The following is a 57,671-nucleotide window of genomic DNA, read 5'->3' as shown; positions in this document are numbered from 1 at the left end:
CGTGGCCGGTGGTGCCGATCCAGACACCGTCGACCATGAAGTTGTTGTTGCTGTTCAGGAACGTACCGACCACATAACGATTCGCGTTGGTCACGGAATTGAACGAGATCAGCGAAGGTGTATAGAAATAATCGCCCAATGCGCCGCTGAAGGTTTTTCGGCGGAAGCCGAGTGGGAACAGGTATTCGTTCTTGGTGCCGACGTTTGTGATCTTCCGGTTCAGGCGGCCCTCGAAGAAACCGTTGCGTGTGTCTTGCGTCGGGATGGATTGCCGGGTTACGGCGTTCACGTCATCGTTGAGGATGTTGATCGTCTTGAAATTGACACCGGTATTCTCATCGGCGTCATAAGTACCGCCGTTCTGCGACAACAGGACCCCGTTCGCGATATCGAAGTTGTAGAGGATGTTCAGGTTACCTTTTAACAGGGCTTCCTGTGCATTGCCGGCTGCAACGGGCTGCACTTTATTGATGCGCAACTTGCAGATGGTTCCCGGGTAACTGTTGTTCGCTGCGCGGATATCGACGATCTGCTGTTGCGTGGTGCTGGCGATGTCGATCAGTCCTTCGGTCAACAAGCCGCCTCCGCTGGCCCCGGTGCAATTGCAGGTGCCGGCGAAATTGAGGTCGCCGTTCACGGTCAACGTATAGGTAGCGAGGTCGATTTGTCCGCTCTGCGTGGAGGGGATGGTGAACTGAACAGTGAAATCGTTAATCGTTACGTTTCCGCAGCCCGTACCGGTTTGTAAAACCGGGTAGCGGACCTTGCTAGGCGGGATTACCGCGTTATCCGTTGCACCCGGAACACTTTCACGGTCCCAGTTACAAGGCTCGCACCAGCGGTCGTCGATCGCTCCGACCCAGGTATAGGTCGTTCCCGGCACGACAACCGTTTCGTCGCAGCCGATGTCGATACAGGCCGGGCGCAGGGTGTTGTCGAAATCATTCGTGACGCCGGTAATGGCAATGCCGCAGTTCCTGACATCCAAATCGGACGTATGCAGATCCGTTGCAGTGGTAAAGGCCACCTGTGCGGTCTTGGAGGTAGTCGCAGGATCGCCGCCACCGCAGGCTCCCGACCAACCGGCAAGTGTATTGTAATTGATCGCTCCGAACTGCGCGAAGTTTGCGCCGGCAGAATACAGGAGGTTGTGACTACCGCGCGTCGCGTCGTAAGCCGGAATGGCGCCCATGCTCATGCGCAAGGCGAACTTTTGCCCCGTACCACCGGTGCGGTCATTATAGAGCAAGTTGTTCCGAAGCGTGAAGGCACTGCCGGAGGCTACGTTGTAGTTGTAGGCTATCGCGTCAGATGCTCCGCCGGAAGCCGTTCCAGTCATGCGAACGGAATTGAAATAGGCCGTAACTCCTCCGCTCGTCTGTTCGATACCGTTCAGGATGGCATTCTGCGTCTGGGTCGAACCCAGGCTGATCATGTTGTTGTACAGGTTGATGTTGATGCCGCCGGAAATGAGCATCCCCCCTACCACGGTTGTTGTGCCGTTGGACTGCGTGGACAGGTTATAAATCCAGTTGCGTTCGAACTTGGGATAGGTGAGGTTGACGGTCGCGGTCGGGGCATAGATCATCCCGTACACTTTCACCGCACCACCGGAGGAATTCGTATTGGAAAGATTGGAAATGATATTGCCGGTATACTCCGCGCCGTTGTTCCCGGTGAGTGGTCGTTCCACAACGCCGATAACCGCAGCATCCTGAACGGAAGCGACGTTGTTCCCGGCATGCTGGAAATTCTGGATCGTGTTGTTGGTGAAGAGGGATACGGTGTTACCGGCGAGGTTCTGTATTCCCACCAGGTTGCCCAGCGTGTAAGTCGAGGTAATATTCGCCGCGGTGGAATTCCCGATCGTGTTTCCGTTGACGTTGATGCCCGCACCGGCATCAGCGAGTATTCCGATGAAGGAGATCCGGTCACAGTTGGCCTGTCCGGGTGCAGAAAACGTAAAGGCGATTCCACCGATCGTATTACCGGTCAGTGTGCTTTGGGCGGCAGCGGTGGATTTCACATAGATGCCCACGGCCGGAACAGGCGGTGTCGGTTGTCCGGCCACCGAAGTCACCGAAGTCGACAGAATGTTGATGGCACCCGTACCGGTGGAGGATCCGATCACGTTGTTCGTGATGTTCGCCGATCCACCCGCGAGGTAGATGCCCAGGAAAATGTTCTCTCCGGGCGTCGTCTTGGCACGACTCGAGGTGAGATTGAATCCACCGATCTGGTTGTTGCTGATCACCGAAGGCGTGGCAGTCGTCTGGTTGACGATCAGCGGCTGCAGCATGCTGGCGTAATTGGTGGCGATGGCCAGCGGCAAGGGAGAGGTGAGAGTAGTAAAGCCGGTACCCGCGCTATTTGCATAACCTAAGACATTTCCGGTAATGGTATAGCCCGATCCTGACTGCGTCTCAATGCAGTTATAGATGTTCTCCAATGTACTGCTGCCGGAAGAAGGCCACGTACGCGTTCCCGTCTGATAGATCCTGTTGTTGGTAATGGTCCAGGTCGAGGACCCGGTGAACGCCAGGATACCCTTTCCGTTCGACTGGCTCCCGGTGGCGAAGTAGTCGAAGATCAGGTTGTCGGTAATGGTAATGTTGTCGTTGCTGAAGGAGGTAGTGTGACTCTTAATCGGAATGTGGGGAAGACTTGCACCGACCGGTCCGATCGTGCAAAAGCCAACGTAATTATTGTCATTGCCTGTCGAAGTTCCGGCTAAACCAAATTTGATTGTCGCGCCATCTCCAATTAAATTATAAGCTCCGCGCGAAGTACCCTGGATCGTGAGGCGGACCAGGGTATCAAGTGTTGCATCCGTACTGAATTGAATGGTGGATGCCAGGGCGGAGGTGCTGTTGTTGACGATCGTAAGGCTGTTCCCACCTGCGTTCAGGCCATCGATCTTGACCCGATCGGCTCCGTTGAGATTGATCAGCGGCAGTGCAAGATTCCCAGAAATGGTGCGGGCTGCACCTCCCGAGGGGATGATGGTAAAACTGTTCCAGGGCGCGGCGCTCTGAATGAGCTGTGCGGTACCCGTTTCTACTGTATTTCCGGTGATGGTGACAACAATGTTCGCCCCGCCCTGCAACTGGGTATTGATGGCATTGAAAGCAAGGCGAAGCTGGGTATAAGCGCCGTTTACTCCCCCCAAAGCCCCTGCTACAGTGACCTGCCCCCGGCTGAGACTAACCTGCAGGAAGCAGACCAGCGTCAGGATCGCCTGAAAACAGGTCCGGGCCTTCGGGAGGGATTGGAGATTATAGGGCATTACAATAGCAATACAGCCGGATTTTCAACCGGGCAAAAGTGGGGAAAGGTACCCAAAAACGGGTTAAGAAAAGGCCATTTTTTGGTTAATTGAAGGTTTCCATAGGTAAATGGCTTGTTTTTAATGTCAAGGGCCAATTCTTAATGTGAACCTATAAATTTTGCGAAAAAACGATGTTTTAGAGAATTCCGTTTCTTTGAAAACCCAAGCCGATGCAAGACGCCCGGATCTACCTTGATTACAATGCCACCTGCCCGGTTGATCCCCGTGTCCTGGAACGGATGCTCCCCTATTTCAACGAGAAATTCGGCAACGCATCCAGCCGCACCCATGCCTTTGGCTGGGAAGCCGACGAAGCGGTAAAACTTGCCCGCAGGTCGGTCGCGGGCTTGCTGGGATGCGAGCCCGGTGAACTTGTTTTCACCTCGGGCGCAACCGAAGCGATCAACCTCGGCATAAAGGGAGCAGCAGCGGCTTATCAATCCAAAGGTCGGCACTTCATCACCTGTACCACCGAGCACCGGGCGGTACTCGACGTCTTCGAACATCTCGAGCGGGATGGAGCCGAGGTCACCCGTCTGCCGGTACAGCCGGACGGACGACTGGATCCGGAACTGCTCCGTTCCGTACTGCGCAACGATACGGTCCTGGTCGCGATCATGCTGGCGAACAACGAGACCGGCGTCCTTCAGCCCATTCGGGAACTGGCGGAACTTACCCACGAACGCGGCGCGCTCTTCTTCTGTGATACCACGCAGGCCATTGGCAAACTTCAGGTAGCGGTGAACGAACTCGGCATTGACCTGTGTACCGTATCGGCGCATAAGTGCTACGGACCGAAAGGCGTCGGGGCGTTGTTTGTCCGAAGAAAAAATCCGCGCGTAACCCTCGTGCCGCAACTGGACGGAGGCGGACATGAGCACGGATTGCGCAGCGGCACGCTGAATGTTCCCGGAATCGTGGGGCTGGGTGCCGCGGCGGAGTTGGTCGTACGGGAACTGTGGGATGACAACCAACGCATCTCGCTCCTGCGATCGCGTCTGGAACAGGAACTGATCACGCGCTGCGGCGCGAAGATGAACGGCAACACCCGGCATCGCCTGCCCAACACGACCAACCTCTGCTTTCCCGGCCTCCGCGCCTCCGAACTGATCAGCGCCTGTCCGCAACTCGCCATCTCGACCGGCAGTGCCTGCTCCTCCGCCCTGCCCGAACCCTCACACGTCCTCCGCGCGATGGGACTGTCAGAAGCCGATGCCTACGCCTCGGTGCGCTTCTCGCTGGGCCGCATGACGACGGAAGAGGAGGTACTGCGAGCGGTGGGGATGATCGCTTCTTCGTGTCAGTAGTTCCGAGTTTCCAGTTTCCAGTTTCGGGTTGTTCAATTGTTTGAAGGTTTTCATTAAAAGTGTCCGGCTTTGATTGAGTCAACCTTGTAAATGAGTTGGCAATGCGATCTTCCATATCGTTATTTGCCTGCATACGGATGGATGGTGCGACATCAAGAGTTTATTCAGGCATCATCTGAACTGCACATTAACTTCGACCATTCAACTCGAAACACGAAACTGGAAACTGGAAACACGAAACCAATAACCCTTGAAATACCACTCTCCCTTCAACATCGCCGTCCTCGCCGCCGGTCTGGGTTTTTTTGTGGACGCATTCGACCTGTTCTTGTTTAACGTGTACCGCATTCCTTCGCTGAAGGAACTTGGACTCAGCGGAGTTGAACTGACGCGCGCGGGCGAGAAGCTGCTGTCGATCCAGATGGCGGGGATGATGCTGGGCGGCATCCTCACGGGCATGATCGCCGACCGGCGCGGGCGGGTCACCGCGCTCTTCGGATCCATCGTGCTGTACTCGCTGGCCAACATCGCCAACGCCTGGGTGCAGGATGTGGACAGCTACGCGCTGGTGCGGTTCCTCGCGGGCGTCGGACTCGCGGGTGAACTCGGCGCAGGTGTGACGCTCGTTGGCGAGAGCATGAGTATAGAACGTCGCGGATACGGAACCATTCTTGTTGCTACCCTGGGCGCGCTGGGTGCCGTAACAGCCGGCCTCGCCGGCGACTTCCTTCCCTGGCGGCAGGCGTTTCTCGTCGCGGGCATGGCGGGTTTCCTGCTGCTCTTCCTCCGCGTGAGCGCGATGGAGACGCAACTGTTCCGCAGTTCACGCGAGCTGGTGAAAAAGCGCGGCTCGTTCACACTGTTGTTTTCGAATCGTCGTCGCGCAATGAAATACCTGGCCTGCATCCTTATGGGCGTGCCGATCTGGTACAGTGTCGGACTGCTGATCACACTCACGCCCGAGCTGGCGCAGGAGCACGGCATTTCCGGAATAAAGCTGAGCACCTGTTTCATCCTCTTTCAGGTGGGCATCGCGGCAGGAGACCTCAGCAGCGGGATCCTCAGCCAGTGGCTGCGGACACGCAAACGGGTCCTGCTCGGCTATATGGGCTTCGGCGTACTGGCGACCATGCACCACTACCTGCGCATCTACCAAAGCGCAGGCATCGAAACGACGAGCTTCCTGATGGGACTCGGCTGCGGCTACTTATCGGTCTTCGTCACCAGCACCTCGGAACAATTCGGCACCAACCTCCGCGTGACCGTGACGGCCACCGTCACCAACTTCATGCGCGGCGCGGTTACGCTCCTGATCCCCTTGCACCAGTCGCTCGAACGCGGCTTTGGACTGTCACTCACCGAAGGGCTCATCCTGACGGGCCTGATCGTCTGGGCGCTGGCGCTGGCTTCGGCGGTTTGGTTGCCGGAGACGTATGGGCGGTCGTTGGAGTTTGAGGAGCAGTAGGCGGTAGGCGGTTTGCAATGGACTACGGACTCCTGACTGATGGCACGCGGATTCCGCGGATGTTGCGGATTGGCGCGGAGGATCGATATGTATTGAGTTTCCGCCGTTCCATTTCGGTCAAACCTCACCCGGAGGGCGTTCGATCGAACGCCTTCCGGGTGAGGTTTGACCTACATCGAGAAGATGAAACAAATAAATTCCGAAAAATGGAATGCAATTCTACTACCGCTTTATCTGGTTCAATCTTTTCCTCCAGACTTCGCCAATAGCTTTGCCGATGGCCTTAAACTCATCCTCACTGAAGGTGTCAGTCTTTGCATTATTACACCAATAGCAGGCGAATGACAGATTCCCCAAATTATTGTAAGCTTCGTTTGCTTTACGACGTTCAATCTCGAGCGTTTTTCCCCTAAATATCCTTTTATTCTCAATAAGTTTATGATCATGCAATAACTGCAATTCTGCTTCTGATATGCCGCAATAAATACACTGATGGGGTTGGCTATCATACCACCCACTAAAACTCCAGAAATCACCGCCGATCTTTTTGCGCTTCCACAAATCCCTCACCTTGATTAAGTCTCTCATTCCAGTTCTGATTTCACTGTCAGCTTTACGGACATCATTTAATTCCACGCCAAGTTGATTTGCAGCACCTTGAAACGTCATTGATTGAAGCAACACGAGATCGAATACCTGCTGTTGCAATTTTGTCAGATCATCTTTTTTCATGTTTATGGTTTTTAGGAATAATGATTCAATCAGCATAAATATTCCAACTCACACAATTCAACACCCCACCTTCATTCGCAAGCTGTGTACATTCCAGTGGTTGGATGTTGAAATAGGCTTCGAGGATGGATCGGGCAGCGGCATTCTCGGTCGGGAATGCTTCGAATACCGGAAACACCACCTGTTGGCCGACCTGTAGATAATTGATATAACAGCCGGCTGCGGAGTCGACACCTTCGTGATTCTTCCGGCGAATTTCCTGATAGGGAAATTTCACCTGCTTCAAGCCGGCCCGAGTCAGGCTTTGGTCGAACTCTGATAAAAAGTTATTCGGGTAACCGGCCTGCTTGAAATCGCTGACCAACACGGTGTTCGCGTCCAGGAAGCGCAGCATGCCGTCGATGTGACCGAATTCCTCGTACGGCAGTTGCGGTACGACGATTATGCTGCGGGTCTCGAAGAGTTCCTGCAGTTCTTCCACGATCCGTTGCCGAGGCCGGTCATCATTATCATCAAACACACGGTCGGTCAGGGCGACCCGGTCGGGACCTTTGACGATGTTCCCTCCATCCAGGCGGAGATCGGAGGATACTGTCTTGGACCTAATGGATTCCGGGATCAAAGCAGACTGATCCGTGGTGTACCGGAACCGGACGAACTTATCCGACTTCACCTGTACCGGCATGTAATCACGGCACCAGATGTCTTCCGCAGCCGGAAGTAGCGTATAGGATATGCCGAAGGCATCCAGAAGATGGATCAACCTGAGGAATAGCTCGGGAAAATCCCGTTGCAACCGGTCAGCGAAATAGATCCGGGTGGTCTCCCGATCCGTGATCAGGGGATGGAGGACATTATACCGCAAAGCCCGAAGGATGCGCAGCACGGTCCCATCCGTCAGCTTCGCCAACAGCCAGCCATCGACGAAGCGGTCTTGCCGCAGGATCGCCGTCAATAAGTCGCGCAGCAGGTTCAGCCCCAACTGCTGCAGCAATGTTTCATCTCCGATTTGCAACAATTCCGTCTGCTCCGGCCAGTTCATCCAGTCGACCTGCGTGATCACACCCGAAGCATAGGCCGTCCTGATGAACTCATGGATGATCGGCTCATAGTTTACATCGGGCATCACATAAACACCCGCGATCAATTCACTCCCTTCCTTCCACTGCCCAACGGGTGCGGCTTGTTCCAATAGCGGAATAAAGGCCAGAAGTTTTTCCCAGGCGGATTGCGTTACGGGCGGATAGCTATGATCAAATTGTTGCTGTATCATCTTCTCGATTGGTATGTCGCGAATAAGCAACCATTCGAATCGATTTTCAGAAATTCTGAGAAGAGTTCCAGAATTTCCAGGTATAGTTCATTTATAAAAAAATTAAGTAATAAAATCTTACTTTCAAGTTCCTAACGCAACATAAAAATAAACATATGTTGCATCATGGGCAATTACAAACGAATTGATTTTCAGGAGCGAATCCGGATTGAGACGCTCCTGAGCCAGGGATTTACCTGTACGGCGATAGCTGAAACCTTGGGCCGCCATACCAGCGCCATAACGCGTGAGCTGGATCGGTTAAAGGGGTACTATTCTGCGGTAGAAGCTCAACTGGTGGCTAATGAAAGGCGCATAACCCAGCGGAGAACAAGGAAGCTGGATGCCAATCCCGAGTTACTTGATGCTGTGCGCCGGTTACTGAAAAAGCGATACTCTCCCGAACAAATTTCCAGACATTTGAGGAAAGAGTTCGCAGACGAATCAGGTATGCAGATTTCGCACGAAACGATCTATACGTTCATCTATATGATGCCTCGTGGAGACTTACGCAAGCAGCTAGTGGAGAGTCTGCGGCATAAGAAGCGGAAGCGCAGTAAGCGTGGCTTGACTATTGAGCGCAGAGGGAAGATCCCGGATATGGTAAGCATCGATCAGCGCCCTGACTACATTCTTCGCCGTTCCGTTCCCGGTCATTGGGAAGGGGACCTGATTATGGGAAAGCGGCATCAATCGGCTATCGGCTCCATTGTAGAGCGAAAAACCAGGGCGGTAATTCTGGTGAAACTGAAAGCGAAGGATGCAGAAAGTGTCCGAAAGGCCTTCGAGAAAGAGTTCAAGTCTGTACCAGCCCAATTGAAGAAAAGTCTGACGTATGACCAGGGCCATGAGATGGCTGAGCATAAGCTCTTCGCCAAGAATACACGGATGAAAGTTTTCTTCTGTCACCCTGGATCACCATGGGAGCGAGGGTCTAACGAGAACATGAATATGCTGATCCGCGACTTCTTTCCAAAAGGCACCGACTTCAATTTAATTACTCGAAAGAAACTCAAGCAAGTGCAGTATCTCTTAAATGAACGACCTCGGAAGACGCTCAATTGGAAGTCGCCCTTCGAGGTCTTCGAAGAGGAAATCATGAAAAAATGCATTTAACGGTAATGTTGTACTTTTAACTAAATGTTGCGCTACAACCTTGAATGTACCAATTAATATAGGCGTCTATTAATGAATACTCTGCATTAGACAAACTTCCCTCGCCTTACCTCACCATCCTCCTGTCAAACGGAAACGCCTCCACCTTCCGGATGCGCACTTTTTTGAAATCGGGATGACGTGGGTTGAGGAGATAATTGAAGTCGCCCTGGGTGATGGCTGAGGGAACGATCAGGATGCAGTGTTTGCCTTCGGCAATGAAACGATCTCCGAGCGCGCGCGTCGCGGCGGGATGCGGAAATGCTTTCCAGTTGGCCGGGAGTCTTTTCAACGCGAGTTGGTGACGGGATACACGGTCGGGGATCTCGATCGTGATCATGCGATACTCCTCGGGCAGCATGGCCAGACTGAGGTGCACGGCCACCTCGGCCATGGCAAGGGAGCGGTTCATCGCCGTATAGACCATTTCAACACCCGGCGAGTTCCACCGGCCGCCGGTCCTGGCGGCGCCTTCCCCCGACAGGGTGCGCGCGTAACGGTCGCGGCTGAGGCGAAAGACTTCCACCGCTCAGGAAAGAATACCGTAATTGATGCGGTTCAACTCCGCCACAACCATCTCCTTGCCGTAGGAATCGCGCAGCAGCTCGACCGGTTTCATGTTACCCAGCGCGTAGTTGGGGGCATCCAGCCATAGCCGGAACTTTTCCATGTTCCCGAACACGTCCAGGCCCAGCCGGGTGACCTCCGCGAGTTCGATGATCTTTTCCGATTGCAGGGGCTTGAAATGATACCGACGATTCTGCTCGTATCGCTGCAGCGATTTGGTGGAAATATTCAGAAACGAAGCCCAATCGGTCTCGGAGAAGGGTGTGTATTTCAGGATCAACTCGAAGAGCGAATACGGAATGCCGATCCGGATGGCGGCAATGATGAGCATCTTGTCGGAAAGCAACTCGGCATAGGTAACCTTTCGACCGGAGGCGCGCTCACGAAAAAGCGAGGCGACGGCTCTGTTCAATTGGAACTCGAGGGAAGAGTTGGTGCGGGGGGCAGTGGACATTTGTCCGTAAATCTAAGACAATTTTCTGATTTTGTCAAGTCGGTGACTGGAGGGTGAACAGTAAACAGTAAACAGTAAACAGTGAATAGTGAATAGTGAATAGTGAATAGCGAATAGCGAATTTTACCTGCCGAAGCTTTAGCGTAGGCAGGAGCGAATAGTAATTTGTAGATAGTCAATCCAACAAATGACCCGGCATCAATTTCAACTCGAAACTCGGAACTCGGAACCCGAAACTCGGAACTCTCACGGTCAATCTTCAGCTTTCGCCGAGCACGATCCCGACATTATCGATCAACCGTACATCGCCGAGCCATGCGGCTACGCAGCAGCGCATGTGTTCGGGGAGGTGTGCCGGGTGTACCGGCTCGAGCGTTTGCTCGTCGGCAAGACAGAGGTATTCCAACCTGAGCTGACCCGAGGATTCGATCTTCTCTTTGGCCCGGAACAACAGCTCATCGATCGGCACGTGGGCGATGTTGTCGCGCACATAAAAAAGTGCCCGGGAGATCACCACCGCTTCCTGCCGTTGAGCCGTGGTGAGGCGCAGGTTGCGGGAACTCATCGCCAGCCCGTCCGGCTCGCGCAGGGTGGGACAGCCGACAATCGTAACCGGTAGCCGGAGCTGTCGGGTCATTTCACGGATGACCGCCAGTTGCTGGAAATCCTTCTCGCCGAAAAAGGCTACATCGGGTTTTACGATATCGAAGAGTCGGGATACGACTTGTACGACCCCTCGAAAATGGCCGGGGCGATGGCTGCCCTCCATGACCTGCTCCAGCCTGCCCAGATCGATCGTGGGGGCATTGTCTTTTTCCAATTCGCCGGGGTAAATCTCCTGTTCGTCCGGTGTGAACAGCAGGTGAACACCAGCTTGCTCCAACATGGATCGGTCGGCCTCCGGCATGCGGGGGTACCGCTTGAGGTCGTCGGGATTGTTGAACTGGGTCGGGTTGACGAAGATGCTGCAGACGACCCGATCGCACTGACGATGCGCTTCCGCCACCAGGGAAATATGGCCGGGGTGCAAGGCCCCCATGGTGGGCACGAAACCGATCCGAAGGCCGGTCGACTTCCACTCCTGAATGACAGTCTGAAGTGATTTTATCTTATCAAATACCAACATTTGATCGTAATCAAGCGCTTTGGGCGACCATCTTGTCGTTCGGACTTACTAATCTGATGATCAAATTATTAAACTTATATAAGTCCTTTTTTTTCTAAAAATCGATTGTTTTTCGGTCAGGGGGCTTGCGCATATTGAAGCGTACCCTTATTATGTGTATCTTTGCAGCTGTTTAACCATTCATTTCCTATAATGAAGAAGGCGAAAGTACTATTCGTTTCCCAGGAAATTACCCCTTTCCTGGAAGTCACAGAAGTATCCAACATCGCCCGCCGGCTGCCGCAAGGAGTCCAGGAGCGCGGAAAAGAGATCCGGACGTTCATGCCCCGTTTTGGTGTGATCAACGAGCGTCGGAACCAACTCCACGAAGTCATCCGCCTCTCCGGCATGAACCTGATCATCGACGAATCGGATCATCCGCTCATCATCAAGGTGGCCTCGATCCAGAGTGCCCGGATGCAGGTTTATTTCATCGACAACGAAGAATATTTCCAGCGGAAGAACGTTTTCCGTGACGCGAAGAAGAAGTTCCATAAGGATAACGAAGACCGGATGGTCTTTTTCTGCCGTGGCGTACTGGAAACCGTGAAAAAACTTGGCTGGGCACCGGATGTGATCCATTGTCATGGCTGGATGACCAGCCTGATCCCGTTCTTCGTGAAGACCGGCTATAAGGATGACCCGATGTTCCGCAATTCGCGCATCGTGTATTCCTCCTACCTCCAGGACATGGAAGAAAATTTCACGCCGAACCTGGTGAAGAAACTCAAAATGGACGGTGTTACGCCGGACGACCTGAAGCTGTATAAAGAGCCCTCCATGGCCAATGTGCACCTGGCCGCGATGAAGCTCAGCGACGGGATCGTACGCGGTTGCGACACCAAACATTCCGCACTCGATACTTACCTCAAGAAAACCAACAAGCCCGTTCTCCAGTATTCACCGTTCGACGACGACGGCAACTTCGTCGGCGCCTGTTCGGACTTTTATGACGAACTGCTGGAAAACGAGCCGGCTCTCGTAGACTGATATGCTCGCAAACTCCGCCGGCCGTTTCCTGGCCGGTCTTTTCGGCCCCGCGGCCAACCCAATTACCGATCAACCTCAAAAGAACATTTCCTCCGCATCCGTGTGGAGGAAATGTTTTTTTCCGGCCCTGCTTGCGTTCGCCTTTCTGAGCGGATGTAAAGACTCGGAAGAACTCGGATTGTCGGTATTGCCCGAAAGCGACCCCCTGTCAACCGCTTATTCCGATTCGGCAACGATCGACTGCAGGGTCCTGACGGAAGATTCCGTCCGGGGCGACGAACTTTCGGCTTCCCTCCTGGGCGCCTATGGCGATCCGGTTTTCGGCAAGACCAAAGCGTCCATCTACGCCGAGGTCTTGTTACAGGGTAGTCCGACGTTTGTCAACCTGAGTACCGTAGACTCACTCGTCCTGCAACTCTTTTATTCGGGTTATTATGCCGATACCACCACGGCACAAACCGTAACGGTCTACCGGCTTAAGGAGAATATCAATCCCGGTTCGACCTATTACAGTTTCAAGGACTTCGCCCGCGAAGACCAACCGATCGGAACACGCGCGTACGTCCCCCAACCTTATACCAGGATCGTCGTTGACAGCGACACGGTATCTCCGCAGTTGCGCATTCCGCTCGACCTTGCGCTGGCCAATGAGATCGTTTCGCTAAGCGGTCAACCCGCACTTTCCGGAAATTCAAGCTGGCGGAACTATTTCAAAGGCATATACATTGAATCTGAAGGCAATACCGCAGCCGGCAAGGGCTGCATTTCGACCATCGACGTCTTCAATAGCCGGTTGAACCTCTATTACCACGATACCACCAACACTGCGCGGGTGTACCAGTTCACCCTTACCGGAGGCCGGGTGAACCGTTTCGAGCACGAATTCGGTGAATTGGCGGTCGGACGGCAGTTGCGCGACTCTACGGACGGCGACAGTCTGACGTATCTGCAGTCCATGTCGGGCACCAAAATCAAAATTTCAATGCCGTTTTTGAAACATTTTAAGGATTCGGGTAGTATCGTGGTGAACAAAGCGGAGTTGAATATCACGCTCACCGATGGTTCCACCAACGGATACCCGGCACCGGCTAATCTGCTCGTGCTGGCCCTTGACGCGAACGGCAACGTTGGATTCCCCCTCGACTACTTCGAGACCAGCGGTTACTATGGTGGTGGGTTGGATGCTTCGACCCGCACGTACCGTTTCAACCTTGCACGGCAGATCCAGGCGATCCTGGACGACCGTATCGGGAACAACGGCTTTTACCTGGTCATCTCCGGTTCGGGTGTCCAGGCCGCACGGGCGATCCTCGGGAGCGGCAAAAACGTTGCGGACCGCATGAAACTCAAGCTTTATTACACCAAGTTACCCTAACCCTGACAACACATGTGTGGCATCGTAGCATACATCGGCAAGCGTGATGTTTACCCGATCCTGATCAAAGGACTGCAGCGACTGGAATACCGCGGGTACGACAGCGCCGGCATCGCCATTCTGAATGGCGACCTGAAGGTTTTCAAGAAAGCCGGCAAGGTGAGTGACCTGCACGACTTCGCGAAAGACAAGGACACGAAGGGAAACATCGGAATGGGCCACACCCGCTGGGCTACGCACGGTGAACCGAACGACCGGAACGCGCATCCGCACTATTCGCAAAAAGGACGGTTCGCCATCATCCACAACGGCATCATCGAGAACTACGCTTCGATCAAGGCTGAGCTGAGCAAGCGCGGCCACGAATTCCGCAGTGACACCGATACCGAAGTGTTGGTGCACCTGATCGAGGACATTTTTGAAAACGCCCAGGTATCCCTGGACGAAGCCGTACGCATGGCGTTGGGCGAGGTGATCGGCGCTTACGCGATCGTGGTCCTTTCCAAAGACCATCCGGACCAGCTCATCTGCGCCCGCAAAGGCAGTCCGATCGTCATCGGTGTCGGCAAAGAGAAAGGCGAATTCTTCGTCGCTTCCGACGCTACGCCGATCATCGAATACACCAACAACGTCATTTACCTGAACGATGGCGAACTCGGTTTTGTCAACAAAGGTCAACTGACCGTGAAGACGATCGAGAACCAGGTGAAGACACCGTATATCCACGAACTCGAACTCAAACTCGAGCAGTTGGAAAAAGGCGGTTACGATCACTTCATGCTGAAGGAGATCTACGAACAGCCGCGTTCCATCTGGGACAGCATGCGGGGACGCATCGACGCGCAGAAGGGTTTCCTCCGCATGGGCGGCATCTCCGAATACGAGAAGAAGTTCGCGAACGCGAAACGCATCCTGATCATCGGTTGCGGAACATCCTGGCATGCCGGGCTGGTCGCCGAGTACCTCTTCGAAGAACTCGCCCGCATTCCGGTGGAAGTCGAATACGCATCGGAATTCCGTTACCGGAACCCGATCATTTACGAAGACGATATTGTGATCCCGATCTCGCAATCGGGTGAAACCGCCGACACGCTGGCGGCCATTGAACTTGCCAAGGCAAAAGGCGCGTTGATCTTCGGTGTCTGCAACGTGGTCGGCTCTTCGATCCCGCGTGCTACCCATGCCGGCGCCTATACCCACGCCGGCCCGGAGATCGGCGTAGCTTCCACCAAAGCCTTCACCGCACAGGTGGCCGTCCTCACCCTGATGGCCTTGCAGATCGCCCGCACGCGCGGCACGGTGAACGACTCCCGCTTCCACCAGTTGCTGAACGAACTGGAGGCGCTTCCGGCAAAAGTTGAAAAGGCGTTGAAGACCAACGAACAGGTCATCGACCTCGCTTCCAAGTTCAAGGATGCCCGCAACTTCCTGTACCTCGGCCGTGGCTATGGTTTCCCCGTAGCGCTCGAGGGCGCGTTGAAGTTGAAGGAGATCTCGTACATCCACGCGGAAGGATATCCCGCCGCAGAAATGAAGCACGGACCGATCGCCCTCATCGACGACGAGATGCCGGTGGTCGTGATCGCGAACAAGAACGATACGTACGAAAAGGTGGTCAGCAACATCCAGGAAGTGAAAGCCCGGAAAGGCAAGATCATCGCGGTGGTGACCGAAGGCGACAAGAACGTCAAGGAACTTGCCGACTATGTGATCGAGATCCCGGAAACGGATGACGTACTGGTGCCGATCGTTTCGGTGATTCCGCTGCAACTGCTTTCCTACCACATCGCCGTCATGCGCGGATGCAATGTGGACCAGCCGCGGAACCTGGCGAAATCGGTGACGGTAGAATAACCTTCTGCCTGCCATTCCCGGCCAGTTCGGGAATCCTCGTACCTTTCCTTCCGGATGAACAAGCGCAATAAGCACGCGCCTGGCCCTAAGGCCGCGCCGGTCAAATCCAGCACATCCATTAGCGGGTGGAGCATCCGGTTGCTGTTGAGCCTGCTGGCCCTGCTGTTGTACGGCAACACGCTGACGTTTGATTACGCGCTGGACGACGAAGTCCTTATTCTCAAGAACGAAGCGGTTCAAAAGGGCGTTAGCGGCATCCCTGAAATTCTCAGCCCGGGTAAAGTTTACGAGAACAGCATCCAGCCTTTCCGGCCTGTCGCTTCGGCCCTTTTCGCGATCGAACGCAGCCTGGCCGGACGTTCCGCGGCCTTCGGTCATTTCATCAGTCTGTTATTGTATGTGATCAACCTGCAACTGCTTTTCACCCTCTTGCAGCGGTTGTTCCGTCAGGTTCACACCCTGTTTCTGGCCCTGATCGTTGCCCTGTTCGCCGCCCATCCGATCCATACCGAGGTAGTGGCCAACATTAAAAGCCAGGACGAGTTACTGGCTGCCGCATTCGGCCTCCTGGCCTGGCTGAAATTCCTACCGAAGCAGGAACGAGTCAGCATCGGGAGAAGTGATGTGATCACCGGAAGCCTGTACTTCTTCCTGGCTCTGCTATCGAAGGAAAGCGCGATCGCCTTCGCACTCATCATTCCGGCCTCCCGCATCCTGGTTTTAAAACAACCACCTGGTTCCACCCTGCTGCATGCCGTTCCGTTACTGGTTCTCGGATTAATCTTTTTGTGGATACGAAGCCTGTACGTACCCTTTACGATTGATGCATCCGCGGATCCGCTATTGGCCAATGTCCTCAACGGCGCAAAGTACATGGGGGAAACAAGCGCCACCAAAATGGTCATCCTCCTGCAATTCCTGCGGGCCGTATTCCTGCCCTGGCCGATGTCCTGGGATTATTCGTTCAACGAAATCCCGATCAGCACCTGGAGTCAGTTAACGCCCTGGCTGGGTTTATTGCTGTACGCGTTGCTGATGGTCGTTGTCCTTTTCCGCTTTCGCCAATGGCCGATTGTCAGTTTCTGCATCCTGTTCTTTTTCATCTCGACTTCGCCAACTAACAACCTGTTCTTCACCACCGGTTCAACCTTCGCAGAACGATTCCTGTATGTACCGTCGATCGCCTTTTGCATCGTCTTGGTATTCCTGATCGCAAAAGCGCTGAAGACCGACATCCGCCAATTTCCCGAACATGGCAGACGGCCGCTCTTTCTGGTCATCGGCACGCTGGTGCTGGCAGGGTCTGTACTCAGCGTAGTGCGCGCTGCCGACTGGAGGAATAATAAGACGCTGTTCAGCGCGGACGTCCGACATGCCCCGAACAGCACACGGACACACTACAGTCTTGCTTCGGAGTTGCTGAAAGAAGCACAGCGAACGACTGACTACCGGAAGCGAATCGAGTTGCTGAACGAATCGGCTGCCTCGTTCGATCGCAGTATTGCGATCCATCCGGGAAATTTCCAGGCCTGGTACAACTACGGTCTGAATCGCGCGCTTGCTGGCGATACTGTCAAGGCCATCAATTGTTATCGGCGATCGATCGAACTCAGTCCCACCTATCAGGTGGCCATGAACAACCTCGCTGTGATCTACGATGCGCAAGGGGCGACTGATTCCGCCGCAGCCTGGTATAGACGGGTCCTTGCGTTGGATCCCGACAATGCGGTCGCCAAATCGAACCTCTCGAACACCTATTTCAACCTTGGCTTACGGCTCAGCCAGGCCGGCAGACGTGAAGAAGCGATTACCGCCTACCGGAAAAGCGCCGCCAGTGATCCATCCAATTCTATTCCTCTGAACAACCTTGCATCCCTGTTTGCTTCGGAGGCACAGTATGACAGCGCATTAGTGTATCTGAAAAAAGCGTACAGCATCAAGCCGGGCGAGATGATGGTGATCGAAAACATCGCTGCTGTCAGCTACCTGGACGGTAACTACCCGCAGGCGCTGGAATTTGCCGGAAAGGCCTTGGCGATACAACCGAATGCACAAAGGAGCCTTGGTGTTATGGCCGACACCTATCAGGCCATGGGCAATCCTGCAGAGGCGATGAAGTATCGACAGCGGTTACAGCAGATACGTTGATCAAATTACCCGGATCAGCGAAATTTTCGGGTTCCTATTCAACGCTGTCAACAACCCTTCCGGGTTGTTCAAATTTTTCACTTTCCCTACCGTTTCCGGATCGTTACTTTTAAGCACTTAACCTGAAACGGAAAACGAACCGATGAAACTTCACCATTCATTCTGCCTGGCGATCGCCTGCTGCGTGACGACCGCCAGCTTTGCACTCAACCCTTCGAAAGAATACAAAGTGAAGCCCGAGAAGTACGGGATGAACTACAAGGAAGAAAAAGTCCCGACGAAGGACGGAGCCTCGCTCAATGCATGGTTCTTCGAGACCGCGAAGAAGACGACCAATTGGATGGTCATCAGCGGGAGCGGCGACGGCAACATGGCCGACGACATCGAACTGGCAGGTCAGTTTCTTTCGGCGGGCTGGAACGTTGCCTTGTACGACTATCGCGGCTACGGCGCCAGTAGCGATTTCGCCATTGATCCCGATACGTACATCTACCCGCAGTTCATCAGCGACCTGAACGCGATGCTGGATTATCTCCGGAAGTCGCGTGCCATCACCAAGTTCGACCTCTTCGGCAAGAATATCGGTGCCGGACTTTCACTCGGCGTTGGCAGCAACCGTACCGAGACGCGAAAGATCATCGCCGATGGTCCCTGGACCGGTCTGGAGCCTATGAAAAAGAAAATCAAGGATAAGAAGGGTAAAGAGGTGATCATTCCGTTCGGCTATGACAAGACCTATGAACCCATGTACGCCTGCGATAAATCTCGCCCGAACATCAAAGGCGTTCTGGTCATTGTCACGCCACAGGACGATCTGATCAAACCCGAAGACACCAAAACGCTCCGTTGCGCCACCCAAACCTACATCGTCGCCAACAGTCCTTCCAATGCGGAGAACTTCAGTACGGATAAGAATGTTTATTTTGAGAAGGTGAGTAAGTTTTTGAATCAGTGAGTTAGTGAATAGTGAATAGCGAATAGCGAATAGCGAATAGCGAATAGTAAATTTTACCTGCCGAAGCTTTAGCGTAGGCAGGAGTGAACAGTAAACAGTAATCAGTAAATAATAAAAAAGGTTGTTCCTGTGGAACAACCTTTTTTTATGGCTTGGAAAGCAGACAGGTTAATGGTTTCGGTTTACTGCTCTTCGAATTCGTCTGCTTCAATTTCCTTTGCTGAGTCCCCATTCGCGCAGTTCGTCATCGTCTTCTACCGCCACGACTTGTTTGATCTCGGGCACCATGCGAAGGATGGTTTGTTCGATTCCCGCTTTCAGTGTCATGGCGCTCATGGAACACGAGCTGCAGGCGCCGAGGAAGCGCAGGCGAACAATATGGTCGTTGGTGACTTCGACCAGGGAAACATCACCGTTGTCGGCTTCCAGGTAGGGCCTTAACTGCGCGAGGGCTTCTTCTACGCGACGGTGGAGATCACTCATGGTCGGTTGGTTGTCGTATCAGTAAGCGGTGGCGGCCACCGGTTTGGTAGGAGCAAGTTCCGCATTGCGGATCGCCACCTGGCGGATAACCTGGTCGGCGACTTCGGCAAAGGCGGTTGCGACCGGCCCTTCGTCGTCGAGTGCTACCGGGATGCCCGTATCACCGCCTTCGCGAATGGACTGCACCAACGGGATCTCGCCGAGGAACGGGACCTTCAGTTCTTCGGCCAACTTTCTGCAGCCTTCTTTTCCGAAGATGTAGTACTTGTTTTGCGGCAACTCCGCCGGCGTGAAATATGCCATGTTCTCGATCAACCCGAGCACCGGAACATTGATCGTATCGAGGCGGAACATTCCGATACCTTTGCGGGCATCCGCCAGGGCAACGTGCTGCGGGGTACTGACGATGACCGAGCCGGTCACCGGTACTGCAGACACGAGTGTGAGGTGGATATCGCCGGTTCCGGGAGGAAGGTCGATCAGGAGGTAATCCAACTCGCCCCATTCCGCGTCGCTGAACAATTGCTTCAGCGCTTTGGAGGCCATCGGACCACGCCACGGAATCGGCTGGTTCGGATCGACCATCAGTCCGATCGAAAGCATCTTGACGCCGTATTTGTCGACCGGGATCATGAATTGCTTTCCGTCGCGCTCGTTCACATAAAGCTGCTCGTTCTCCACCCCAAACATGATGTGCTGGGAAGGGCCGTAGATATCGGCATCGATCAAACCGACCCGCGCACCCTTCTTGGCGAGGGCGACAGCGAGATTGGCGGCAACGGTCGATTTACCGACGCCACCTTTGCCGGAAGCAACAGCGATGATATTGCGGACATTGGGTAACTGAGTATCGGAAGAGCTGCGGCCACTCGTCGTGCGGGCCGTCATGTTCACGGTCACTATAGCTTCGGCATCAACGAAATGAACGATCGCATTGACGCAGGCCGATTGAATGAGCGCCTTTAACGGGCAAGCAGGGGTGGTCAGGACGACCGTGAAGGAGACGTTCTTACCGTCCACCACGATATCCTCGACCATATTCAGGGTAATCAGGTCTTTTTTCAGGTCCGGCTCGATCACATTCCGCAGCGCGTCTACGACCTGTTCTTGGGTAATTGGCATGGGGCAAAGATACCTATTAGGGTTTGGAGTTTCATGTTCCGGGTTCCGGGTTCCGGGTTGGTTACTAGGTAAGTCAATATTGTATATAACTGAATGTCAGGCCTATATACTGGAACGGGTTGGAAGAATCAAATGTTCAACTCAGAACCCGGAACCCGTCTGCCTGCTGAAGTTTTAACGTAGGCAGGAAACTCGGAACAATCATCTCTTCAGAGGGAAAGTTCGACTGCCGGATCCCAAAACCGTTTTTTGAACTCGACTACCTGATCCTTTTTAACCTTAACACCTTCTTTTTCCAAAAGTTCCTGCATGCGGGTGGGGCTTCCGAAATGGTGTTTGCCGGTGAGTAGTCCGGATCGGTTCACTACCCGGTGGGCCGGCACTTTTGGCTTAACCGCATGAGCGGAATTCATGGCCCATCCGACCATACGGGAAGACCGCGCGGTGCCGAGGTATTTAGCGATCGCGCCGTAGGAGGTCACACGACCTCTTGGTATCAGGCGGACGACAGCATAGACCTGATCAAAGAATGATTCGAGGGAGTTGGTACGGTCACTCATCCGATCTCGAATTGCAGATAACAAATAGGCAGGCCGGCGGCGAGCCAGCGGGATTCATAGGTGGTCCGAATGGATAATACCGGGTCCATGAGGTCAGACTGATAAAGATCGTGCGTTTGCTTCAGCACCTTGAGACCTTGTGTTGCTGCCAACTCCGAGGTGTAATCGTATAAGGGTCGGCTGTCGGTTTTCAAATTGACAACACCGTGCTTCGGCATGAACATGCGGTAGTAATCCAAAAAGCGCGGGCCTGTCAGCCGTTTGCGTTCTCCTCCGCTGGTCAATTGCGGATCCGGGAAAGTCACCCAGATCGTATCGACACGATCGTCCGGCGCGAAGAACCACCGGATATTGCCGATCATGATCCGCATGAACGCAGCGTTCTTCTGTCCTTTCTCCAAGGTCGTCTTAGCGCCTCTCCAAAGTCGTGCACCTTTCCAGTCGATGCCGACAAAATTCCGTTCAGGACACAGCGCGGACAAGCCGACCGTATATTCTCCGCGCCCACAACCCAGTTCCAACGTGAGGGGATTGGAATTACCAAACACCTGCTTTCCCCAGTGTCCTTTCATCGGATGATCCACCGGAGGAAAGACCATCCGGGGCTGAAAGAGATTCGAAAAAGTCTCGTTCTCGGCGAATCGGCGCAGCTTATTCTTTCCCATCGCGCCACGAAAGTACATAAAAGGGGTTGGTGCAGAATTGGTTTGGGAGTGTTACTATTGGAGGATGCAAACCCGCAGTATCCTGGTCGCACCGCTTGATTGGGGCTTGGGCCACGCAAGCCGGTGCGTCCCCCTGATCAGGAGGTTGTTGCAGGACGGACATACCGTTACCCTGGCCGGAACGGGAGCATCCGGCGACTTTCTACGCCTGCATTTTCCTACACTTCGCTTTCTTGAGCTCCCGGGTTATGCGATCCGTTACCCGTCTCATTCCGGCCTGGTCCCCTACCTCGGCCTGCAAATTCCAGGCTTATTGCGGAGCATCCGGAAGGAGCACGAATGGCTGGAGCAGTTACTGAAGCAAGCGTCTTTTGACCAGATCATCTCCGACAACCGCTATGGGCTTTGGCATCCTGACGTTGCATCGGTGATACTTACGCATCAACTGTACCTCCCACTTCCCTCAAGCATGCAATGGGCCAAGGGACTTGTTCAGCGCAGGCTTCACAGCTGGTTGAATCGGTTTGGGGAGATTTGGGTCCCGGATCATCCAGGCAAGGAGCAGCTCAGTGGCGCACTTTCTCATCCGGCTCCCGGGAACCTCCGGGTCCGTTACATCGGTCCGTTATCACGATTCAGCACCTTTCCTGTACCGGCAGCCGACGAAAAGAACTGGGACGTGGTGGCCGTTCTCAGCGGACCGGAACCTCAACGCAGCATCCTGGAATCCCTGCTGGTGGCCCGATACAGGGATTCAACCGTTAAGATGCGCATCCTTACGGGTCAACCGCTTGTTGATCGTTCACGTGACAACAAGGAAAACATTGAATTCATCGGACACTTACCCGACGAAGCATTCGCAGACACCTTAGTGCGTGCCAAGAGGATCTACTGCAGATCGGGATATTCGAGCCTGATGGATCTGGATGCCTTAGGACTGAAGGCCGTGTTAATCCCGACACCTGGTCAAACCGAACAGGAGTACCTGGCGGAACATTTTCGAATGAAAGGATGGGAAGTCCTCTCGCAGTCGGAACTCTCAAAGTAGCGTATGCGATTCATCACTGTGTTCGGAGTACGATGGCATCCGTGGTGATGATGTTGCTGCGGTTCAAAGCCCGGTCCCAGATGTACACCTCGTACTTCAAGGTGTCGTTGTTCAGAGCCGGTGGTAACGTCAGGGTTCTTTGGATATCCCCGCGAAGGGCTTTGTTGCTCCCTTCCGGTGTCATGTAGGGCAATCGGGCGCTGACGTTGATCGGATCAGCCTGCCATATACCGGATTCAAGAATGTAGGTCTTTACGACATAGTTATTGTAATATTGGCTGTTCACGTCGTCGAACTTCGGGTCGTTCCGGCTATCGCCGACCGGATAATAACCGATGTCGCCATCTCCGTCCGTGAAGGAGATCGTCACCACCACAGCCGAATCGAAGCCGGTCGTGGCGGGAGCCCGGAAGATGCTTTTGTACTCGATCGCGGGTACAAGCGAGTACGTCTCCTGCTTTTTACAGGCGGCCAGGGTTCCAAGACCCAGGAAAAACAGCAGTATCGAAATGCGATTCAATGTCATTGGAAAGGAACGGTTAAATTTACGAAAGATTATGGTTACCCATTCGCTACTATGGCATTGATCCTCCCCCTCAACGGCAAGCGACCTGTTGCCGGAAACAATTGTTTTTTCGCTCCCAATGCGACGATCGTAGGCGACGTGGTGATGGGTGACCGCTGCAGCGTCTGGTTTAACGCGGTGATCCGAGGCGACGTCCATTTCATACGGATCGGCGACCGGGTCAATATCCAGGATGGCGCGATCATCCATTGTACTTATCAAAAAGCGGCGACAACCATCGGGAACGACGTAAACATCGGGCACAGCGCGATCGTTCATGGTTGTACGTTAAAGAACAACGTTCTGATCGGCATGGGCGCGATCGTGATGGATCATGCGGTGGTGGAACCGTTCAGCATTGTGGCGGCAGGTTCCGTGGTTACGGAAAACACCGTGGTGGAATCCGGCTTCATCTACGCGGGGTCTCCGGCCAAGAAACTAAAGCCGATCAGTGAAGAACAACGCAAGCTGCTGGAAGAATTATCGGGCCGGTATGTGATGTACGTGGGCTGGTATGGGGAAGCGCAGGAAGGATAGGGGTTTCGGGTTTCGGGTTTCGAGTTTTCCTGCTCTCGCTAAGGCTTCGGCAGGCAGGCGGGTTCCGGGTTTCCCGCCTACACCAATCTTCGGCAGGTAAAATTCACTATTCACCGTTTACTGTTCACTATTTACTGTTCACTATTCACTCTTCACTAACTCCCATCCGAACCCTTACCTTCGCACCACCTATGGCTAAGAAACGTACCAGTGGCCTGGCGAACCGTCCGATCGGGATATTTGATTCCGGCATTGGCGGATTGACCGTAGCCAATGCGATCCAAAAAGTGCTACCGAACGAATCCCTGGTGTATTTCGGGGACACGGCGCACTTGCCGTATGGCGACAAGTCGCCCGATTCGATCAAATACTACGCGATCCGGATCAGTCAGTTTCTTTTGAAGCAGCAGTGCAAGATGATCGTCATAGCCTGCAACACGGCCAGCGCGATGGCTTACGAGACGGTGAAGGATTTCGTGGGCGATGCCGTTCCCGTGATCGACGTGATCAATCCGGTGGTGGAACATGTAACGGGAATTGCCGGCTCGAAGAAGATCGGTGTGATCGGAACGAAGGGAACGATCAAAAGCGACATCTACGCGAAGAAGATCCACGCAAAGAACAAGAAACTCGAAGTCGCTTCACTGGCCACTCCCCTGCTCGCTCCGATGATCGAAGAGGGTTTTTTCAATAACAAGATCTCCCGCACGGTGATCGGTTCCTATCTCGATAGCCGAAAGCTTTCGAAGATCGACTCCCTCATCCTGGCCTGCACGCACTATCCGCTGATCCGGCCGGAGGTGGAAGACTACTACAAAGGCAAGGTGCTCATTGTCGATTCCGCGGGGGTCGTTGCCGATCGCGTCAAATCCGTGCTTGCTGAAAACGAACTACTGGCACCCAAGCGAAAACCCGTCCACCATTTTTACGTTTCCGATTTCACGAAATCGTTCGAAGAAAGCACGCGCAATTTCTTCAGGAGCAAGATCCATCTGGAGAAGAAGGATATCTGGTTGTAATACTTGCCGGCTTGTAGTGCGTTTGCCTGGAAAACCTTCATCAGTAAAGCGTATCTTTATTACTCTGTGGACCTCCACACGCTCCATATTGAATCCCCTCTTGGCGCAATTCGCCTGTCTGGCAACGGAAATGCGTTGACGGAACTATCGTTTCTCGACGAAGCGCCTACTGGTGTAACGGATACTGAAGACGATATCCTGCAGGAAACCGCCAGACAACTGACTGCTTATTTCAACGGCGAAAGAACATCGTTTTCCATCCCGCTTGAACCGTCAGGGACTCTGTTTCAACAAAAAGTCTGGGAAGAATTGCTGCGTATTCCATGTGGCGCTACCATTTCCTACCGAGAACTTTCCATTCGGCTAGGCGACCCACTCTGTATCCGGGCAGCGGCAGCAGCCAACGGTAAAAACCCGATCGGCATCCTGATACCCTGCCATCGCGTGATCGGGAGCGACGGAAGTCTGACCGGTTATGCCGGAGGATTGTGGCGGAAGGAGAAGCTATTGGAAATTGAAGGCGTGCTTCGTCCTCAGCCGAGGCTTTTTTAAGGCCGACATTCTACCATTATTGCCTTTTTCGAACGATTTGGCGGCATGGAAGATTTATTTTGAAAACCCGTACCGGCGTTTTAAATTTCGTAGTAGTCGCTTTTGTTCATTCCTCATTCTCAAACTATATCCTCCATGAAAAACATCATCATCATTGTATTGTCGGCTATTACGGCAGTGGCGATACTGGAAGCCCTGGGCACCATCGACTGGATTGATAAGGATACAGTCATCATGGTCTTAGACGCACCCAAATCCTGTGACAATGGAAAACGGGAACCGGCCAAGCCTTTGGAAGGCGGCGGCATCTCGATCAAGGAAGACGAATGTTCACAATACATCGCGAAATTCGATACGGCCAAACAGCTTAACAAGCGCAACTGGTTTTATCTAAGCAAGGTCGCCATCGACAGCATTTTTTCGAAAGACGTGGCAGCCAACGGACTATCCATCTTTCCGGTAATTGACGCGACTGACAGTATGAATATCGTCGTAGCGCCCGTCATCAGCGAGCATACGCTGATCAACGCGAGTTACGGCTACGCAAGTTTTCTAACCCAAACGTTTTGTCCGAGCGACTGTGATGTCACAGAACGGATGATGAGTGAATAATCCGCCAACCTATAACCACACAACCACTTCCACCATGAAAACTCCCCACTTCAAGACCGCTTTGGTTTCTTTGCTGGTACTTTTTGCCTTCAACTCCCTTGCCGGAGATCCGGAAGGTGCACGCACGGTCGATAATCCGAAATCGGGTGGCGGCACATCCATTATGCCTGCCGATGCCGCGCGTCTCGCCCAGAGTTATATGGATGCAAAACCGGTTAATCCGCGGCAGGCTTTCTTCTTAAGCAAAGCAGCGCTGGATTCGATTTTCAAACACGACTTAACGGCAACCGGCATCATGGTAGTGCCCGTGCGGGAAGAAGGCGACTACATGAACCTTGTCGTAAAGGGATACCGCAGTGACAAGATCCTAGTCAATACGCAGTCCGGTAACAGCGTATTCCTCATGCAGACCTATTGCCCGACGGAATGCGACATGATGAATGAGCTCGGCAAAGAATAATCATCAAAGTTCACTGCCGTTCCTCCCCCTTACCGCAGCTTATGCGATCCTGGCTGTTCATTTTACTGCTGACGTTTTCCCGTCTGATCACTCCGCTACCAGCCAAAGCGGAGGAATTACAGGATCTGCTGACCAAACTCAAGCAGTCCCGACAGGACACGGCACAGGTTCAGCTCCTATTGCAGATCGCGAAAGCGTATGCGAACGGAGGGGTACCCGACTCCAACTCGTACTACGCCGAGCGGGCACTTCGCCTGAGCATGTTGCTGAACGACCAGCGCGGAGAAGCGCTGGCCCGGTACCAGTTGGGACGGTCTCAGATCGCCCGGGCCAATTACCTCCGGGCACTCGAGCACTTCTTAGAGGCGCGTAACCTGTTCGAGTCGCTGCAGGACACGTTGGGGCAGGCCAATTGCCGGATGCAACTGGGGGTGATCGCATACACGGAAAAGAACTATTCCGACGCACTGACATCCTTTACGCAGGCGCTACCGCTTTATCTTTCCATCAACGAATTGCGGCTTGCCTCAACGGTTCGTTATTTATCCGGTTTATGTCGAACAGAACTCGGGCGTTACGCGGAAGCCGAAACGGATCTGATGCTTGCCCTGGAAGACAAGCGCAAACTCGGTGACGAAAAAGGATACCAGGAATGCGTGACGGGCCTTGCCGACCTCTTCCTCCGGCAGGATCAGATCGAACGTTCGCGGAACATGTACCGGTCCGCCTTGGCATATTTCAAGAACTCTTCCAATCTCAATGGGGAAGCGGTCACCCTGATCGGAATCGGCCGTTCCTTTCTCAAAGAAAACCATGCGGACAGCGCCAAGGTTTACCTGGAATCCGCGCTCCAGATCAGTTCCTCCAACCGCTATCCTGCCGGCATCATGAATGCATCCCACGCCCTGGCGGAAGCGTATGAACGGACCGGAAATTCCGCCAAAGCGTTGACGATGCAGCAACAATATTACACGCTGCGCGACTCCCTCTTCAATCTTGAAAGTACACGCCAGCTCGCGGAGTTGCAATACCAACTCGACCTGACCCGAAAGCAATCCGAGATCGACCTTCTGAGCAAGGAACGGCAGATCGACCGGTTCCTGCGCATCATGCTGATCACGGGTTCGGCCTTGTTTCTCATCCTGAGTCTTCTGCTGCTCCAACGATTCCGCTACAAGCAGCAGGCCAACCGTAAACTCGAAAAAGCGAACCAGGACCTCAACCATGCGCTGGACGAACTGCGGAACACCCAGGAACAACTCGTTCAATCGGAGAAGATGGCTTCGCTGGGTCAGCTGACCGCCGGTATCGCGCACGAGATCCGGAACCCGCTCAACTTCATCACCAACTTCGCCGCGGTTTCCCGGGAGCTGGCCGACGAGTTGAATGACACCGGCACCGCTACCGAACGCCACGAACTGTCCGCCGACCTGAAGCGCAATCTGGAAAAGATCGAAGAGCACGGCCTTCGTGCCAATTCGATCGTACGGAGCATGATGTTGCACGCGCGGCAGGGAAAGGGGGAGCGACAGACCGTCAACCTCCGTGATCTCACGGAAGAAAACGTACACCTGGCTTTTCACGGCATGCGCGCCTCGCATCCCGACTTCGACGTAACGCTCGAGAAGCACCTTTCCATCCAGCTTCCGGCGCTGGAACTCGTACAACAGGACATCAGCAGGGTTTTACTGAACCTCCTGAACAACGCCTTTTACGCAGTCCGGGAACGTTCGAAAAAGAAAGAACCCGGGTTTCGTCCTACCGTTCGTATTCGCCTCGATAGTGAGCAAGGCCAGGCCGTGATTCGCATTGAAGACAACGGCATCGGTATCGCCTCCGAAAAGCTTGATAAAATTTTTGAGCCATTCTATACGACCAAACCTCCGGGTGAAGGCACCGGACTGGGGTTAAGCATCAGTCACGATATCGTAAAAGGCCACGGCGGCTCCATGCGCGCCAACAGCGTTGGCGGCTGGACGGTCTTTGAGGTGCGTTTGCCTATTTGAAGAAGGGGCGAGGGGCGAGGGACGAGGGACGAGGGACGAGGGCAAACGTGTTCCGGGTTTCCTGCCTACGCTAAAGCTACGGCAGGCAAGCGGGTTCCGCGTTTCCGGTTCTCCCTCCAAAGGGCTAATACTGCTTACTGTGCACTGTTCACCAAAAAACTATTCGCTGTTCGCTATTCGCTACTGTTCACTGTTTACTGTTCACTGTTTACTGTTCACTGTTTACTGTTCACTCCTGCCTTCGCTAAAGCTCCGGCAGGCAGGATTCGCTATTCGCTACCCTTCTCTGCATACTGCTCACCGCCTACTGCTTACTGCCTACTGCCAACCGCCCCTCCCCTCACCTCCTCCCCTTCGTTTCCAACTTCTGCATGCCGGAAACCGTGAGGCTGCAGAAGCCGAATTCCTGATCGACCTTTCCGCGTAAGAGGTAGAGTCCGCGGCCCCGGAAGGGGAACTGTTCGGTGACGCGGGGGAAGTGCGTTGTGTCGAAGAAGCGTCCTTCGCGATCGAGGAAGGTTCCGAACTGCATCATCTCGCGTTTGACCGTGGTGGTCTGCTTGGTGGTCACCAGGTAACCGACGATGGCGATCTCCCGACCGACATTTTGTTCGAAGTCGCAGGCACTTGCCGGCGAAGGCAAGGGATCACGCAAGAGCGAAAACGGATCGCAGAGTGGAAAGCCGAGGAGTTCGATCTCGTCGAGTGCATCGTCGACCGGGTCGTGGTAGAGGTCCGGCAAGGTGAAGGTCTCCGGTTCGACCCCGAACAGTTCCGGCACGACGCGGGTACGTTTTTCCGCGCCGAGCAGGATGGGAATATCCCACAGCAGCTCCTTCTTCCCCTTGCCGGAAAAGCGGAACGCGCCGATACGGATCAGGATACGCAAGTGCTCGACCGCAATGGGGACACGGTGTACGAAATCGTCGAGGCTCAGGAAGGGACCGTTGGCGGCGCGCTCGGCGAGTAACGCGTCCGCCGCCGATTGTTCCAGGCCGGAGAGGTGGATGAAGCCGAGGTGGATGTCGTCGCCCGAAATGTTCGTGAGGTAGTCACTCCGATTGACACAGGGCGCGTGGACGTTCGCACCCGACCTGCGCGCTTCGTGGACATAGAACTCGGTCCGGTAAAACCCGCCGAAGTTGTTGATCACCCCGACCATGAATTCCTTCGGGTAGTAGGCCTTTAGGAACAGGCTCTGGAAACTCTCGACCGCATAGGAAGCCGAATGGCCTTTGGAAAACGAGTAGCCGGCGAAACTTTCGATCTGCCGCCATACTTCGGTGGTGATGCTTTCCGGATAGCCGCGTTCGGCGCAACTGGCGAAGAACTTATCGCGGATCTTGGCGAACTCGTCGCGCGAGCGGAACTTCCCCGACATGCCGCGACGGAGCACGTCGGCTTCGGAGAGTGAGAGGCCGGCGAAGTGATGCGCGACCTTGATGACATCCTCCTGGTACACCATGATGCCGTAGGTCTCCTCCATCAGCTCCCGCATGAGCGGGTGGATGTATTGCCGGCGGGCAGGATCGTGGGTCCGGAGGATGTACTCGCGCATCATGCCCGAGCGGGCGACACCCGGGCGGATGATCGAGCTCGCGGCGACCAGTTGGATGTAGGTATCGACCCGCAGTTTCTTCAGCAGCATGCGCATGGCGGGCGACTCGACGTAGAAGCAGCCCATGCAGCGGCCCTCGCGGATGAGTGCGCGCACCCGTTCGTCGCGCTTGAAGCGGGCGATATCGTGGATGTCGACCGTCTCACCGCGGTTTTTCTTCACCAGCTCGACCGCGTCGCGGATGTGACCGAGTCCGCGCTGGCTGAGGATGTCGTATTTGTACAGCCCGACATCCTCGGCTTCGAGCATGCTGAACTGCGTGACCGGAAAACCCTTCGGCGGTCGCACGGTGGCGGTATACCAGGTGACCGGCTTTTCGGAGATCAGCACGCCGCCGGCGTGGATGCTGAGGTGGCGGGGAAAGTCGGTGATGCGCTGCGCGATCTTCCAGATGCGGCGCGTGATGTGGTCGGGTGTATCGGGATGACGGCGCGTTTCGGAGAGCGCGTCGATCTCTTCTTTCGGCAGGCCGAAGACCTTTCCGACCTCGCGGATGATGGCGTTGTACTGGAAGGTGGAATAGGTCGCGAGCAGGGCGACGTGTTCCTCGCCGTGCCGGCGGAAAATGTACGCCAGTACCTCGTCGCGTTCTTTCCAGGAAAAGTCGAGGTCGAAGTCGGGCGGATTGGTGCGGTAAGGATTGATGAAGCGTTCGAAGTAGAGGTCGAGGTCGATCGGATCGACGTCGGTGATGCGCAGGCAGTAAGCGACGATGCTGTTGGCGCCGCTGCCGCGTCCCACGTAGAAGTAGCCGCGGTGCCGGGCGTAGCGCACGATATCCCAGTTGATCAGGAAGTAGGGCGCGAAGCCGAGTTCGTCGATCATGCGCAGCTCCTTCTCTACCCGCTCGCGCACCGTCGCACCGGCCTCGCCGTAGCGCTCCCGCATGCCGGCGAAGGTTTCGCGTCGCAAGAGTTCGCGATCGAGCGCCTTGCTGCCGGTGAAGCTGAGCTTGTTCTTGCTCTCGTGATAGTCGAAGGCGATGCCGCAGCCTTCGAGCAACCGTTCGGCATTGTCGATCAGCGACAAACTATCAGTGCATTGCTCCCGCAGTGCGTCGGGCGACAGCATCACTTCGCCGGGATCGGCGAGGTCTTCCGGAGGCAGTTTGGTCAGGAGCGTATTCCGGTCAACGGCGCGCAGTACGCGATGGATGTCGTGTTCGCCGGGCGAGCGGAAGCTTACGGGCCACCAGAGCACGAGGCGCGCAGGATCGATGCGCAAACCGCCCCAGGAAGGCAGGCGGCGCAAGCCGAACCAAACGCGTTCGCGCAGGGCGGGCTGCATGGGGCGCAGGCGTTCGTCGATCCAGTCGGACAAAGCCTTTGCTCCCGGCAGCGCGGGCGGCACAAGTATCCAGGATACGTTGGGCAACAGCGGCGGCTGATCGGGCACATCGGCTTCGGCGTTGGTACCGCCGCGCAGGCAGTGCGTGAGGAACTCGTTGAGTTCGTGAAAGCCCACGTTGTTGCGCGCGATGCCGACATAACAAAGCCGGTGATCGCGCCGGAACTCGATCCCGACCACCGGCTCTACGCCGTACTGCGGAGCGAGTCGGATAAAGTCGAGCACACCCGAGGTGTTGTTGATGTCGGTCAGCGCCAGCTTCCGCACCCCGCAACGCTGCGCCTCCGCAAGCAGCTCTTCGACCGAGAGCGTGCCGTGGAGGAAGCTGAAGTAGGTGTGGGTGTTGAGGTACATGTAAGGAGGGACGTGGGGCGAGGGACGTGGGGCGAGGGACGAGGGACGTGGGGCGAGGGACGTGGGGCGAGGGACGTGGGGCGAGATTAGTGATTGGGGATTGGGGGATGCGTCGGGGCCCGAAACCTAATCTCCCTAAATCACTGTTTACTGTTTACTGTTCACTGTTTACTATTCACTATTTGCTACCGGATCGCTAAACAATCATTTTGTATGATTGTATAGTAATCTTTCACGAATGAAAATGCAAGGGCGAGACGAGAGAAAAAACCGGGACATTGTGATTTTCAGAGCATAAAAAACGCGCGCCTGGTTGGCAGGCAACCAATGGCAGAGAAAAAAACGCGGGGCGGCATACCACTGTTCACTCACAGTGTTTCTCCCACTTCGCACTTTTATTTTAGTGCGTAGTGTGAGAAACAGTGCGAGTGAGCAGATTTAGAAACAGTGTGAGAAACAGTGCGAGTGAGCAGTGGGAACACCACACACTTGCACTGACACCCGAACTTCGCACTTTTTAGTTAGTGCGAAGTGTGAGAAAGAGCTTGAGCAGGTTTAGAAACAGTGTGAGAAACAGTGCGAGTGAGCAGTGTGTTGAAACCTTACTGCCGGATGAACGCACGCTGCTGCGTACCCAACTCGTCTTGAAGGCGAACATAATAAAGGCCGGCGTGGAGATCCGCTACATCCAACGTAAGGTTATCGATCGAATTCGCGGATAGCGAACGCAACTCGCGGCCGAGCTCATCGAGCAGGGTGATGTGAACGGGGCGCGACATTGTTCCACTCGCAACTTGCAGTGTAATACGATCGCGTGCAGGATTCGGGAAGAGTGAAAACTCCGGCTGGCGATTGGCGAAAGCGGTCCCCGTCGTGATGTCGTTGATGCTGGTGATGCGGGCGGTATAAACACCGTTGCCGTGCGTAGCGACCGCCACCAGGCCGTCCGACTCGCGGCAGTCGAGCATATCCACTACCGCAGTGCCGATGGTCGTGCTGCCCTGCCGGACCCAGACGGTGCTGTTCGTGATGAGCGTATCTGCGGCAAAAAGGCCTACCGACGTACCGACGAGGTATACGGTTCCGTCGGAGACGGGAAGAATACTTGCCCAACGGCAGGAAGGTCCGTTGCCGGTTCCGCCGGTGTTCTGCTCGAGGTTGCCGCCGACCTTTCGCCAGTTGGCGCCGGCATCGGACGAATGAAAGAGGCTATAGACGCCATAGTTGGAAAACACCACCAGCAACTCATCGGCATTCTGCGGATTCACGGCGATACAAGACGTATAGCCGCTTGCGGGAAAGAGCGAGTACGTGATGTCGATGCGCTGCGGTACGCCCGTATTGGCGCTGTCGAGGCGATAGATATGCCGCTTGTTGGTGCCATAGTACAGACGATGTGCAGGTTGCCGGGAGATCGCGAGCGCGGTGATCTCCTCCCCTGCCGTCGGTAAGGTGTCGGGCAGTCGCACCCAGTTGGTGGCGATGGAATCCCACTGGTTAGAAAGCGGAATACCGGAGAGGTCGTCGTTCCGCCAGATGTACTGACCGGCGCAGAGGTACATCACATCCTGGTTGTTCGGGTCCAGCACGAAGGGATTGATGAACTGATAGTTTTCCGCACCGATCGGATCGATGCGCCGATAAGCGGTGACTTGCCCGGACGGATCCACCGTGGTCTTGGCGATCTTGCCCTGCTGCTTGGAGAAATAATAATACGATCCGCCGTCGGTGATCTGGCAATAGGATCCGTCGCCGTCGAAGGAATGGAACCAGTCGGCCGTGGAGTTCGTGTCGTTGGAATAATAAGTCCCGTTATCCTGCAGTCCGCCGATGATCACATCGCTGTTGCCGCCATGGTCCAAGGTGACCGTATAGAACTGGCTGGTGATGTAGCCGAGGTTCTTCTCCTCCCAAACGACATTCGAAGCCGTGTTGTCCAGTGTTTTGGAAACACCTCCGTCACAACCCGCATACATGATGTCGGGGTTGGAAGGCAGGAAGACCAGCGCATGTTGGTCGGGATGATGGCCCGGGTATTCATCGACGAACGGAAGCGCGGCGCCAAGTGCATAGCCGCCTATCACGGTCGTCTGCGTGCTATCGGCAAAGGCATTGTCTGAGCGGAAGAAGTTCGTACCGCCGATGAAGACAACGTTCGAATTGCCCGGCTTTACCTTCACAACGAGGTCATAGCCACCTTGTGTGTTCAAGCCGTTGAAGACACCGATGTTGCCGGGGAGGTTCGGGGAGAGATCGGTCCAGGTTCCGCCCGTTCCTGTACCATTGCCGGAGAGGTATTCGTACTTCCACAGGCTGTTCCAGAGCGTGTCGCCCTGAAAGTCGGTGCTCATGCGGCCGTAGCCGGGAGTGGGGCCGAAGAAGTAGACGATGTTCTCGTTGTTCGGATCGATGCCGATCACCAGGCGGTCGTAGTTGGGCGGGAAGTTGGATGGCAGGATGTTGACGAAGCCCGTACCGCCGGGAGCGCGCCAGATACCTTTCTGCGGACCGTCGCTGCTGAGTGTTGCATAGACGACACTGGTGGGTGAAACGGCCACATCGGTGAAGTAGCTGTAAGTGGATTGTACGCCGGCATTGCCACGCACGAGCGACCAACTCGTGCCACCGTTGACACTCTTATAAATAGCATCGAAGCAGGCGCCATAAACAACGTCCTGGATGAGGTTCCCGGGATCGGTGACCACGTTCCAGGTAACGTCCCATACGTTGTCGAAAACATGCGGAGTACCGGAGACCGTGCTGGACAACGAAGCCCATGTGAGGCCACCGTCGCCGGATTTGTACATGCCGTTGCCAAGATAGAAGGCCGAGCCACCGCTGGCCGAGGTTCCGTAGGCTTCGCCGGAGAGGTAGTACCAGGTTTGTTCGCGGCCCGGCCGGGTATCCTGCGCGATAGCGTTCACGCCGGGATGTCCCATGCCGTCGCTGACACGCGACCAGGAATTTCCGCCGTCGGTGCTGCGCCACATCCCACCGCTGACGCCGCCGGCGAGCAGGACATTCTCGTTGGTGACATCGATAGCCAGCGCGCGGGTTCGTCCGCCCACATTCCAGGGGCCGCGGAAGTTCCAGTCGCCGTTGATACCGGCACGTCGCGCCTGAGCGGAGCGATCGTCGGGCAGGGTGGCGGCGAAGGCCAGTTCCTTTTCGCGGATCATGGGCGGGATCGCACCGATGGCAGGATCCATCAGGCGTTCTTTTTCCCACAGCACACGTTCACGGGCTTCCTGTGCAGCTTCGCCGGATGCGCGCGAAATTTTACCGGTAGTCATGATCTCACGTCGGCACGCAGAAATCGAAAAAGCAGTCAGGAGTGTAAGAAACAGGAGTTGTCGGCGCATGGGTGCGGGGATTTGATGAAAGAACGAAAAAAAGGAGGAGAAAAGAAAGGGGAGATAAAAACTGGAAAGTGGTAACTGGTAACTGGTAACTAGAAACTGGTAACTAGAAATTGGTAACTAGAAATTGGTAATTAGTAATTGGTGATTGGTGATAAGGGAAGATCTATTTCCTAGCTTCAAATTACCGGTTAGCAGTTTCCAGTTCCCTGCATACTGCCAACTGCATACTGCCACCTGTATACTGCCACCTGTATACTGCCACCTGCCATCTGCCTACTGGATAACCGAACGAAGCCAGCGGCGCGGTAAGCTAGCCCCGGTTGAACTCGGCAGGCTTTACAGTCGACCAGGTACGCCTGCTGAACTGACGAGTGAAGACGGGACGGGTGGTGAGGCGGAGGGATGCAGGAGGGCTCCTGAAGGACAATCCTATTGGGGGACTGGGAAAGGATGATGCGGTTGGCAGTATACGGTCAGCAGTATGCGGCTGATTCCTACTAACCATTTACTCCTTTACAACTCTTGTAAACACCGGGCCGGCGATGGTGTGCAGGCCGATGAGGTAGCAGCCGGGCGCGAGTCCGGCGAGGGAGAGTTGCAGGCGGTGACCGAGTTGTTGTGTCGGTAGTTGACCCAGAGCTCTTCCGGCAAGGTCATAGACAAAGACCGGGGTGTCGGTGATGCTTTCGGTTGTCAGCCAAACCAGGTCGGAAGCCGGGTTCGGGAAAACGAGCAGGCTTTTACGATTCGTTTCATCGATCGTGCTGAAGACTGGGTCGTTCGCGTAGATCGGAATCGAGAATGACGTACTGCCGGGCACGTCGGTGTTGAAGGTCAGGAAACCGTTGACCGCCGACATGGTGGAAGGCGTGCAGGCGATCTGCAGGGCGAGCGCGTCGCCCGGACCGATGGTGGTATCAGCGCCGCTGCCTGCGAAAGACAGGACGGGAGCGGGCGTCAAGCTGAAGTTGGAAAAATTAACCGCCGTATTGCCGTTGTTGACCACCACGAAGGTGTAAACCGTCGTAGCAGCGGGGAGCACCGAACCGTAGATGATCGTATCCTGCATCGGGTCGAGCGAACGTACTACGGGAGCGGTGGAAAGCGTGCTGATCGAGGTGATCCGGTCGATGAACTGAGGATAGTCGATGAACGGATTGCGGTTGCGCTGCAGGGAGAAGATCGCTTCGTTGCGTGCGCGGTCGATCGCATCGGGCGGAAAGGCCGCGTGCCAGTTGCGCAGGACATTCTCCTGGCTGGTGAGGAAGCCGTTGTAATTCTGGTAACGCAGCGTGAAGCAGAACATCGCGCGTGCGGCGCGTCCCTTGTGCGCGTCGCGGGGTTCGAAGCGAAAGCCATCGGACGTGGAACCGCCATCGGACCAGGTGGGTGAGGTTACTTCCGCGAAGGGATTGTTACCACGCTGATTGTTGGACAGGTCGTCGCAGGGAAACAGGTGATGCAGATCCGATTTCATCGGCTCGGCGCTGCTGAAATAAGTCTGCGGGAACGTATGTTCGGTATTGAAACCGAAGTTCGTCTGCGCATCGGTACGGTCGGTGTAGCCAACGGCGAGTTGTCCGGTATAAGCGCTCTCGAGTGTATTCTGCGTCGCGCCTTGTCCGTTGCGGCGTTGGTTGTCGATCAGCATGAACATCGAATCCCGGGCGATGTTGTAACCCAGGGAGATCGAACCGTTCGTGGTGGTCGACTTGATGGCCGTCTTGAGCGCTTCTTCCGATTTGTTCTCGGTGGAATCGTAGTAGGCATTGGAGTAGCGGCCCTGTCCGACCAGGTCAACGTGGGGGAAACCACGTAATCCGTCGTTCTCGATCACCAGCTCTGAGTTGTGGTAGATGTTGTGCTTCGGGGAAAACTTCACCCAGATGGTATTGGAGGCACCGGGGGCAAGTGTGAACCAACGGTAAGGTGTGGAAAACGCCGGCGCTCCGTAGGTGGTATAGAACCGGATATCGGTGACGATGACGGAACGCGTCAGTGTATTGGTCACGCTGAGCGGCAGGCTGTCGGGTTGGGTATCGAGTACGGTGCCGAAGTCAAGTTGCGGGGTGGAAACGGTAAGTTCCTGTGCGGAAGCGGAAAGCGATCCGAAGAGCAGGGCCAAGAATACTACTGCCCGAACGGGCTGAAGGGCGATTTTTTGCATGGTAGAGGAATACTGCCGGGGCAGCGGGAGGGTAAAGGTAGGGAATCCGGCTCTTTCCGCCATTCCGGAGAGTTGATCGGCCATCGTGGCATTTCGTAAATTCGTACTCCCAATCAACGACATGAAAAAGCTTCTGCTTTCCCTTTCGATCGCGGCCTTCGGGCTAACCGCTTCGGCGCAGATTAACATGAATATCGGCGACAAAGTCAAACGTAAAGTCGAAGACCGGGTCAACCGCAAGGTGGATCAGGGCATCGACAAGGGGCTTGACAAGACCGAAGAAAGCGCCAAGAAAGAAGTTAAAAAAGACAAGGACGCTAAAACGAATTCCGAGAAGAGCGGGAATGATGCAGCTTCCTCTGGTGGCAACAGCGGGAGCAGTGGATCGGGCAGTACTGCGGCTGCTTCGGGCGGTTTGAAGAGTTACGGAAAATTCGATTTTGTACCGGGCGACAAGATCCTGGTGGTAGAAGAATTCGCGCAGGACGCGATTGGCGACTTCCCGGCACAGTGGAACACCAATTCGACGGGAGAACTGGTGAATGTCGAAGGTCGTGATGGCAAATGGTTGTCGCTCACCAAGGACGGCGTATTCCTGCCGGAGTTCATCACCGCCTTACCGGAGAACTTTACCCTGGAGTTCGACCTGATCTGCAACGACGACTTCAGCTTCTACTCCACTGCCTTCTCCGTCAATCTCTGTCGGCTTGCCGCGCAGAAGGACGCTTTCAACATCTGGAAACAATATGGCCAACAGCAAAACCGTGACGGCGTTCAGGTCAGTTTCCATCCGCAGGATGCCGGTGGCGGTCAGGGCCGCACGAATTACATCGCGTACGACAAAGGCAGCGAGCTGATGAAGAACGAGACCGCCACGATGCAATTCTACGGTAAAGGGAAGCGCGAATCGCATGTTTCGATCTGGCGGCAAAAGACGCGCTTGCGGGTGTATATCAATGAAGAAAAAGTCTGGGACCTGCCGCGCGCGTTTGTGACCGGCACCACCTACAACAGCGTTTGTTTCACCACCGGCGGGTTTCACCAGTCGCAGGACCGTTACCTGATCAGCAACCTCAAACTGGCCGTTGGCGCACCGGATACCCGGAACAAGCTGATCACCGAAGGCCGGTTCTCCACCTCGGGCATCCTCTTCGATTCGGGCAGCGACCGCATCAAGCCTGAGTCGTACGGTGTATTGAAAGACATTGCCACTGTGCTGAAAGAAAACCCGGCGGTGAAGGTGAAGATCATCGGTCATACTGACAGCGACGGAGAAGACGCCGCCAACCTGGACCTCTCCAAACGACGTGCACTTTCCGTCAGCAAGGCGCTTACCAGCGAATTCTCCATCGAGGCTTCTCGGATGACGACCGACGGGAAAGGCGAAAAAGAACCGATCGCCGACAATACCAAAAACGAAGGGAAAGCGATGAACCGGCGGGTGGAGTTTGTGAAGGAGTGAATAGTGAATAGTGAATAGTGAATAGTGAACAGTGAACAGTGAACAGTGAATAGTGAATAGTGAATAGTGAATTTTACCTGCCGAAGCTTTAGTGTTGGCAGGAGCGAATAGAATCTGGTTACTGCAAATAACCTAATTAGTAATTTGTACTAGTTAGTATTTAATCTGACAGATAAGGGTTATCTTTAGGATACGAAACATAACAATAACCCCTAAACTGTCAGACAATGAATACAGAAGCTAAGTTAATCAAAACCAAGTTAGGCTTGTTGAAGTTAGCCGAACAATTGGGTAATGTATCCCAGGCGTGCAAAGTGATGGGCTATTCACGGGATAGTTTCTATCGGATCAAAGAGTTGTACGATACCGGTGGGGAGACGGCTCTGCAGGAGATCAGTCGGAAGAAGCCGATACTGGCCAATCGGATGGATATAGCCTGGGAGAACGCCATCGTACAGATGGCCACCGACTATCCGGCCTACGGTCAGCTTCGTGCATCGAACGAGTTGCGTAAGAAGGGGATTTCTGTTTCACCGGCCGGGGTACGGTATATCTGGATGCGGCATGATCTGGAGACCTTTGCCAAGCGTCTGAGCGCTTTGGAGGCGAAAGTGGCTCAAGACGGACTGATTCTCACCGAAGCGCAACTGGTTGCCATGGAAAAGAAACGGGAACAGCAGGAAGCCATTGGCGAGATTGAAACCGAACACCCCGGTTACCTTGGAGCCCAGGACACGTATTATGTGGGCAATATCAAGGGTGTAGGCCGGATTTACCAGCAAACCTTCATCGACACCTACAGCAAAGTAGCCTTTGCCAAATTGTATGACCGTAAGAACGCCTTGACGGCAGCCGATATGCTCAACGACAAGGTGCTACCATTCTTTGAGGAGCATGGCTTGCCGCTGCTTCGGGTACTCACAGACCGGGGTACAGAGTACAACGGCAAGCGGGAGAGTCATGAGTACAGTCTTTATCTGACACTGGAGGATATCGATCATAGCCGTACCAAGGCCCGGCATCCTCAAACCAACGGCATCTGCGAACGCTTCCATCGGACAATCCAGAACGAGTTTTATGCGGTTGCCTTCCGAAAAAAGGTCTTTGGATCGCTGGAGGAATTACAGAAGGATCTGGATCAGTGGATAGAAGAGTACAACTGTGAAAGGACACACACCGGAAAATACTGCTTTGGTAAAACACCAATGGAGACATTCCTGGACAGCATACCCTTGGCGCAAAGTAAAATGCTCGATAAATTAGCAACCGGTTAAAAGTTATTCCGGGCGACGGATCCTTAAAAATCCGTCAGACCGGAAATAACTTTTAACCAACCCTGTCTGTCAGGTGAAGTTCTAACTATTACAAGTAATTACTAATTACCAGTTACCAGTTACCAGTTACCAATCCCTCCCTACAGCCTCTGCCCATTGAACGGATTGAACCTTCTTCGTTCGACGCCCTGGCCGGCGGCGCGTTGGACGGAGGAGTCGCCGAAGCGGCGGCGCATGCGGTCCATGGCCTGGTAGAGCCGGACCATCTCCTCACTGTCTTCGAACAAGTCGATCTGTTGCGCGCCTCCCACGAGGTGACTGAACCGTAGTCCGATCAGGCGGACGAGCAGGCGGCGGTTGTAGAGCTTTGCAAAGAGTTCCTTGGCGCGGGCGATGAGGGTATGGTCGGAAGACGTGTACGGGATGCGGCACTGCATGGTGTGCGTATCGAAGTTCGAGTAGCGCACCTTGACCGTGACGCAGGCCGTGAGTTTGTTCTCATTCCGCAACTGGAAGGCGAGACGTTCGGCCATACCGACGAGCAGGGCTTCGAGGAAGCGGACGTCGATCGTATCCTGGTCGAAGGTCTCTTCGGTGGAGATGGACTTGCGCTCCGAATACGGTTCCACGGGCGAGTTGTCGATGCCGTTGGCTTTTTTCCAGAGCGTGATGCCGTTTTCTCCGAGCACGCGTTCGAGCAGTCGCGGCGGCATTTCCTGCAGGGTACGCACTTCGCGCACGCCCATGCTGCGCAGCAGTTGGAAAGTCTTCTCCCCTACCATCGGGATCTTGTCGACCGTGAGCGGAGCCAGGAAATGTTTTTCGGTACCGAAATCGATCTTGAGTTGCCCGTTCGGTTTCGCCTCGTTGGTGGCGACTTTGGAGACCGTCTTGTTGAGCGAAAGGCCGAAGGAGATCGGCAGTCCGGTCTCTTTGGTGATCTTCTGCCGCAGTTCGGTCGCCCATTGGTAGCAACCGAAGAAGCGGTCCATGCCGGTGAGGTCGAGGTAGAACTCGTCGATGGACGACTTCTCGTAGAGCGGAACGTTTTCACCGATCATCTCGGTGACCACGTCGGAGTAGTGGGCGTAGCGTTCGTAGTCGCCGCGTACGATCAGCGCATCGGGGCACAGCCGGCGCGCCAGTTTGATCGGCATGGCCGAATGCACGCCGAAGGCACGGGCCTCGTAGCTGCAGGCCGAGACCACCCCACGATCGCTGGTCCCGCCGATGATGACCGGCTTCCCCACCAGCCGCGGATGCTCCAGACGGGATACGGAGACGAAGAAAGCGTCGAGGTCCATGTGGACGATGGTGCGCATGGGGACGAGACCGAGGGACGGGGGGCGAGGGGCGAGGGGCGAGGAGCGAGACCGAGACCGAGGAACGAGGGGCTCGGAGTTACTAGTTTCTAGTTACCAGTTGCTCCTATCTCCAGCCCCGTTATGATCGTATAACAACCAACTTGTTTGATCTTAATATAGTCATTATATTTGTGCCGCAACAGGAAACTCACCGGAACCTGTCCGTAGTTGGAAACAGAGAGAACCTGATTGTTATGACGAACAATACCGGAAGCAGAAGCTGCCGGCAGCGTTCTTTGCGGAAGGGGTTCCGGTGGGGCATTCCTACTTCTTGTAGGGATTGGCGAAGTGCAGTGGATAGTGAATAGTAAACAGTGAACAGTGAATAGTGAATAGTGAATAGCGAATAGCGAATAGCGAATAGCGAATAGCGAATAGTAATTACGGGGAATAAATTTCGGAGTTCCCGGCTCCGAACGCACCCCCTAATCACCAATAACTTGTAATAGTTAGAACTTCACCTGACAGACAGGGTTGGTTAAAAGTTATTTCCGGTCTGACGGATTTTTAAGGATCCGTCGCCCGGAATAACTTTTAACCGGTTGCTAATTTATCGAGCATTTTACTTTGCGCCAAGGGTATGCTGTCCAGGAATGTCTCCATTGGTGTTTTACCAAAGCAGTATTTTCCGGTGTGTGTCCTTTCACAGTTGTACTCTTCTATCCACTGATCCAGATCCTTCTGTAATTCCTCCAGCGATCCAAAGACCTTTTTCGGAAGGCAACCGCATAAAACTCGTTCTGGATTGTCCGATGGAAGCGTTCGCAGATGCCGTTGGTTTGAGGATGCCGGGCCTTGGTACGGCTATGATCGATATCCTCCAGTGTCAGATAAAGACTGTACTCATGACTCTCCCGCTTGCCGTTGTACTCTGTACCCCGGTCTGTGAGTACCCGAAGCAGCGGCAAGCCATGCTCCTCAAAGAATGGTAGCACCTTGTCGTTGAGCATATCGGCTGCCGTCAAGGCGTTCTTACGGTCATACAATTTGGCAAAGGCTACTTTGCTGTAGGTGTCGATGAAGGTTTGCTGGTAAATCCGGCCTACACCCTTGATATTGCCCACATAATACGTGTCCTGGGCTCCAAGGTAACCGGGGTGTTCGGTTTCAATCTCGCCAATGGCTTCCTGCTGTTCCCGTTTCTTTTCCATGGCAACCAGTTGCGCTTCGGTGAGAATCAGTCCGTCTTGAGCCACTTTCGCCTCCAAAGCGCTCAGACGCTTGGCAAAGGTCTCCAGATCATGCCGCATCCAGATATACCGTACCCCGGCCGGTGAAACAGAAATCCCCTTCTTACGCAACTCGTTCGATGCACGAAGCTGACCGTAGGCCGGATAGTCGGTGGCCATCTGTACGATGGCGTTCTCCCCAGGCTATATCCATCCGATTGGCCAGTATCGGCTTCTTCCGACTGATCTCCTGCAGAGCCGTCTCCCCACCGGTATCGTACAACTCTTTGATCCGATAGAAACTATCCCGTGAATAGCCCATCACTTTGCACGCCTGGGATACATTACCCAATTGTTCGGCTAACTTCAACAAGCCTAACTTGGTTTTGATTAACTTAGCTTCTGTATTCATTGTCTGACAGTTTAGGGGTTATTGTTATGTTTCGTATCCTAAAGATAACCCTTATCTGTCAGATTAAATACTAACTAGTACAAATAACTAATAACGAATAACGAATATCCAATCACTAATAACCGGTCATAAGCCCACCTTACAACCCGAAACGCGAAACCCGCCTGCCTGCCGAAGCTTTAACGTAGGTAGGGAACCCGAAACCCCAAACCCCGGCCCCATGTACTTCAACACCAACATCAAGATCCTCCGTCAGCGGAAGAACCGGACGCAGGACATCGTCGCGAACGAACTGGGCGTAACGCGCTCGACTTTGAACAGCTACGAGAACGGGAGCATCAAGAACCCGACGCTCGACATGCTCATCGGGTTCTCGAAGTACTTCAAGTTGTCGATCGACACGCTGGTGAAAGTGGACCTGAGCAAACTGTCCGACTTCCAGCTCTCCGAACTCGAGAAAGGCAACGACGTGTACGTCTCCGGCTCGCGCCTGCGCGTACTGGCGACCACGGTCGACAGCCAGAACCGGGAGAACATCGAAGTCGTTCCGATCAAGGCGAAGGCCGGTTATCAAAGCGGCTATGCCGATCCGGAGTTCATCAAGAAGCTGCCGACCTTCCAGTTGCCCATCCTGCTGAACGACCGCAAGTACCGGATGTTCCAGCTCAGCGGCGACTCCATGCTGCCCATTCCCGACAAAGCCTGGGTGATCGGCGAATACGTGGAGAACTGGTTCGACATCAAGGACGGACAGGGTTACATCGTGCTCACGCAGGACGACGGCATCGTGTTCAAGATCGCTTACAACCAGTTGAAGAAGAAAAAGAACCTGCTGCTGAAATCACTCAACCCGAACTATCCGCCCTTCGAAGTTCCCGCCAACCAGATCCGGGAAGTATGGCGCTTTTGCAATTACCTCAGCAGCGAACTCCCCGAAACCGAACTCCGCAAAGACGACCTCCGCGAAAAATTCGATCGCCTCGAACAGGAGATCCAGGCGATGCGGACGGCGTTGGAATGAGGGACGAGGGACGAGGGAAGGGAGATCAGAAACTGGAAACTAGTAACTAGTAACTAGTAATTAGTAATTAGAGAAAAGACTAATTTCTAGTTACTAATTACCAATTACCAATTACCAACCCGGAACTCGAAACCAAAAACACACGTCAGTGTCCATGCTTCGTCAGGGTCCGCATCGAGAAGTAGATGCTGAGCAGTGACAGCAGTGCGCCCATCATGAACGGGGCGCCGGGGAAATAGACAGGCGCATCGGGGGCGGAAAAGACGGAGAAGAGATTGGTCATCATCAAGGGTCCGAAGATGGACGTCAGGCTGATGAGGCTGGTGAGGGCTCCCTGTAATTCGCCCTGTTCGTTCGCCGGTACAGCCGACGTGATGATACTCTGTAAAGCCGGCCCGGCGAAACCGCCCATGGCGAAGGGAACCACGAACAAGAACATCATCCACCCTTTCGTAGCGATGGCGAACAGGAAAAAGCCGATCGTATAGAACGTCAGCCCCACGAAGACCGAGCGCTTTTGTCCGAGTTTCGGTATGACGATCCGGATGAGTCCTCCCTGGACAATAGCCACCATCAAGCCGACAAAACCCAGCGAATAACCGACCCATTGTTCGTTCCAGCCGAACTTTTCGATCGTGTAAAAGGTCCAGGTGCTTTGGGTAGCGTGTCCCGACAGATAGAGGAGTACAAACGAAATGACCAGACTCAATACGACAGGATAACGACCCAGGTGACGAAGAGAACCAATCGGGTTGGCACGTTTCCAGTCGAAGGGGCGACGGTGTTCAGGTGTCAATGATTCCGGTAAAACGAAATAGCCGTAAAGCGCATTGAGCAGTGCAAGTCCTGCCGCGACGAAAAATGGCAGGCGCGGACTGTAATGTCCGAGCAAACCGCCAAGCACCGGTCCGATGATGAAACCCACGCCAAAAGCGACACCGATCAGTCCGAAGTTTTGCGCACGCTTTTCGGGGGTGCTGACATCCGCGATGTAAGCTCCCGCAGTGGTATAGCTCGCGCCGGTGATACCCGCGATCAAGCGACCGAGGAACAACCAGCCGATCGTGGGCGCGAATCCCATCAGGATATAGTCAAGGCCGAAACCGAGCAGCGAAGCCAGCAGTACCGGACGGCGCCCGTAGCGATCCGACAGGCCACCGATTACCGGAGAGAAAAGGAACTGCATCGCCGCGTAGGCGAACGTCAGCCAACCGCCCGTACGGGAGGCCTCGCTGATATCCCCGCCGGTGATCTGTTCAATCAGGGCGGGCAAGACCGGAATGATGATCCCGAGCCCGATCACATCGATCAGGAGGGTAATGAAAATGAAGGAAAGCGCTTTACTATTGGAAGGGGAGGTCATTGACAAGGCGAAGGGCGTGCAAAGAAACGGACTTTTCCGGCAACCCCTACCTTTGCAACCCACGCCATGGACCCGCGCAAAATTTCCATACTGGACTTTACCTATTCATTACCCGAAGACCGGATCGCGCAGCATCCGTTGGCAGAGCGGGATGCATCCAGGCTGCTCGTGTATCAGGAAGGTAAAATCACCGATACATCGTTTCAGCACTTACCGGATTTCCTAAGTCCGAATGACCTGCTCGTATTCAACGATACGCGTGTGATCCGCGCCCGCCTGCTCTACCGCAAACCAACCGGAAGCCGGATCGAATTGCTAGTGCTTGATCCAGCGAACGGTATCGATCCGACGCAGGCGTTGCAAGTCACCGGATCCGCCGAATGGCTGTCGTTGATCGGAAACGCAAAACGCTGGAAGCCCGAAGAGCCGCTGGTATGGCAACTCCAATTGGCGGGACGAGCAATACAATTACAGGCGATCAAAGGCGACAAGCAGGATGATGCCTCTATAGTCCGTTTCAATTGGAACAGCCCGGAGACGTTCGGTGAAATTCTGGAGGCGATCGGCCGTATGCCACTACCACCTTACATGGACCGCGACGAGGAGCCCGAAGACGCTGAACGTTATCAGACCGTTTACGCACGGCTCCCCGGTTCAGTTGCCGCGCCGACCGCCGGCTTGCATTTTACGGAGCGAGTCTTTTCCAAACTGCGCGAACAAGGTATCGGAGTCGATTGGCTGACCCTGCATGTCGGAGCCGGAACCTTCAAGCCGGTGAAGTCGCCGACGATGCAGGAACATCCCATGCACCGGGAACGCCTGATCGTTCGTCGTGAAATGATCGAGCGTTTGCTTCACGCGCACGAATCGGGACGCGTGATTGCGGTGGGCACAACCAGTTTACGCACGCTCGAGAGTCTCTATTGGCTCGGGTGTCGCGTCCTCGCTGGAAAGCCGGAAGCAGAAGTTTGCATCGGACAATGGGAACCGTATGAAGCGCAAAATGATGTTCCGGTACAAGATGCGCTTACGGCATTACTTCGCCGGATGGACGAGACGAACCGCACTGCCATCTCCGGCCATACGCAATTATTGATCGCGCCGGGGTATTCCTTCCGGGTGGTGGATGGGCTGGTGACTAATTTTCATCAACCGGAAAGCACCTTGTTGTTGCTCGTTTCAGCATTCATTGGTGAAGATTGGCGCAGGGTGTATGAACATGCTTTGTCTGTCGGGTATCGGTTTCTAAGCTACGGTGACTCCTCCTTGCTGTGGCGCAAGCATTCCGCTCATGAAAACAATTGACACCGGTCAGGTTCGGAAGAACAAGAAAGCAACGCCGAAGCCGGTGGAGCTCTCTACCTTTTCGACATGTTAGCTTACCTGCGACTTTGGCCGCTTCTCCTACCCTCCTTCTTCCTGATATCCTGTACTTCGACCGATAGCGGCATAACACCGGAGGATTATCAGCCTGTGCTCTTGAAGCTCCATGCCATGGAATGCACCCACCTCGCCGCCGCGGGAAAACCGACCCGGTATCCGGATGCCTATTCCTTCCGTTCAGCAGCATTTCAGGAGATCCTTCGGGATCTCAACCGAAACGTTCTGGCTGAGTACGAATCCTATTATCAGCAATTAGCGGATCTGGAGTTCCGGATGAATGAAACGGAAAAGGAAGTATACCGGCATCAGACAGAGGAACTCTATCAGCAAGATTGTCAGCATTGATTCTGGGACCCGACTCCTTTGAAAGCAAGCCGAACGCCCTGAATCTTTCGGCTGCTCCATCGCAGGTTGATCAGGCGATTATCCAGTCTCAGGTTGTCTAATCAATCCTGCGAGTTGAGGAGCTTCTTCACACTTGGCCTCGGAAGTTTTCCAAATATTCATATTATAATATCATTTTGGAATTATATTTCATTTTTCAGTAAATAAACGATTTTTATATAATCAATTGTAGTGATAGCCGTTTTACGTCCATTCATAGCTCAATACCTCTATCTATAGAGCAGTATAACCTCATTCTCGCGGTGAAAAAGCCTAACTTTGCGACCGATTTCGCTGTTAAATGCCTGAAATCCGGAGCATGAATCCTCAAAGTCAACCTGCCGATTACTTTCCCATCCTGCTGCAATTCATCGTTGCCCTAGGTTTCGTGGTTACCACCCTGGTGGCTACGCACTTGCTTGGGCCAAAACGTAAATCGAAGGTCAAGCTCGATCCGTTCGAATGCGGAATCGAGTCGAAGGGGAATGCCCGAATTCCATTCTCGATCAAATACTTCCTGGTTGCCATCCTGTTCGTGTTGTTCGACGTGGAAGTCATTTTCATGTATCCCTGGGCTGTGAACTTCAAGACGCTGGGAGTAACCGGCATCCTGGAAATGTTCCTGTTCATGGGCCTCCTGCTGACCGGATTCTTCTATGTCATGAAGAAAGGCGCATTCAAGTGGGAATGATGACAGCGGAAGCTGAATAAATCGTTCCTGCAAAATCCCAAGTCAATGTCCGACATCCAGACCTCCAACATCAAGATCGCGAAAGCGCCGGAAGGCTTCGAAGGCCCGGGGTTTTTCGCGACCTCCCTTGACAAAGTCGTAGGACTCGCGCGTAAGAATTCCATTTGGCCATTGCCGTTCGCCACGTCCTGTTGTGGGATCGAATTCATGGCCACCATGGCCTCACACTATGATCTCTCGCGTTTCGGTTCCGAGCGACTGAGTTTTACTCCGCGACAGGCCGACCTGCTCATGGTCATGGGTACGATTGCCAAGAAAATGGGGCCTGTGCTGCGCCAGGTGTACGAACAGATGGCGGAACCGCGGTGGGTGCTGAGTGTAGGCGCCTGCGCTTCCAGCGGCGGTATTTTCGACAGCTACTCCGTGCTGCAGGGCATCGACCACATCATTCCGGTTGATGTTTATGTACCGGGATGTCCTCCCCGACCGGAACAAATTCTGGAAGGCGTGATGAACATTCAGAAACTCGTGCACAACGAATCGCTTCGTCGTCGCAATTCTCCCGAATACAAACAACTCCTGGCCAGCTACGGCATCGAATGACCATGGAAAAACCAACGATCGATCAGGTTATCGCAGCCATCCAGGAGAAATTCGGGGAAGCCGTTTTATCGGCGCATCCTGAATACGACTTCCAGGTGCTGACCCTGCGGAAGGATATGGTCCTTGCCATCGTGCGCTTCCTGTACGACGACGAACGCTTCCGTTTCCGATATCTCACATTTGCAACGGGCATCCATCTTCCAAACACGGAAAAGCCGTTCGGCATGGTGTACCAGTTGCACAGTCTGGAAAACAACCTCCGCATCCGGCTCAAAGTCTTCACGACGGATCACGACATTCATTTCGATTCGCTGACGCCGGTATTTCCCGCCGCGAACTGGATGGAACGTGAGACCTTCGACTTCTTCGGATACAAATTCCACGGACATCCGAACCTGAAGCGTATTCTGAACGTGGATGACATGGACTATCACCCCCTTCGAAAAGAATATCCGGTGGAAGACCAGACCCGTTACGACAAGGATGACACGCTCTTCGGTCGCAAGCCATCCCAGTATGACCGCAAACGTTTGATGTCCTGAACCGCACCCGCATGGATTCGATCAAACTTCCGCTGACGGAAGAACCCAAAGAATATTCGACCCTCAACCTGGGTCCTACCCATCCGGCCACGCACGGTATTTTCCAGAACGTCCTGAAAATGGACGGCGAGATCATCATCGACTCCGAGCCTACGATCGGTTATATCCATCGGGCATTCGAGAAACTCGCCGAGCACAAGCCGTTTTATCAGGTCACGCCGCTGACCGACCGTCTCAACTACTGCTCCTCCCCCATCAACAACATGGGGTGGCACATGACGGTGGAGAAACTGATCAAAGCAGAGATCCCGAAACGCGTCGACTACCTGCGTGTCATCATCATGGAACTGGCGCGCATTGCGGATCACCTGGTCTGCAACAGCGTGATCGCCGTGGATACCGGCGCCATGACCGGCTTCCTGTATGTTTTCCAGTGGCGCGAATTCATTTACGAGATCTACGAAGAGATCTGCGGTGCCCGCCTGACGACCAACATCGGTCGCATCGGCGGCCTGGAGCGACCGTTCAATGAAACGGTTTGGCGCAAGATCAAACACCTCCTGAAAGAACTACCTGCCGGACTGAAGGAATTCGAAAGCCTGGTGATGCGCAACCGCATCTTCATGGACCGCACCATCGGCTGCGGCCCGATTACGGCGGAGAAGGCATTATCCTACAGCTTCAGCGGCCCGAACCTTCGCGCTGCCGGCGTCGACTACGACGTCCGCGTGATGAATCCTTATTCTTCTTATCAGGATTTCCAATTCGATATTCCGGTCGGCGTGAACGGCGACACCTATGACCGCTTCATGGTACGCGAGGAAGAAATGTGGCAGAGCCTGTCGATCATCCGCCAGGCAATGGAGAAGTTGGAAAAACTCGATGACCAGACCAGCTTCCATGCCGATGTACCCTCCTTCTATCTCCCTCCGAAGGAGGACGTGTATAACAACATGGAAGCGCTCATCTATCATTTCAAGATCGTGATGGGTGAAACGGACGTTCCCGTCGGGGAAGTTTACCATTGCGTCGAAGGCGGCAACGGCGAACTCGGCTTCTACCTCGTCAGCGACGGTGGCCGCCAGCCCTTCCGCCTGCATTTCCGCCGACCCTGCTTCATCTACTACCAGGCCTATCCCGAAATGATCAAAGGAGGCTTCCTCAGCGACGCCATCCTGACCATGAGTTCGATGAATGTGATTGCGGGGGAGTTGGATGCCTGAGGGGGAGTGAACAGTGAATAGTGAACAGTGAACAGTGAACAGTGAACAGTGAACAGTAAATAGTGAACAGTAAATAGTGAATAGCGAATAGCGAACAGTAAATAGTAAATGGTCATTCGTAATTAGCTTTTGGATAAGTAAAAGCTTGAAAGTGCTTGTAAGGCAAGAGTAGAGAGAAGACTATTCTTTCCTGTGTAAAAGAAATTCAATCCGACCCAATTCACTCTTCGCTATTCACTATTCGCTATTCGCCCCTAATCAGTACAAGTCAGATCGAATTCACCCATGACTCAAATAAAATTCTCCGACGAATCGCTGAAGCTCGTACAGGAGCTGATCGCGCGTTATCCGGAGGGCCGGCAGAAGTCGGCGCTGATTCCGGTATTGCACATTGCCCAAGCCGAATTTGACGGTTGGCTGAGCGCGCCGGTAATGGACTACGTCGCTTCCTTACTCAAGCTGCAGCCGATCGAGGTTTACGAAGTCGCCTCGTTCTATTCCATGTTCAACCTCAAACCGGTTGGCAAGTGCGTGATTGAAGTCTGCCGGACGAGTTCGTGCTGGTTGTTGGGAGCGGAAGACGTGATTCGTCACCTCGAAAAGAAACTGAACATCAAAGTCGGACAGACCACTGCCGACGGCATGTTCACCCTCAAATCGGTGGAATGCCTCGGCTCCTGCGGCACCGCTCCGATGATGCAGGTCGGCGCCGACTATTACGAGAACCTCAACTTGCAGAAAGTCGATCAACTCGTGGACCGTTTCCGGGCCGACAACAAGCGTAAATCCTATACCGACACTCCCGAACCACGTAACGTCTGATCCATGGGAAAGAAACTGCTCCTGCAAAACGACCGGATTCCGGGCATCCAGACTTACGAGGTGTACCGTAAAAACGGCGGTTACGCTTCGGTGGAGAAAGCGATCAAGACGATGACGCCGGAGGCGGTCGTCGAGGAGGTGAAAAAATCCGGCTTGCGCGGCCGCGGCGGTGCGGGCTTCCCGACCGGTATGAAGTGGAGTTTTCTCGCGAAGCCTCCGGGCGTACCGCGTTATCTCGTTTGCAACGCCGACGAATCCGAGCCAGGCACGTTCAAAGACCGCTACCTGATGGAGCGGATTCCCCACCTCCTGGTGGAAGGCATGATCACGTCCAGTTTTGCGCTGGGCGCACACACCTCGTACATCTACATCCGCGGCGAATATTTCTATGTCGCCCGTGTCCTTGAACAAGCCATCCGGGAAGCATACGCCAACGGTTGGCTGGGCAAGAATATCCTCGGCTCCGGCTACGATCTCGACCTGTACGTACAGGTCGGTGCCGGCGCTTACATCTGCGGCGAAGAAACAGCATTATTAGAATCACTCGAAGGCAAGCGTGGCAATCCGCGCATCAAGCCTCCGTTCCCAGCTATCGCGGGTCTGTACGGTTGTCCGACCGTAGTGAACAACGTAGAAACCATTGCCGCGGTCGTACCGATCGTGAACGACGGGGGCGATGCCTATGCGGCTATCGGTATCGGTAAGAGCACCGGTACCAAACTGATCTCCGCCAGCGGCCATATCAACAAACCGGGCGTTTACGAGATCGAACTCGGCGTACCGGTAGAAGAATTCATTTACTCCGAAGCATACTGCGGTGGTATCCGTAACGGTAAAAAGCTGAAGGCGGTAGTCGCCGGCGGCTCTTCCGTTCCGATTCTTCCCGCCGATCTCATCCTGAAAACGGCCAACGGCGAACCTCGCCTGATGTCGTACGAATCCCTCGCGGATGGCGGTTTCGCCACCGGCACCATGCTTGGCTCCGGCGGCTTCATCGTGATGGACGAAGACACCAGCATCGTCAAGAACCTCTGGAACTTCACCCGCTTCTACCACCATGAATCCTGTGGCCAGTGCAGTCCGTGTCGGGAAGGCACCGGCTGGATGGAGAAGATCCTGCACCGTATCCTCGACGGACACGGTGACATGAGCGATATCGAGTTGCTGTGGGATATCCAGAGCAAGATCGAAGGCAAGACCATCTGCCCGCTTGGCGACGCGGCCGCCTGGCCCGTGGCCAGTGCCATCCGACACTTCCGGAAAGAGTTCGAAGAGTACGTACAAAATCCCACACGTATCAAGGATGTGCGGCACTATTACCGTATCAACCAACTGACCGAAGCCTGAGGCTTCCGTTAGTCATGACGAATATCGCCGGTTCGTAACCCACCCGAGCAGGCGCAATGAAACAGAACGAATGGCAAAAGTGACCATCGACGGCCACCTGATCGAAGTACCCGACGGTACCACGATCCTCCAGGCGGCGCGCATGATCGGCGGCGAAATCGTACCACCGGCCATGTGTTATTATTCCAAGCTGAAGACCAGTGGCGGCTATTGCCGGACCTGCATCGTGAAAGTCACGAAAGGTTCCGAAAAGGATCCACGACCGATGCCGAAGCCGGTAGCCTCCTGCCGCACCACGGTGATGGACGGCATGGAAGTCCAGAACATCACGGCACCCGACCTGATGGCCGCCCGCGCCGGTGTAGTGGAGTTCCTGCTCATCAACCATCCGCTGGATTGTCCGATCTGCGACCAGGCCGGAGAATGTCACCTGCAGGATCTCGCGTACGAACACGGCCTGGCCAAGACCCGCTACAAGTTCGCCCGACGCACGTTCGAAAAGATCGACATCGGCAGCAAGATCAAGCTGCACATGACCCGCTGCATCCTTTGTTATCGCTGCGTGAAAGTGGCCGACCAACTGACCGACGGCCGCGTACACGGGGTCATCAACCGCGGCGATGTTGCCGAGATCAGCACCTACATCCAAAATGCTGTCCACAACGATTTTTCCGGCAACATGATCGATGTTTGTCCGGTAGGCGCCCTGACCGACCGCACGTTCCGTTTTGTCAGCCGGGTCTGGAATGTGAATCCGTTCGATGCCCACCGCAACTGCAGCAAGTGTTGCGGCCGCGTGACCCTGTGGATGAAAGGCAGCGAAGTGGCGCGTGTTACGGTGCGCAAAGACCGATACGGCGAAGTGATGGATACCCCTGACGGAAAAGCCGGTTGGATCTGCAACGACTGCCGTTTCGAGAACAAGCAGACATCCGACTGGACGATCGAAGGACCGACGAAACTCGACCGCCATTCGGTGATCTCTCAAAATCATTATACGCTGAAAGAGCCGCAGCACAAACCGTTGCTGAATGCGGTGGACGTAGTCCCCGACAGCCACCGGCTCAACTAAGCTCCATTATCACCTCCGACCCTATCGTCCTATGCTGACGTCCCAATTGATCTTCACCATCATCCTGATCGTAGCGGTCTTCTCGATTTCGCTGGTGATCGCGATGTATTCCACCTATGCCGAACGAAAAGTAGCGGCCTTCATGCAGGACCGTATCGGTCCCAACCGGGCTGGTCCGTTCGGCATCCTGCAACCGCTGGCCGACGGCGTGAAGCTGTTCATGAAGGAAGAGATCATTCCAACCGTATCGAACCGATGGCTGTTCATTCTCGGCCCGGGCGTCGCGATGACGACCGCTTTGATGACCAGCGCCGTTCTTCCCTGGGGTAAGGGTTTGACGATCGGCGGCGAATTCTACGCCATGCAGGTCACGGATGTCAACATCGGGATTCTTTACATGTTCGGAGTGGTTTCCATCGGTGTTTATGGCATCATGATCGGCGGCTGGGCATCGAACAACAAATACTCCCTGATGGGCGCCTTGCGCGCCTCGTCCCAGATGATCTCCTACGAGATCGCGATGGGGCTTGCGATCATCGCCCTCGTCATGATGACCGGCACCCTGAGCGTTCGCGAGATCGCCGAGCAACAGGCCGGCGCTCACTGGAATGTCATCTACCAACCGCTGGGCTTCCTGATCTTCATCGTTTGCGCCTTCGCGGAATGCAACCGTACGCCCTTCGACCTGCCTGAATGCGAAAGCGAACTGGTGGGCGGCTATCACACCGAATACAGCTCGATGAAACTCGGCTTCTACCTCTTCGCCGAATACATCAACATGTTCATCTCCTCCGCGGTGATCTCGACCCTTTACTTCGGTGGTTATAACATGCCGTTCATCGGGCGATTTGTTACCGACCCGAACATCCTGAGCATCCTGGGAACGGTCTTCCTCTTCGCCAAGATCTTCTTCTTCATCTTCTTCTTCATGTGGATCCGGTGGACCATCCCCCGCTTCCGCTACGACCAGTTGATGAACCTGGGTTGGAAGAACCTCATCCCGTTGGCGATTGCCAACATCTTCATTACCGGACTGGTCATGTGGCTGACCGGGAAAGTCTCTTAATTCGACCAATCCGTGAGTCCGAAGAAAGAACTGGTCATTATTGCAGGACCCAATGGCAGCGGAAAAACCACCTTTGCACGAGCTTTTATCCGAGAGAAGGGATACCGCTTCCTGAATGCTGACGAAATAAACAAAGAGCTTCAAATTGAAAATAAAAACAGTAACTCCATTGCTGCCGGCAAGGAATACTTCAAACGACTTGATCTACTCCTCGATAAGAATAAAAACCTCATCATAGAGTCAACCCTTTCAGGCAAATTCATGGGACGCCTGATCAAACGGCTCGAACAAAAGAACTATAACATTACCATTATCTTCGTTTATCTGGACTCTCCTCAATTGTGCATAGCCAGGATTAAAGAACGCGTAAAAAAGGGCGGGCATGCAGTACCAGATTCCGACGTCACCCGACGTTATTTCAGAAGCTGTTCCAACTTCTGGAATCAATATAAAAATAAGGCTGCCCAATGGCTGCTGCTAAATAACTCTGGAGACCAGATCAAACGAATTGCGGAGGGATCCGGAAGATCAATGCTTGTTAACGACGAGGCATTACACGTCCTCTTCCTTAAAAACACACTTTCTAAAAAATGAAAGCAAAGTCTATCAACAATCCAGAATTCTTTCATCGGATGGCTGAATTAGTAGCTATCGCGAATGCAGGCGTCAGAAATGCTCTTGAAGAGAACCGTCGCCGGAGAATTCCAATAGTATTCTCCCTCCTTGGCAAAATTTATTACCGCTTGCCGGACGGCACCATTACCCATAAAAGTCCTTTTAAAGGATAAGCGATGCAATCACTGACCAACCGAAGCAAAGTCGTCGCCAAAAAGGAAATGACCTTTTCGGAAAAGATCTACCTGCCGGCCATCCTCGGCGGGTTGAAGATCACCTTCCGGCACCTCTTCAAAAAAAAGGCGACCATACAATATCCCGACCAGCAGCGCGAGTTCGCCCCGGTTTACCGCGGACAGCACGTGCTGAAGCGCGACGAGAACGGGGCCGAACGTTGCACGGCCTGCGGCCTGTGCGCGGTCGCTTGTCCAGCAGAAGCCATCACCATGGTAGCGGCCGAACGTCAAAAGGGCGAAGAGAAACTTTACCGTGAAGAGAAGTACGCGAAGGTGTATGAGATCAACATGCTGCGCTGCATCTTCTGCGGGCTCTGCGAAGAAGCCTGTCCGAAGGAAGCCATCTTTCTCACCGACCGCATCGTGCCGACCGAATTCAAACGAGGTGAGTTCATCTATGGGAAAGAGAAGCTAGTCGAAGGCGTCAATCAGCGCGTGGATGTTTCTCCCCGTCAAACACCTTCGGTCGCCGCTTTCAAGCAAGACAAATCCCTTCAGCACAACCGCCTTTCCTGACCCCAAGCCCTAAGCGATGACGCTCTCGCTCTTTTACTTCCTCTCCTTCCTCTCCATCCTCAGTGCGCTGATGGTGGTGGTCTCCCGCAACCCGGTACACAGCGTGTTGTACCTGATCATCACCTTTTTCGCCATCGCCGGACATTACATCCTGCTCAACGCCCAGTTTCTGGCCGCGGTGCACGTGATCGTCTATGCCGGCGCCATCATGGTACTCTTCCTGTATGTGATCATGATGCTCAACCTGAACGCCGAAGTGGAGCCGCACAAATCGGCGATCCAGAAAATCGCGGCTACGGTCGCCGGGGGCTTACTGATGATCGTACTGGTCGGCGCGCTGCGCAACGCTGCAGTTCCAGCCCCCACCGGCACGGGTGGTCCGCAGGTCGGATTGATCCACAACCTCGGCCAGTCGTTGTACAAAGACTTCATGCTGCCGTTCGAGATCAGCTCCATCCTGTTCCTCGCCGCCATGGTCGGAGCCGTCATGTTGGGTAAAAAAGAAATCAAATAAGCAGGAAGTCATGGAAAACGTCACCGAAATCCTCCGCCTGGTCCCCTTGAACCATTACATCCTGTTGAGTAGTCTGCTATTCAGCATCGGCGTAATCGGCGTACTCTTTCGCCGTAACGCGATCGTCATTCTCATGTGCGTGGAACTGATGCTCAATGCCGTGAACCTGTTGCTGGCGGCATTCTCCAGCTACCATCTTGATCCGGCCGGTCAGGTCTTCGTCTTCTTCATCATGGCCGTCGCCGCCGCAGAAGTGGCAGTCGGCCTGGCGATCCTGACGATGATTTATCGGAATATCGGGACGGTGGATATTGATGCGTTGAATAAGCTGAAGTGGTGAAATAGTGAACAGTAAACAGTAAACAGTGAATAGTGAATAGTGAATAGCGAATAGCGAATAGCGAATTTTAGCTGCCGAAGCTAAAGCTTCGGCAGGAGCGAATAGTATACGTTGGAATTACAAAAAAACAAAAAGGCTGCCTGAGGCAGCCTTTTGTGTTTTTGGGGTTTCGAAGAAGACCTTCTTTCAATATTAGGCTTACCCCTTCCATCCCGTACCTTTCCAGAAGGCGTTCGATCGAACGCCTTCTGGAAAGGTACGGGATGGAATCTTTGATTGAGGTTTCGATCAAATGCCTTCCGGCAATGAACTGGCAGGATTCATTGATGGAGGGTTCGATTGAACACCTTCTGGTACCGAATGGAAAGGGATCGAAGGGAACGATAGATTATGAAATGTGAATAGCATAGAACATCCAAGATCCGGCTGGCTAACTGAAAATACTTGTAACTGGAAACTTGTAATTAACTGTACTAGTTAGTATTTAATCTGACAGATAAGGGTTATCTTTAGGATACGAAACATAACAATAACCCCTAAACTGTCAAACAATGAATACAGAAGCTAAGTTAATCAAAACCAAGTTAGGCTTGTTGAAGTTAGCCGAACAATTGGGTAATGTATCCCAGGCGTGCAAAGTGATGGGCTATTCACGGGATAGTTTCTATCGGATCAAAGAGTTGTACGATACCGGTGGGGAGACGGCTCTGCAAGAGATCAGTCGGAAGAAGCCGATACTGGCCAATCGGATGGATATAGCCTGGGAGAACGCCATCGTACAGATGGCCACAGACTATCCGGCCTACGGTCAGCTTCGTGCATCGAACGAGTTGCGTAAGAAGGGGATTTCTGTTTCACCGGCCGGGGTACGGTATATCTGGATGCGGCATGATCTGGAGACCTTTGCCAAGCGTCTGAGCGCTTTGGAGGCGAAAGTGGCTCAAGACGGACTGATTCTCACCGAAGCG

General features: G+C 54.2%; 50 protein-coding genes and 1 pseudogene (2 of these 51 only partly in view). 34 read left to right on the top strand and 17 right to left on the bottom strand.

Annotation, left to right across the window (positions count from 1 at the left end; genetic code table 11):
• A protein-coding gene (locus tag IPJ96_04225) for a hypothetical protein (protein MBK7909556.1) crosses the window boundary here: on the bottom strand, positions 1-3,286 show its 5' portion. The gene continues 1,019 nt to the left of window position 1, outside the view; only the first 3,286 of its 4,305 coding nucleotides appear in the window; its start codon is at positions 3,284-3,286; its stop codon lies off the left edge, out of view.
• A gap of 212 nt (positions 3,287-3,498) precedes the next feature.
• On the opposite strand from IPJ96_04225, the gene IPJ96_04220 reads away from it, so the two are divergent.
• Positions 3,499-4,635, top strand: coding sequence for an aminotransferase class V-fold PLP-dependent enzyme (locus IPJ96_04220; GenBank protein ID MBK7909555.1), 1,137 nt, complete (start codon positions 3,499-3,501; stop codon positions 4,633-4,635).
• Positions 4,636-4,885: 250 nt separating this feature from the next.
• Positions 4,886-6,100 carry an MFS transporter gene (locus tag IPJ96_04215; GenBank protein ID MBK7909554.1) on the top strand — a complete coding sequence of 405 codons (1,215 nt, stop codon included), beginning with the start codon at positions 4,886-4,888 and terminating at the stop codon, positions 6,098-6,100.
• A 222-nt stretch (positions 6,101-6,322) separates the two neighbouring features.
• On the opposite strand, the gene IPJ96_04210 is transcribed toward IPJ96_04215, so the two are convergent.
• Both IPJ96_04210 and IPJ96_04205 read right to left on the bottom strand, forming a co-directional pair.
• Positions 6,323-6,832 carry a hypothetical protein gene (locus IPJ96_04210; protein ID MBK7909553.1) on the bottom strand — a complete coding sequence of 170 codons (510 nt, stop codon included), beginning with the start codon at positions 6,830-6,832 and terminating at the stop codon, positions 6,323-6,325.
• Between the two features lie 25 nt (positions 6,833-6,857).
• Positions 6,858-8,105 carry an agmatine deiminase family protein gene (locus IPJ96_04205; GenBank protein ID MBK7909552.1) on the bottom strand — a complete coding sequence of 416 codons (1,248 nt, stop codon included), beginning with the start codon at positions 8,103-8,105 and terminating at the stop codon, positions 6,858-6,860.
• A 165-nt stretch (positions 8,106-8,270) separates the two neighbouring features.
• On the opposite strand from IPJ96_04205, the gene IPJ96_04200 reads away from it, so the two are divergent.
• Positions 8,271-9,260, top strand: a complete 990-nt coding sequence (locus IPJ96_04200) for an IS30 family transposase (protein MBK7909551.1) — start codon at positions 8,271-8,273, stop codon at positions 9,258-9,260.
• A gap of 106 nt (positions 9,261-9,366) precedes the next feature.
• Here the strand turns inward: IPJ96_04200 and IPJ96_04195 are convergent, their stop codons facing one another.
• From IPJ96_04195 to IPJ96_04185, 3 genes are all read right to left on the bottom strand, one after another.
• Entirely contained in the window at positions 9,367-9,825 is a 459-nt protein-coding gene (locus tag IPJ96_04195; GenBank protein MBK7909550.1) for an RES family NAD+ phosphorylase, read from the bottom strand.
• Positions 9,826-9,828: 3 nt separating this feature from the next.
• Complete coding sequence (locus tag IPJ96_04190; protein ID MBK7909549.1) at positions 9,829-10,320, bottom strand: DUF2384 domain-containing protein; 492 nt, start codon at positions 10,318-10,320, stop codon at positions 9,829-9,831.
• Positions 10,321-10,579: 259 nt separating this feature from the next.
• Positions 10,580-11,446 (bottom strand): pantoate--beta-alanine ligase, encoded by an 867-nt coding sequence (locus IPJ96_04185; GenBank protein ID MBK7909548.1) that lies wholly within the window; start codon positions 11,444-11,446, stop codon positions 10,580-10,582.
• Positions 11,447-11,638: 192 nt separating this feature from the next.
• Between IPJ96_04185 and IPJ96_04180 the strand changes: the two genes are divergently transcribed.
• The 5 genes from IPJ96_04180 to IPJ96_04160 all read left to right on the top strand — a co-directional run bounded on the left by IPJ96_04180 (position 11,639) and on the right by IPJ96_04160 (position 18,807).
• Entirely contained in the window at positions 11,639-12,475 is an 837-nt protein-coding gene (locus IPJ96_04180) for a glycogen/starch synthase (GenBank protein MBK7909547.1), read from the top strand.
• Between the two features lies 1 nt (position 12,476).
• Positions 12,477-13,850, top strand: coding sequence for a DUF4270 domain-containing protein (locus IPJ96_04175; protein MBK7909546.1), 1,374 nt, complete (start codon positions 12,477-12,479; stop codon positions 13,848-13,850).
• Positions 13,851-13,862: 12 nt separating this feature from the next.
• Positions 13,863-15,704: a glutamine--fructose-6-phosphate transaminase (isomerizing) gene (glmS, locus tag IPJ96_04170; GenBank protein ID MBK7909545.1), complete on the top strand. Its 1,842-nt coding sequence runs from the start codon at positions 13,863-13,865 to the stop codon at positions 15,702-15,704.
• A gap of 54 nt (positions 15,705-15,758) precedes the next feature.
• Positions 15,759-17,852: a tetratricopeptide repeat protein gene (locus IPJ96_04165; protein MBK7909544.1), complete on the top strand. Its 2,094-nt coding sequence runs from the start codon at positions 15,759-15,761 to the stop codon at positions 17,850-17,852.
• Positions 17,853-17,994: 142 nt separating this feature from the next.
• The gene (locus IPJ96_04160; protein MBK7909543.1) at positions 17,995-18,807 is read left to right on the top strand and encodes an alpha/beta hydrolase; all 813 of its coding nucleotides are present in this window, start codon (positions 17,995-17,997) and stop codon (positions 18,805-18,807) included.
• Between the two features lie 207 nt (positions 18,808-19,014).
• Here IPJ96_04160 and IPJ96_04155 read toward each other — a convergent pair whose 3' ends face one another.
• The 4 genes from IPJ96_04155 to trmB all read right to left on the bottom strand — a co-directional run bounded on the left by IPJ96_04155 (position 19,015) and on the right by trmB (position 21,637).
• Positions 19,015-19,290 carry a NifU family protein gene (locus IPJ96_04155; GenBank protein MBK7909542.1) on the bottom strand — a complete coding sequence of 92 codons (276 nt, stop codon included), beginning with the start codon at positions 19,288-19,290 and terminating at the stop codon, positions 19,015-19,017.
• A gap of 18 nt (positions 19,291-19,308) precedes the next feature.
• Entirely contained in the window at positions 19,309-20,412 is a 1,104-nt protein-coding gene (locus tag IPJ96_04150) for an Mrp/NBP35 family ATP-binding protein (protein ID MBK7909541.1), read from the bottom strand.
• Between the two features lie 209 nt (positions 20,413-20,621).
• Positions 20,622-20,972: an MGMT family protein gene (locus IPJ96_04145; GenBank protein ID MBK7909540.1), complete on the bottom strand. Its 351-nt coding sequence runs from the start codon at positions 20,970-20,972 to the stop codon at positions 20,622-20,624.
• Entirely contained in the window at positions 20,969-21,637 is a 669-nt protein-coding gene (trmB, locus tag IPJ96_04140; GenBank protein MBK7909539.1) for a tRNA (guanosine(46)-N7)-methyltransferase TrmB, read from the bottom strand. Before trmB ends, IPJ96_04145 begins: the two co-directional genes overlap by 4 nt.
• Before the next feature lie 64 nt (positions 21,638-21,701).
• Here trmB and IPJ96_04135 point away from each other — a divergent pair, with 64 nt between their 5' ends.
• Positions 21,702-22,685 carry a glycosyl transferase family 28 gene (locus IPJ96_04135; GenBank protein MBK7909538.1) on the top strand — a complete coding sequence of 328 codons (984 nt, stop codon included), beginning with the start codon at positions 21,702-21,704 and terminating at the stop codon, positions 22,683-22,685.
• Positions 22,686-22,698: 13 nt separating this feature from the next.
• Here the strand turns inward: IPJ96_04135 and IPJ96_04130 are convergent, their stop codons facing one another.
• Entirely contained in the window at positions 22,699-23,211 is a 513-nt protein-coding gene (locus IPJ96_04130; protein MBK7909537.1) for a hypothetical protein, read from the bottom strand.
• Positions 23,212-23,262: 51 nt separating this feature from the next.
• Here IPJ96_04130 and IPJ96_04125 point away from each other — a divergent pair, with 51 nt between their 5' ends.
• The 6 genes from IPJ96_04125 to IPJ96_04100 all read left to right on the top strand — a co-directional run bounded on the left by IPJ96_04125 (position 23,263) and on the right by IPJ96_04100 (position 28,436).
• Positions 23,263-23,787 (top strand): gamma carbonic anhydrase family protein, encoded by a 525-nt coding sequence (locus tag IPJ96_04125; protein ID MBK7909536.1) that lies wholly within the window; start codon positions 23,263-23,265, stop codon positions 23,785-23,787.
• A gap of 191 nt (positions 23,788-23,978) precedes the next feature.
• A complete protein-coding gene (locus IPJ96_04120) occupies positions 23,979-24,806 on the top strand; it encodes a glutamate racemase (protein ID MBK7909535.1) in 828 nt (275 codons plus the stop codon).
• Between the two features lie 66 nt (positions 24,807-24,872).
• Positions 24,873-25,358 (top strand): methylated-DNA--[protein]-cysteine S-methyltransferase, encoded by a 486-nt coding sequence (locus tag IPJ96_04115; GenBank protein ID MBK7909534.1) that lies wholly within the window; start codon positions 24,873-24,875, stop codon positions 25,356-25,358.
• A gap of 135 nt (positions 25,359-25,493) precedes the next feature.
• The gene (locus IPJ96_04110) at positions 25,494-25,970 is read left to right on the top strand and encodes a hypothetical protein (GenBank protein ID MBK7909533.1); all 477 of its coding nucleotides are present in this window, start codon (positions 25,494-25,496) and stop codon (positions 25,968-25,970) included.
• A gap of 34 nt (positions 25,971-26,004) precedes the next feature.
• Positions 26,005-26,430, top strand: coding sequence for a hypothetical protein (locus IPJ96_04105; GenBank protein MBK7909532.1), 426 nt, complete (start codon positions 26,005-26,007; stop codon positions 26,428-26,430).
• 41 nt (positions 26,431-26,471) lie between these two features.
• Entirely contained in the window at positions 26,472-28,436 is a 1,965-nt protein-coding gene (locus tag IPJ96_04100; GenBank protein MBK7909531.1) for a GHKL domain-containing protein, read from the top strand.
• Between the two features lie 340 nt (positions 28,437-28,776).
• Here the strand turns inward: IPJ96_04100 and IPJ96_04095 are convergent, their stop codons facing one another.
• The 3 genes from IPJ96_04095 to IPJ96_04085 all read right to left on the bottom strand — a co-directional run bounded on the left by IPJ96_04095 (position 28,777) and on the right by IPJ96_04085 (position 37,368).
• Entirely contained in the window at positions 28,777-31,755 is a 2,979-nt protein-coding gene (locus tag IPJ96_04095; protein MBK7909530.1) for a DNA polymerase III subunit alpha, read from the bottom strand.
• Positions 31,756-32,357: 602 nt separating this feature from the next.
• Complete coding sequence (locus IPJ96_04090; protein MBK7909529.1) at positions 32,358-35,117, bottom strand: T9SS type A sorting domain-containing protein; 2,760 nt, start codon at positions 35,115-35,117, stop codon at positions 32,358-32,360.
• Positions 35,118-35,622: 505 nt separating this feature from the next.
• Complete coding sequence (locus IPJ96_04085) at positions 35,623-37,368, bottom strand: endonuclease (protein ID MBK7909528.1); 1,746 nt, start codon at positions 37,366-37,368, stop codon at positions 35,623-35,625.
• A gap of 37 nt (positions 37,369-37,405) precedes the next feature.
• Between IPJ96_04085 and IPJ96_04080 the strand changes: the two genes are divergently transcribed.
• Both IPJ96_04080 and IPJ96_04075 read left to right on the top strand, forming a co-directional pair.
• The gene (locus tag IPJ96_04080; protein ID MBK7909527.1) at positions 37,406-38,746 is read left to right on the top strand and encodes an OmpA family protein; all 1,341 of its coding nucleotides are present in this window, start codon (positions 37,406-37,408) and stop codon (positions 38,744-38,746) included.
• 227 nt (positions 38,747-38,973) lie between these two features.
• Complete coding sequence (locus IPJ96_04075) at positions 38,974-40,020, top strand: IS481 family transposase (GenBank protein MBK7909526.1); 1,047 nt, start codon at positions 38,974-38,976, stop codon at positions 40,018-40,020.
• Between the two features lie 140 nt (positions 40,021-40,160).
• Here the strand turns inward: IPJ96_04075 and dinB are convergent, their stop codons facing one another.
• Together dinB and IPJ96_04065 are read right to left on the bottom strand one after the other, a co-directional pair.
• Positions 40,161-41,342 carry a DNA polymerase IV gene (gene dinB, locus IPJ96_04070; protein MBK7909525.1) on the bottom strand — a complete coding sequence of 394 codons (1,182 nt, stop codon included), beginning with the start codon at positions 41,340-41,342 and terminating at the stop codon, positions 40,161-40,163.
• Between the two features lie 576 nt (positions 41,343-41,918).
• A pseudogene (locus IPJ96_04065) lies at positions 41,919-42,965 on the bottom strand (IS481 family transposase).
• Between the two features lie 220 nt (positions 42,966-43,185).
• On the opposite strand from IPJ96_04065, the gene IPJ96_04060 reads away from it, so the two are divergent.
• Positions 43,186-43,986 (top strand): helix-turn-helix domain-containing protein, encoded by an 801-nt coding sequence (locus IPJ96_04060; protein MBK7909524.1) that lies wholly within the window; start codon positions 43,186-43,188, stop codon positions 43,984-43,986.
• 145 nt (positions 43,987-44,131) lie between these two features.
• On the opposite strand, the gene IPJ96_04055 is transcribed toward IPJ96_04060, so the two are convergent.
• Positions 44,132-45,349, bottom strand: coding sequence for a TCR/Tet family MFS transporter (locus IPJ96_04055; protein MBK7909523.1), 1,218 nt, complete (start codon positions 45,347-45,349; stop codon positions 44,132-44,134).
• A gap of 66 nt (positions 45,350-45,415) precedes the next feature.
• Between IPJ96_04055 and IPJ96_04050 the strand changes: the two genes are divergently transcribed.
• The 16 genes from IPJ96_04050 to IPJ96_03975 all read left to right on the top strand — a co-directional run.
• Entirely contained in the window at positions 45,416-46,654 is a 1,239-nt protein-coding gene (locus tag IPJ96_04050) for an S-adenosylmethionine:tRNA ribosyltransferase-isomerase (GenBank protein MBK7909522.1), read from the top strand.
• A gap of 66 nt (positions 46,655-46,720) precedes the next feature.
• A complete protein-coding gene (locus IPJ96_04045; protein ID MBK7909521.1) occupies positions 46,721-47,077 on the top strand; it encodes a hypothetical protein in 357 nt (118 codons plus the stop codon).
• Positions 47,078-47,435: 358 nt separating this feature from the next.
• On the top strand, positions 47,436-47,807 hold the full coding sequence (locus tag IPJ96_04040; GenBank protein MBK7909520.1) for an NADH-quinone oxidoreductase subunit A: 372 nt from the start codon (positions 47,436-47,438) through the stop codon (positions 47,805-47,807).
• A gap of 45 nt (positions 47,808-47,852) precedes the next feature.
• Positions 47,853-48,410, top strand: a complete 558-nt coding sequence (locus tag IPJ96_04035; GenBank protein ID MBK7909519.1) for an NADH-quinone oxidoreductase subunit B — start codon at positions 47,853-47,855, stop codon at positions 48,408-48,410.
• Positions 48,411-48,412: 2 nt separating this feature from the next.
• Positions 48,413-48,952, top strand: coding sequence for an NADH-quinone oxidoreductase subunit C (locus IPJ96_04030; protein MBK7909518.1), 540 nt, complete (start codon positions 48,413-48,415; stop codon positions 48,950-48,952).
• Positions 48,953-48,963: 11 nt separating this feature from the next.
• Complete coding sequence (locus IPJ96_04025) at positions 48,964-50,175, top strand: NADH-quinone oxidoreductase subunit D (protein MBK7909517.1); 1,212 nt, start codon at positions 48,964-48,966, stop codon at positions 50,173-50,175.
• 285 nt (positions 50,176-50,460) lie between these two features.
• Positions 50,461-50,997, top strand: coding sequence for an NADH-quinone oxidoreductase subunit NuoE (gene nuoE, locus IPJ96_04020; protein MBK7909516.1), 537 nt, complete (start codon positions 50,461-50,463; stop codon positions 50,995-50,997).
• A gap of 3 nt (positions 50,998-51,000) precedes the next feature.
• Positions 51,001-52,344, top strand: coding sequence for an NADH-quinone oxidoreductase subunit NuoF (nuoF, locus tag IPJ96_04015; protein ID MBK7909515.1), 1,344 nt, complete (start codon positions 51,001-51,003; stop codon positions 52,342-52,344).
• Positions 52,345-52,414: 70 nt separating this feature from the next.
• Complete coding sequence (locus tag IPJ96_04010; protein ID MBK7909514.1) at positions 52,415-53,416, top strand: (2Fe-2S)-binding protein; 1,002 nt, start codon at positions 52,415-52,417, stop codon at positions 53,414-53,416.
• A 31-nt stretch (positions 53,417-53,447) separates the two neighbouring features.
• Positions 53,448-54,482 (top strand): NADH-quinone oxidoreductase subunit NuoH, encoded by a 1,035-nt coding sequence (gene nuoH / locus IPJ96_04005; GenBank protein MBK7909513.1) that lies wholly within the window; start codon positions 53,448-53,450, stop codon positions 54,480-54,482.
• Between the two features lie 12 nt (positions 54,483-54,494).
• Positions 54,495-55,076 carry an AAA family ATPase gene (locus tag IPJ96_04000; GenBank protein ID MBK7909512.1) on the top strand — a complete coding sequence of 194 codons (582 nt, stop codon included), beginning with the start codon at positions 54,495-54,497 and terminating at the stop codon, positions 55,074-55,076.
• Entirely contained in the window at positions 55,073-55,270 is a 198-nt protein-coding gene (locus IPJ96_03995; GenBank protein MBK7909511.1) for a hypothetical protein, read from the top strand. The genes IPJ96_04000 and IPJ96_03995 overlap by 4 nt, the downstream gene beginning before the upstream one ends.
• Positions 55,271-55,273: 3 nt before the next feature.
• On the top strand, positions 55,274-55,849 hold the full coding sequence (locus IPJ96_03990; protein ID MBK7909510.1) for an NADH-quinone oxidoreductase subunit I: 576 nt from the start codon (positions 55,274-55,276) through the stop codon (positions 55,847-55,849).
• 16 nt (positions 55,850-55,865) lie between these two features.
• Positions 55,866-56,363, top strand: a complete 498-nt coding sequence (locus IPJ96_03985; protein ID MBK7909509.1) for an NADH-quinone oxidoreductase subunit J — start codon at positions 55,866-55,868, stop codon at positions 56,361-56,363.
• A 10-nt stretch (positions 56,364-56,373) separates the two neighbouring features.
• Positions 56,374-56,703 carry an NADH-quinone oxidoreductase subunit NuoK gene (gene nuoK, locus IPJ96_03980; protein ID MBK7909508.1) on the top strand — a complete coding sequence of 110 codons (330 nt, stop codon included), beginning with the start codon at positions 56,374-56,376 and terminating at the stop codon, positions 56,701-56,703.
• Positions 56,704-57,254: 551 nt separating this feature from the next.
• A protein-coding gene (locus IPJ96_03975) for an IS481 family transposase (GenBank protein ID MBK7909507.1) crosses the window boundary here: on the top strand, positions 57,255-57,671 show its 5' portion. The gene runs 630 nt beyond the window's last position; only the first 417 of its 1,047 coding nucleotides appear in the window; it begins with the start codon at positions 57,255-57,257; its stop codon lies off the right edge, out of view.

Source organism: Bacteroidota bacterium, from assembly GCA_016713765.1.
Lineage (GTDB): Bacteria > Bacteroidota > Bacteroidia > AKYH767-A > 2013-40CM-41-45 > Pollutiaquabacter > Pollutiaquabacter aromativorans.
This window is presented reverse-complemented; position numbering and strand designations above follow the sequence as displayed.

What these genes read in the sequence shown, in the direction of transcription:
- IPJ96_04220 (MBK7909555.1), top strand. Translation starts at nt 3,499, where the DNA reads ATGCAAGACGCCCGGATCTACCTTGATTACAATGCCACCTGCCCGGTT.
- IPJ96_04210 (MBK7909553.1), bottom strand. Translation starts at nt 6,832, where the DNA reads ATGAAAAAAGATGATCTGACAAAATTGCAACAGCAGGTATTCGATCTC.
- IPJ96_04205 (MBK7909552.1), bottom strand. Translation starts at nt 8,105, where the DNA reads ATGATACAGCAACAATTTGATCATAGCTATCCGCCCGTAACGCAATCC.
- IPJ96_04200 (MBK7909551.1), top strand. Translation starts at nt 8,271, where the DNA reads ATGGGCAATTACAAACGAATTGATTTTCAGGAGCGAATCCGGATTGAG.
- IPJ96_04190 (MBK7909549.1), bottom strand. Translation starts at nt 10,320, where the DNA reads ATGTCCACTGCCCCCCGCACCAACTCTTCCCTCGAGTTCCAATTGAAC.
- IPJ96_04185 (MBK7909548.1), bottom strand. Translation starts at nt 11,446, where the DNA reads ATGTTGGTATTTGATAAGATAAAATCACTTCAGACTGTCATTCAGGAG.
- IPJ96_04180 (MBK7909547.1), top strand. Translation starts at nt 11,639, where the DNA reads ATGAAGAAGGCGAAAGTACTATTCGTTTCCCAGGAAATTACCCCTTTC.
- IPJ96_04175 (MBK7909546.1), top strand. Translation starts at nt 12,477, where the DNA reads ATGCTCGCAAACTCCGCCGGCCGTTTCCTGGCCGGTCTTTTCGGCCCC.
- glmS (MBK7909545.1), top strand. Translation starts at nt 13,863, where the DNA reads ATGTGTGGCATCGTAGCATACATCGGCAAGCGTGATGTTTACCCGATC.
- IPJ96_04165 (MBK7909544.1), top strand. Translation starts at nt 15,759, where the DNA reads ATGAACAAGCGCAATAAGCACGCGCCTGGCCCTAAGGCCGCGCCGGTC.
- IPJ96_04160 (MBK7909543.1), top strand. Translation starts at nt 17,995, where the DNA reads ATGAAACTTCACCATTCATTCTGCCTGGCGATCGCCTGCTGCGTGACG.
- IPJ96_04155 (MBK7909542.1), bottom strand. Translation starts at nt 19,290, where the DNA reads ATGAGTGATCTCCACCGTCGCGTAGAAGAAGCCCTCGCGCAGTTAAGG.
- IPJ96_04150 (MBK7909541.1), bottom strand. Translation starts at nt 20,412, where the DNA reads ATGCCAATTACCCAAGAACAGGTCGTAGACGCGCTGCGGAATGTGATC.
- IPJ96_04145 (MBK7909540.1), bottom strand. Translation starts at nt 20,972, where the DNA reads ATGAGTGACCGTACCAACTCCCTCGAATCATTCTTTGATCAGGTCTAT.
- trmB (MBK7909539.1), bottom strand. Translation starts at nt 21,637, where the DNA reads ATGGGAAAGAATAAGCTGCGCCGATTCGCCGAGAACGAGACTTTTTCG.
- IPJ96_04135 (MBK7909538.1), top strand. Translation starts at nt 21,702, where the DNA reads ATGCAAACCCGCAGTATCCTGGTCGCACCGCTTGATTGGGGCTTGGGC.
- IPJ96_04130 (MBK7909537.1), bottom strand. Translation starts at nt 23,211, where the DNA reads ATGACATTGAATCGCATTTCGATACTGCTGTTTTTCCTGGGTCTTGGA.
- IPJ96_04125 (MBK7909536.1), top strand. Translation starts at nt 23,263, where the DNA reads ATGGCATTGATCCTCCCCCTCAACGGCAAGCGACCTGTTGCCGGAAAC.
- IPJ96_04120 (MBK7909535.1), top strand. Translation starts at nt 23,979, where the DNA reads ATGGCTAAGAAACGTACCAGTGGCCTGGCGAACCGTCCGATCGGGATA.
- IPJ96_04110 (MBK7909533.1), top strand. Translation starts at nt 25,494, where the DNA reads ATGAAAAACATCATCATCATTGTATTGTCGGCTATTACGGCAGTGGCG.
- IPJ96_04105 (MBK7909532.1), top strand. Translation starts at nt 26,005, where the DNA reads ATGAAAACTCCCCACTTCAAGACCGCTTTGGTTTCTTTGCTGGTACTT.
- IPJ96_04100 (MBK7909531.1), top strand. Translation starts at nt 26,472, where the DNA reads ATGCGATCCTGGCTGTTCATTTTACTGCTGACGTTTTCCCGTCTGATC.
- IPJ96_04095 (MBK7909530.1), bottom strand. Translation starts at nt 31,755, where the DNA reads ATGTACCTCAACACCCACACCTACTTCAGCTTCCTCCACGGCACGCTC.
- IPJ96_04090 (MBK7909529.1), bottom strand. Translation starts at nt 35,117, where the DNA reads ATGCGCCGACAACTCCTGTTTCTTACACTCCTGACTGCTTTTTCGATT.
- IPJ96_04085 (MBK7909528.1), bottom strand. Translation starts at nt 37,368, where the DNA reads ATGGCCGATCAACTCTCCGGAATGGCGGAAAGAGCCGGATTCCCTACC.
- IPJ96_04080 (MBK7909527.1), top strand. Translation starts at nt 37,406, where the DNA reads ATGAAAAAGCTTCTGCTTTCCCTTTCGATCGCGGCCTTCGGGCTAACC.
- IPJ96_04075 (MBK7909526.1), top strand. Translation starts at nt 38,974, where the DNA reads ATGAATACAGAAGCTAAGTTAATCAAAACCAAGTTAGGCTTGTTGAAG.
- dinB (MBK7909525.1), bottom strand. Translation starts at nt 41,342, where the DNA reads ATGCGCACCATCGTCCACATGGACCTCGACGCTTTCTTCGTCTCCGTA.
- IPJ96_04060 (MBK7909524.1), top strand. Translation starts at nt 43,186, where the DNA reads ATGTACTTCAACACCAACATCAAGATCCTCCGTCAGCGGAAGAACCGG.
- IPJ96_04055 (MBK7909523.1), bottom strand. Translation starts at nt 45,349, where the DNA reads ATGACCTCCCCTTCCAATAGTAAAGCGCTTTCCTTCATTTTCATTACC.
- IPJ96_04050 (MBK7909522.1), top strand. Translation starts at nt 45,416, where the DNA reads ATGGACCCGCGCAAAATTTCCATACTGGACTTTACCTATTCATTACCC.
- IPJ96_04045 (MBK7909521.1), top strand. Translation starts at nt 46,721, where the DNA reads ATGTTAGCTTACCTGCGACTTTGGCCGCTTCTCCTACCCTCCTTCTTC.
- IPJ96_04040 (MBK7909520.1), top strand. Translation starts at nt 47,436, where the DNA reads ATGAATCCTCAAAGTCAACCTGCCGATTACTTTCCCATCCTGCTGCAA.
- IPJ96_04035 (MBK7909519.1), top strand. Translation starts at nt 47,853, where the DNA reads ATGTCCGACATCCAGACCTCCAACATCAAGATCGCGAAAGCGCCGGAA.
- IPJ96_04030 (MBK7909518.1), top strand. Translation starts at nt 48,413, where the DNA reads ATGGAAAAACCAACGATCGATCAGGTTATCGCAGCCATCCAGGAGAAA.
- IPJ96_04025 (MBK7909517.1), top strand. Translation starts at nt 48,964, where the DNA reads ATGGATTCGATCAAACTTCCGCTGACGGAAGAACCCAAAGAATATTCG.
- nuoE (MBK7909516.1), top strand. Translation starts at nt 50,461, where the DNA reads ATGACTCAAATAAAATTCTCCGACGAATCGCTGAAGCTCGTACAGGAG.
- nuoF (MBK7909515.1), top strand. Translation starts at nt 51,001, where the DNA reads ATGGGAAAGAAACTGCTCCTGCAAAACGACCGGATTCCGGGCATCCAG.
- IPJ96_04010 (MBK7909514.1), top strand. Translation starts at nt 52,415, where the DNA reads ATGGCAAAAGTGACCATCGACGGCCACCTGATCGAAGTACCCGACGGT.
- nuoH (MBK7909513.1), top strand. Translation starts at nt 53,448, where the DNA reads ATGCTGACGTCCCAATTGATCTTCACCATCATCCTGATCGTAGCGGTC.
- IPJ96_03995 (MBK7909511.1), top strand. Translation starts at nt 55,073, where the DNA reads ATGAAAGCAAAGTCTATCAACAATCCAGAATTCTTTCATCGGATGGCT.
- IPJ96_03990 (MBK7909510.1), top strand. Translation starts at nt 55,274, where the DNA reads ATGCAATCACTGACCAACCGAAGCAAAGTCGTCGCCAAAAAGGAAATG.
- IPJ96_03985 (MBK7909509.1), top strand. Translation starts at nt 55,866, where the DNA reads ATGACGCTCTCGCTCTTTTACTTCCTCTCCTTCCTCTCCATCCTCAGT.
- nuoK (MBK7909508.1), top strand. Translation starts at nt 56,374, where the DNA reads ATGGAAAACGTCACCGAAATCCTCCGCCTGGTCCCCTTGAACCATTAC.